The organism is Streptomyces sp. NPDC025638 (assembly GCF_055558775.1).
This window is the reverse complement of record NZ_JBVHLX010000011.1, coordinates 340,349-389,462: the sequence shown is the minus strand read 5'-3', so window position 1 is coordinate 389,462 and position 49,114 is coordinate 340,349. Positions and strand designations below refer to the sequence as shown.

The window sequence follows — 49,114 nt, the reverse complement described above, 5'->3', positions numbered from 1 at the left end:
AGGTAGACGACGTCGAAGCCCATCGCGGCGATCGCCTCCAGACGGCGGGCCGCGGTGCGGAACGTGCCGTGCGGGTGCTCGGGCGTGCCCTCCGAACGCGGGAAGAACTCGTACCACGAGCCGTACAGCGCGCGTTCACGCTCCACCAGCAGCGGCATCGGCTCGGACGCGGTCACCAGCTCCCGCAGCGGATACCGCGCCAGCACCCCGCCCACCTCCGGCGCCAACGCCGCCCCGAGACGGGCCTCCAGGGAGAGCGAGTCGTTGCCCAGCGCCCGGGCCGCGGCCAGGACCGCCTCGCGCTCGGGGCCCTCGGGCACCCCGGAGGCGGCCCGGGTGTGGAGGTCCATGCCCTCCTCCAGCACCAGCCCGGTGTCGATGCCCGCCGGGACCTTGATGCGGGCGGTCCGGCGCCAGGTGGCCACGGGATCGCTCCAGGCCTCCACCGAGTACGTCCAGCGGCCCGTCGCGTCCGGAGTGACCTCCGCGCCCCAGCGGTCGGTGCCCGGGGCGAGTTCACGCATCGGCGTCCACGGGCCGGTGCGGCCCTCGGGGTCCCGCAGCACCACGTTCGCGCCGACGGCGTCCTGGCCCTCACGGAAGACGGTGGCCGTGACCTGGAACGTCTCCCCGGTCACCGCCTTCGCCGGGCGCCTGCCGCAGTCCACGGCCGGCCGGACGTCGCGAACCGGAACTCGGCCGATGGCCGGGGTCGAACTCATGGGTCTCACCTCCGCCGTGCGCGAAGCCGGGCCCCGGGCCCGGCTCTGAATCCGAATGACACCGGAAGGTCAGTGCCTCCCGGCGCTGGAACGCCGGTCCCACGGCGGAGCCCGTCGCGCCGCGCCGCTCCCATGGGGCCGCCCGCCCTGCTCCTGCAGGTAGCTGCCCAGACTGGAGCGCAGATAGCGCTCGGCGGCGTCGGCGGCCTCCCGGGCGCACCGCTTGCCCATCAGCACGCACAGCGTGTAGCCCGAGTCCTCGAACGTGGCCCGCACCTCGCGGTCCGCCGGAGCGGCGAGCATCACGCGTTCCCACGCCCGGTACCGCCGCAACTGCCTGGCCACTTCGGCCTTAGCGGGTAGCAGCATGGCCCTCTTCACCCTCCACGCTCTCGACTGGGCGCGTTTCCCGACGGTCGGGTGGTCTCCGTGCACGGAGAGGCACGGAACCGTTACGGCGATCGAGGCACTTTCACTCATGGTGCACGCGTGACGACTCAGCGTCTTGTTGGATCTTCAACCACCACTTGAGTGCTCTCGTGTTGCACGAATGGCGTAGTACCCGCACTGTGGATCTGACTCAGGAGCGATCGGTGCTCGACGCTCAGTGATCGGGGCCATTGCCTGCGGGGGCGAGAACGAGCGGCAGCTTCGCCGGTGAGGAGCAAGCGACGATGAAGACCGCAGTGCCCTGCTACTACCACCTCGACGTGGAAGTCAGCCCCGAACGGGTCGGACAGGTCAGCCGCATCCTGGCCGCCCACCTCCGCCACTGGGACCTCGAAAACCTCGTGGATCCCGTCTGCCGCGGCACCGAACTGCTGCTGCGGGCCATTGACGAGCATGCGACGGACAAGCACACATCCATCGAGATGTGGTGGAACGGCCAGCATCTGATCACCGCCGTGGGCGAGGACGACCGCGATCTGCGCCCCGACCAGGACCTGCGCGGCTGCCTGACCCAGATCGCCGCGACGAGCGACGGCTGGGGATGCTGCGCCTCGGACACCGGCAGCAAGATCATCTGGTTCTCCCAGCGCGCCCGCAGCGGCGAGCGCGTCCCGCTGGTCCCGACGGCCCCGGAGCCCAGCCTGCGCTATGTGCGCCAGGTGCCCCGGGAGATGCCCGTCGCGGCACTGGCCACCGGGGCGGACCCGGTGGAGGCCGCCCGGTGACGGCACGACCGAAGCGGAAAGGGGTGCCCGTGTGGAGCGGGCACCCCTACCCGTTGGGCGCCGCCTTCGACGGACAGGGCACCAACTTCGCCCTGTTCAGCGAGGTCGCCCAGCAGGTCGACCTGGTACTGGTCGACGACGCCGGCACCGAGACCCGCGCGCCGCTGACCGAGGTCGACGGGTTCGTCTGGCACGGCTATGTTCCCGGGACCGGACCGGGGCAGCGCTACGGCTTCCGGGTGCACGGCCCGTGGGACCCCGACCTCGGCCACCGGTGCAATCCGGCGAAGCTGCTCCTCGACCCGTACGCACGGGCCGTGGACGGGCAGATCGACAACCACGCCTCGCTCTACGAGCGGGATCCGGGCGGTGCTTCCCCGGCCGACAGTGCCGGGCACTCCATGCTCGGTGTGGTCACCGATCCGTACTTCGACTGGGGCGACGACCGCCCGCCCCGGCGGGCGTACGCGGACAGCGTGATCTACGAGGCGCATGTACGGGGACTCACCGGTACCCACCCGGAGGTCCCGCCCCGGCTGCGCGGCACCTATGCGGCCCTCGCGCACCCGGCCGTCATCGAGCATCTGACCTCGCTCGGGGTCACCGCGGTCGAACTCATGCCGGTGCACCAGTTCGTGCAGGACGGCGTGCTCCAGGACCGGGGTCTGTCCAACTACTGGGGCTACAACACGATCGGCTTCTTCGCCCCGCACAACGCCTATGCCGCCTTCGGCACCCGCGGCCAGCAGGTCAACGAGTTCAAGGCGATGGTGAAGGCGCTGCACGCGGCCGGCCTGGAGGTCATCCTCGACGTCGTCTACAACCACACCGCCGAGGGCAACCAGTACGGTCCCACGCTGTCCTTCCGCGGCATCGACAACGCCTCGTACTACCGTCTCGTCGACGGCGACTGGGCGCACTACTACGACACCACGGGCACCGGCAACAGCCTGCTGATGCGGCATCCCTACGTGCTCCAGCTGATCATGGACTCGCTGCGGTACTGGGTCACCGAGATGCACGTCGACGGCTTCCGCTTCGACCTCGCCGCCACGCTCGCCCGCCAGTTCCACGAGGTGGACCGGCTGTCGGCGTTCTTCGACCTGATCCAGCAGGACCCGGTGATCAGCAGGGTCAAGCTCATCGCCGAGCCCTGGGACGTGGGGGAGGGTGGCTACCAGGTCGGCAACTTCCCGCCCCTGTGGTCGGAGTGGAACGGCAGATACCGGGACGCGGTACGGGACTTCTGGCGGGCGGAACCGGGCTCGCTCGGCGAGTTCGCCTCCCGGCTCACCGGCTCCTCCGACCTCTATGCGCACAGCAGGCGCCGGCCCCGGGCCAGCGTCAACTTCGTGACCGCGCACGACGGTTTCACCCTGCGCGATCTCGTCTCGTACAACGACAAGCACAACGAGGCCAACGGCGAGGGCAACCGGGACGGGGAGAGCGTCAACCGGTCCTGGAACTGCGGCGCCGAGGGCGAGACGGACGACCCCGCGGTCCTGGAGCTGCGCGCCCGTCAGCAGCGCAACCTGATGGCCACCCTGCTGCTGTCGCAGGGCATCCCGATGCTCTGCCACGGTGACGAGCTGGGCCGCACCCAGCGCGGCAACAACAACGCCTACTGCCAGGACAACGAGGTCTCCTGGATCGACTGGTCCCCGACCGGGGAACAGCGCACGCTGACGGACTTCACCCGCCACGTCATCGCCCTGCGCGCCGCCCACCCCGTACTGCGTCGCCGCCGCTTCTTCCGCGGCGCGACGGTGACCCACGCCGGGCAACGCCTGCCCGACCTGGTCTGGCTGCTGCCCGACGCACGCGAGATGACCGGCCGCGACTGGCAGCACCCCGACGCGCACTCGGTCGGCGTGTTCCTCAACGGCGACGCCATCGCCGAACGCGACCCGTACGGCCGGCGCGTGGTCGACGACTCTTTCCTGCTGCTGCTCAACAGCTACTGGGAACCGGTCGACTTCCGGCTGCCCGACGACACCTACGGCGAGCGCTGGACCACCCTGATCGACACGGCCGACCCGGAGGGAATCCCGGACGAACGCGAGCACAAGGCGGCCACCGGCCTCCGGGTCGAGGCCCGCAGCCTCGTCCTGCTGTCCCGCCCGTCCCGCGCCGACGGCTAGGGCCCTGGCGTCGAATCCCCGCGGGGACGTGACGACAGGACCCAGGACGCGGCACCCGCGCTGCAGCGGAGGTCAGTGTTCGCGGCGGGAGGTGACCGTGAACTGTGCGCCGTCGGGGTCGCGCAGTACGGCCTCCTCCTCTTCCTCGCGCAGCACGCTGCCGCCGTGCTTCTCCGCCGCCCGGGCGCAGTCCGTCACGTCGGCCACGGCGAAGTGGATCTGCCAGTGCGGCCGGACCGACGGATCGGGCGCCGCCTCCACCGCGCCGGAGTCGATGCGCGCCACCACGTCGCCCCGGCTGCGCAGCACCACCTCGCCGCCCTCGTACTCGACCTCGCAGCAGCCGGGCCGGTCCGTGGCCCAGTCGAGGATCTCGCCGTAGAAGAGGGCGGCGTCGAAGGCGTTGCGGGTGTGCAGCCGGATGAACGTCGGCGCCGCCCGCCGCCAGCTCTCCCAGTTGGAGATGAGCTCGCCCTCCCAGATGCCGAAGATGGCCCCGTCCCGGTCGGCGAGCAGCGCCGCGCGCCCGGGCGGGAAGGAGAGCGGGCCGACCGCCGCGGTGCCGCCGCGTTCCCGGACCCGGGCCGCGGCCTCGTCCGCGTTCGGGACGGCGAAGTACGGCGTCCAGGTCACCGCCATCTGCCACATGGCGGCGACCGCGGCGATCCCGGCGACCGGCACCCCGCCCGCCAGCGCGATCCGGAAATGATCACCGAGCTTGGCGTTCCGCCATCGCCAGCCCAGTACGGCCCCGTAGAACTCCTCCGTGGCCTTGAGGTCACGGCTGGTCAGACTCACCCAGCAGGGGGCGCCGAAGACGGAGTGCGTGGAGACGACTTCCTTCTTCTTCGCGCCGCCGGGGAGGGTCGTGTCATGGTTCATCGCACTCGCGTCCTGGTGTCCGGGACCGGTGGTCACCGGTCTTCCACCAGTGTCCAACCGGAAGCGGTCCGGGCGCCTGCCGAGCACCCCGGTGGCATACGGCCGGACGAGTGACACGATTGATGGATGGGCGAGCGCTACGAGGGCGAGACGGATCGCGTCTTCGAGCTGCAGGAAGAAGTGCACCAGCTGAAGGAGGCGGTCGCCTCGCACGCCGTCGTGGACCAGGCGATCGGGATGGTGGTCGCCCTGGCCCGGGTGACGCCCGACCAGGGGTGGGCGGTGCTGAAGGACGTCTCCCAGCACACGAACATCAAGCTGCGCAATGTCGCGGAACTCATCCTCATCTGGGGACGCACCGGTGACATGCCCCCGGAGATCCGCGCCGAGCTGGAGGTCGCCCTCGACCGGCACGGTCCGACGCAGGTTCCGGGGACACCGCCGCAGTGAGGCTCAGCGTGCCTCGGCCAGCAGATCCTCGCGCAGCCGGTCGAAGCAGCCGCTGAGCAGCCGCGAGACATGCATCTGGGAGATCCCGAGCTGTTCGGCGATCCTGCTCTGCGTCATCCCCCGGAAGAACCGCAGATACAGGATGAGGCGCTCACGCTCGGGCAGAGCCTCCAGACAGGGCTTGACGGCGATGCGGTCGACGACGAGGTCGTAGCCGGGATCGCTCTCCCCGAGGGCGTCGCTCAGGGCATAACCCTCGGTGCCCGGCAGCTCGGCGTTCAGCGACAGTGCGGAGAAGCACTCCAGCGCCTCGACACCGGTGCGGACCTCGTCCTCGGTCAGCTGTGCGTGTGCGGCGATCTCGGCGACCGTGGGTGCCCGGCCCGGGATCGTCTGCGCGAGTTCCTTCGCGGTGCTCCGGACCCGGTTGCGCAGATCCTGGACCCGGCGGGGCACGTGCAGCGTCCACATGTGGTCACGGAAGTGGCGCTTGATCTCACCGGTGACGGTCGGTACGGCGTACGCCTCGAAGGCGCGGCCGCGTGCCGGGTCGTAGTGGTCGACGGCCTTGACGAGGCCCAGGGCCGCGACCTGGTAGAGGTCTTCCAGGGTCTCCCCGCGGTCACGGAACCGGACGGCGATCCGCTCGGCCATCGGCAGCCAGAGCCGGACCAGCTCGTCCCGCAGCGCCCGGCGCTCCGGGCCGTCCGGCAGTTCGACAAGCCGTTCGAACGCCTCGGCCGTGTCGGGGGCGTCGTCGTGCGGATGTGGCTTCGTTCTGGTGGTGGTACCCATGGCGGGTGCGCACCTCCCTCAGCGGGTGCTGGATGGGACAGACACCATGGGAGGAGAGGAACGCACTGGGACCGCTGAGGGGACACCCGGGGCCTGGCGAACCGGCTCCCACGGACGTGCCTCCTGTCCGAAGCACTTGCCTCAACATTCCCCGCACCGGACATGCCGAAACAAATCACCCGAAATAGTGACGGCACCGGGCCGTCAAGTGCCCGACTTGACCGTTCTTTGGGAAGAGATACCTCTGACACAGAGGTAATCTCCAGGTGTGGAACCCAAGGGACCAGAACCGAAGGGACCAGGGGAGCCGGAGGCCTTCCCGGAGGAGCTGGCGGACACCCTGGTCGGCATCCAGCGGCTGATCCGCCGCCGGCTGCGCAGCGGGCTGACGGCGCCGCGGCTGCGCGGCGCCGAGGTGGAACTGCTGCGCCTGGTCGAGGCCCGGCCCGGCATCGGCATCTCGGACGCCGCCAAGGAGCTGTACCTGGCGAGCAACTCCGTCTCGACCCTCGTCAACAAGCTCGCCAAGGACGGCTATCTGATCCGGGAGACCGACCCGGCGGACCGGCGTGCCGCCCGTCTGCAGCTCACCGAGGCGGCCCGCAACCGGCTGCGGGACTGGCAGCGGCGCCGGGCGGACCTCGTCGGGCGCCATGTGGACCGGCTCGACGAGGCGGACCGGGAGGCGCTGCGCGCCGCACTCCCGGCGCTGCGCAAGCTGGCCGTCACCCTGCACGAGGAGGCCTTGGAATCATGACGCGGGACACCGCAGCCGAAGCGTGGGACACCGCCGCCGGCGCGGCCGAAGCCGTCACCTGCACACGGCTCGCCTACGCGTTCGGGGAGACCAACGCGGTGGACGGGCTCGACCTGACCGTGCGGGAGGGCGAGGTCTTCGGGCTGCTCGGCCCCAACGGCGCCGGCAAGACCACGGCCATCCGCTGCATCACCACGCTGCTGCCCGTCCCCGCGGGCATGGTCCGCGTCTTCGGCCATGACACGGCCGGCGACCGCATGGCCGTACGACGCCTCCTCGGGTACGTCCCGCAGCAACTGTCCGCCGACAGCGGGCTCACCGGACGGGAGAACGTCGCCCTCTTCGCCCGGGTCTTCGACGTCCCCCGCCGCGAGCGGGCCGCCCGCGTCGCGCAGGCCCTGGCCGCCGTGGGCCTCGCCAACGCCGCCGACCGGCTGGTGGGCACCTACTCCGGCGGCATGGTCCGTCGGCTGGAGCTGGCCCAGGCCCTGGTCAGCGCACCCCGCCTGCTGATCCTCGACGAGCCGACGATCGGCCTCGACCCGATCGCCCGGACCGGTGTCTGGGAGCACATCAACGCCGTCCGCGCGGCCACCGGCATGACCGTCCTGGTCACCACCCACTACATGGACGAGGCGGACCAGTACTGCGACCGCGTCGGCCTGATGCACCACGGCCGCATCCGCGCCCTCGGCACCCCCGCCGAACTCAGGCAGGGACTCGGTGAACGCCGTCGCGCCGCGGGCGCCCCGGCCACGGACACGCTGCCCACCCTGGAGGACGTCTTCCGCGACGTCGCCGGCAGCGGTCTCGACGAGAAGTCAGGAGATTTCCGCGATGTCCGAAGCACCCGCCGCACAGCCAACCGCGTCGGCTGATCCCGTCCCCACGGCGGACAGTGACCTGCTGCTGCGGCCGCCCCGGCCCCGCGCGGGCTGGCGGCTGCTGCCCGCCCGGGTCGTCGCGATGTGCATCGTCGAACTGCAGAAACTGCGCCACGACCGCACCGAGCTGTACACCAGGGCGATCCAGCCCGCCCTCTGGCTGCTGATCTTCGGCCAGACCTTCACCCGGATCCGGGCGATACCCACCGGCGGCATCCCCTACATCGACTACCTCGCGCCCGGCATCATCGCCCAGTCCGCGATGTTCATCGCCATCTTCTACGGCATCCAGATCATCTGGGAGCGGGACGCCGGCATCCTCAACAAACTGCTGGTCACGCCGACCCCGCGCTCGGCGCTGATCACCGGGAAGGCGTTCGCGGCCGGAGTGAAGTCGCTGATCCAGGCGGTCGTCGTCATCGTCATCGCCGCCCTGCTCGGCGTCGCGCTGACCTGGAACCCGCTGCGTCTGCTCGGCGTCGCCGCGGCCGTGGTCCTCGCCTCCGCCTTCTTCTCCTGCCTGTCGATCACCATCGCGGGCATCGTCCTCAACCGCGACCGTCTGATGGGCATCGGGCAGGCGATCACGATGCCGCTGTTCTTCGGCTCCAACGCCCTCTATCCCGTCTCCATCATGCCCGGCTGGCTCCAGGCGGTCAGCAGGGCCAACCCCCTGAGCTACCAAGTCGACGCCCTGCGTGGCCTTCTGCTCGGCACGCCGGCGCATCTCGCCGCCGACTTCGGCGTCCTCGCCGTGGCCGCCGCACTCGGCATCACCGTCGCCTCCTCACTGCTGGGCCGGCTCGCCCGCTGATCTTGCCCGGACGTGATGTGCGGCACGCACCCGGACACCGCCTGGCGGCCCTCCGAGGGGATTCCCGCTGCGCAGCGCTTGATCAGCGATCAAAGCGGGCGAATCCCCTGGCCACAGCGCATTCTGCTCATTTGACAGTGCGCTCGGCACACAGATAGACAGCAGCTCTCCGAGGTCGATAGGGGCACCGTGTACGAGCCGAACGTGGTCGGGGACTGGCAGGAGTACGACGAGCATGCCGGTCTGCGTGTCCGCGTCCACAGCCTGGAGGCGGCCGAGCCGCCGCGCGGACGCGACGACGCGGCCGTCGGGCTGACGTACTTCAGTGTCCGGGTGACCATCGAGAACCGCGGCGCGCGCCAGTTCAGCGTCCAGCTGGAGGACGGGCAGATCGACGTCCGGGTCGGCCCGGACGGGGAGGGCGCCTTCATCGACTGGCGCAACTCGCAGTTCATCGAGGGCTTCGACGTCTACCCGCTGCGCCGGGCCACCGCCGTGGTGTACGCGGCGGGGCCGGAGGCGGCGCTGACCCAGGTGGACGTCCAGGTCCAGCTGCGGGTCGACGAGGAGTGGACCGACCGCCGGCTGTGGGCGGGCGGCATCGGACTGCTGGAGGAGCCCGTCGCCGCCGCCTCCGCGGCGACCGGACCGGGCAGCCTGGCCCACCAGGTGAGCGTCTTCCTGAAGGACCTGGAGGACCAGACGGAGCCGGGCACCGCCTGACGGCCGCTACGGCCGATCAGTGCGGGATGCCGTCGATGATCTCGCGGGCACCCTGTCGCAGCAGGGACACGGCGACCGAGGTGCCGAGCGTGGCCGGGTCGAGCCGGCCCGCCCACTCGTGGGCGTTCAGCCGCGTCTTGCCGTCCGGCGTGAACACACAGGCGCGCAGGGACAGTTCACCGCTGCGGTCCACGCGGGCGTAACCGGCGATCGGGCTGTTGCAGTGCCCCTGCAGGACATGCAGGAACATGCGCTCCGCCGCGGCCTCCCGGTAGGTGTCCGGGTCGCCGAGCCCGCTGACCGCGTCGATCAGCTCGGCGTCGCCCTCCCGGCACTGCAGGGCGAGGATGCCCGCGCCGATCGGCGGCATCATCGTCTCCGGGGACAGCACCTCACTGATCACCTCGCGCCGGTCGATCCGCTCCAGGCCGGAGACCGCGAGCAGCAGCGCGTCCGCCTCGCCGGCCGCGAGCTTCTCCAGGCGGCGGTTGGCGTTGCCGCGGAAGGGCACGCACCGCAGGTGCGGGTGGGTGGCGGCCAGCTGGGCGACACGGCGCACCGCGGAGGTGCCGATCCGGGTGCCGGCCGGCAGCTCGTCGAGGGTGAGCCCGCCCGGGTTGACGAGCGCGTCACGGATGTCGTCCCGCTTCAGGAACGCGGCGAACACGGTGCCCGCGGGCAGCGGCCGGTCGGCCGGCACGTCCTTGACGCAGTGCACCGCGAGGTCGGCCTCCCCGGCCAGCAGCGCGGCGTCCACCTCCTTGGTGAACGCCCCCTTGCCCTCCACCTTCGACAGATCGCCCAGCCACTTGTCGCCGGTGGTCTTCACCGGTACGACCTCGGTGCGCACCTGCGGATGGAGAACCGCCAACTCGGCGCGGACACGCTCCACTTGGGCGAGTGCCATCGGTGAGTCGCGGGAGACGATACGGATCAGTTCCGGGACGGACATGGGGACACGATAGACCGTGGCGACGGACATCCGTGCCGATCGCCCGCATTGCTCCGCCGCGCCGCGAGTGCCGGTACCGTCATGACTCCATGTGCACAACTGCCCGGCCGCACCTTCGGGATTCATCCGGTGACCCGCAGGCTGTACCGGAGCTTCTCCAGGGAACGGGCACCGAGGCGGTCGTAGAAGCGGACCGCGCCCTCGTTCCAGGCGGGGGTCTGCCACTGCACCTCGCCGAGTCCCAGGGCGCGGGCCTCGGCGGCCACAGCGTCGACGAGCAGGGCGCCGAGGCCGAGACCCCGGTGGCCGGGGGCCAGGAACAGACAGTCCATGTGGAGGTACTCGCGGCCCTCCCAGGTGGACAGCTGGGGCGAGCAGGTGGCGTAGCCGACGACCTCGCCGTCGGGAGTCTCGGCCACCAGACAGCGCAGGCGTGGTGCGGGCGCGTCGAAGAGGAGCGTGGCGAGCCGTGCGGCGAGATCCGGCACCGGTGGCGCGGCGCGCTCGTACTCTGCGTGCTGTGCGGCCAGTTCGGCGACGCGCGGCAGGTCGGCGCGCTCGGCGTGACGCACCGGGGGAGTGCCGGTCAACGGACCACTCCCTCGACGGTGTCCGCGCTCCAGGCCGCGAGCCGGTCCGGGAGGGCGCCGGTGCCGCCGAGGACGTGCCGGGAGAGCGCCTCGCGCTCGTGCGCGAGGACGGCCGCCTCCCACACGCAGGGCGCGAGCCCGCTCCGGCCCGGCCGGAGCTCCTCGGGGCGGCCTGCGGGGCCGGTGAACACGGCGAGGTCGGACATGTGGTCCTCGATCCAGGTGTGCACCAGGACGTAGTCCCCGTCGCCGCCCGCGTGCACGATCAGCACCGAGAGCCCGAGCGAGCCGCGCAGCCGCCCCAGCGCAAGATGCGCCCCGGTGAGCTCCAGCGCCGCGTCCGTGCCGGCCTCGGTGACCGTGCGCCCCGGTGCCTCCAGCGCGTACACCTTCACCAGGTGCCCGGCGGCCTCCCGGGTCCCGGCCGGCCGTACGGTGCGGTCGTGATGGCCCTCGGCGAGCCCCAGCAGGGCGTCCGCGTCCACCGCGGAGGGCAGTTCTCCGTGAAGATCCATCCGGCCATGATGAGGCGCGGACCGGTGGGCGTCCATGGGTTCCCTGCCGCGTCCGGGCGGCAGGGAACCCGCGGCGGCTCAGGCGTTGGGGTCGAAGGGGATGCCGGACGGCTTGGCCGAGGAGAGGTGCGAGGCGAAGCTGTCGTCCTTGAGGCCGAAGTGGGCGCTGCCGAAGTCGTACGCGCTCAACTTGTCGCGCAGGCCCGCCGGGTAGCCGTTCCAGCCGACCAGCGGCGGGTACTGCCAGGTGTGCTTGTGGTTCTCCGGCGGCTCGTCGTTCGAGTTCGCGAGCCGGAAGCAGTGCGTGCTGATGCCGTCCTTGTGGTACACGATCTTCGCGTGCGTGCCCTCGAAGCGGACGTCGGAGACCGGGTGCACGGTGAACGAGCCGTGGTTGGACGTGGAGACGTACTTGATCTGGTCGTTCTGCACCCACACCACGACGTGCTCCCAGTCGTGCCGGTGGCCGCCGATGCTGGTTCCGGGCAGCGCCTGGTCCTTCTCGAAGTACAGGCCGTACAGATAGCCGCACCAGCCGTTGTTGCACTTGTAGCGCGAGTAGCTGTTCGTGTTGTCCAGGTCCGAGGCGTCGTGGCACGAGCCGTTGAGGGCACCGGTCGGCTTCAGACCGCCGTTGATCGTGCCGTCGGGGCCGATGGCCGGACTGGAGTAGCAGCCGTCCGTGTCGTAGTCGAAGGCCGGCTGGTACGTCAGCTCCGAGGGCTCGGCGTTGGCCGGGAGTGCCGGCGGCGGGGCGGCATACGCGGCGGTGGCGGTGGCGACGACGAGCGCGGCGGCTCCCGCGAGACCGGTGAGCCATCTTCTGCGGTGTGCCTTGAACTTCGGTGACGACACTGCGTCCTCCTCATTGGGCGCAGCCCAACGGCTGTGGGGGCAAAGGGAGTTCAGCTTCCCGGGTTTTCAACTCCGGGCCAAGGGGTCACACACGTACCAGTGGTGAAGGAGGGCCCAACTCTTGGATCATGACGGAAAGTCAGACGTGAAGTGGGACGGAGTCGGTCCGGTTCAAGCTGATTCAAGCCGGTTCATCGGGGATGTCCGCCGACGACTCCTCCGGTGCGAGGTCGGGGCGCAGCCGGAGCCAGGACGGCTGGCGCAGCAGTCCGGCCCGGGTACGGGTGCTGTAGGCGACCTCGCCGACCAGCCGGGGCAGCACCCAGTGGGCGCCGGGGGCCGGCGGGACCGGGTCGAAAGGGCATACGCCGGTCTCGGCGGCCCGCAGCAGCGCGGCCAGTTCGGTGCGCTCGGCCTCGCTCCAGCCGGTGCCCACCGCGCCGACGTACCGCAGGCGCCCGGCGGCCCGCTGGCCGACCAGCACGGCACCGGGCAGTCCGGTGAGCCGGCCCTTGCCGGGCAGCCAGCCGCCGACGATCACGTCCTCACTGCGCATGTTGCGGATCTTGATCCAGGCGCGGGAGCGCACGCCGGGCTGGTAGACCGAGTCGAGGCGCTTGCAGACCACTCCCTCCAGACCGTGCTCGCGGGTCGCCCGCAGGGCCTCGGCGCCGTGGCCGAAGACGGCGGCGGGGGTGGACCAGTGGGGCCCGTCGAGGCTCAGCTCCTCCAGCCGTGCCCGCCGCCGGGTGTAGGGGAGGGCGAGCAGGGAGCCGCCCAGGTGCATCACGTCGAACAGCACGAGGTGCACCGGGACCTGGGCCGCACGGCGCGCCGCGCGTGCCGGTGCGTGGGCCAGGCCCATGCGGCTCTGCAGCAGCTGGAAGTCGGCTCGACCGTGTGCGTCGAGCGCGAGGACCTCGCCGTCCAGGATCGCCGGGGTGCTGCCGAGGGCGCCGCCCAGCGCCCGCAGCTCGGGGTAGGCGCCGGTGATGTCCTCGCCGGAGCGGGCGCGTAGCAGCACGGTGCCGTCGCCGGGCAGATAGACCACCGCGCGCTGGCCGTCCTGCTTGGTCTCGTAGGCCCACCGGGCGTCCTGGGCGGTGGGCGGCAGCTTTCCGGGAGTGGCGAGCATCGGCGGGATCAGCGGCAGGGTCACGGCAGAAGATGTCGACCACACCGGACGCGGTCACGCCCGTTTCGGGAGCGGTTCCCCTGAACGGCCGCCGCTCGCCGCTCGGCGCACGTTGCCCGCCGCGCGGCGACCGACTGCGGGCGCGGCCCGCACCAGCCCCGACTGATGGGCCGTCACGGCGAGTTGGGCACGATCGCAGGTGGCGGCGCCACGCGCGGTCCCTCGTCGCGCACCTGGACGCGCGGCCCCGTTTCTCCGCTTCTCCGACGCCCCGCGTCTCCGCTTCTCAGACGCCCGGCCCCGCTACGCCTCGAAAGTCACCACGACCTTCTCCGCGGCCCCCGGGGTCAGCGCGAGCTCGAAGGCCCGCCCGGCCTCCGCGAACGGAACGCGGTGGCTGATGAGCTTCGCGAAGCGCTCGTGGTGCTCGACGAGTTCGGGGGTCACCTCGAAGATCTCCGTCGGGTAGCCCTGGGAGGCGACCAGGGTCAGCTCGCTGCGCAGCATGCCGCCGAGGTCTGTCTCGGCCCCCCTCTTCTGCACCGCCACCATGACCAGCTTGGCGTGCCACTTGGCGTTGGCGACCACGGTGTTGAAGACGGCGGCCGCACCGGCCGCGTCGATGTAGATGTCGGTGCCCGGCCGGGGCTGGCCGAGGGCGTTGACGCTCTGCCCGTGCAGCTCCGTCAGGCGCGCGGTCACGTCCTCCTCGCCGGAGTCGATGACGGCGTCCGCCCCCACGGCCAGCGCCTTCTCCAGCCGTCCCGGGATGACGTCGGCCACCACCACGTGCTCGACTCCGCGCAGCTTCAGCCAGATCGCCGCGCCCAGGCCGATCGGCCCGGCGCCGAAGACGACCACCTTGTCGCCCGGCTCGGCCTCCGAGCGGTTGACGGCGTGCCGGGAGACGGCCATCGGCTCGTTGAGGGACGCGACGTCGAACGGCACGGTGTCGGGGAACACCGCGACACTCCTGCCGACTTCGGCGTTCTCGATGAGCAGGTACTCGCTCATGCCGCCGTGCCTGCCGCCACAGCCGATGATGCCGCTGGGGGCGTCCTGCGGGTTGACGACCACGCGGTCTCCGGCCTTCAGGCCCGTGACCTCGGCGCCCACCTCGACGATCTCGCCGGCCGGCTCATGGCCCAGGGCGATGGGGACCAGGTCACCGCCGAGGTGGGCGTGGGCCGGCATGCCGCCCATGTGCAGGAAGGTGACGTCGGTGCCGCAGATGCCGCAGGCACGGATCTTCATCAGCACGTCCTTCGGACCGGGGACGGGACGCTCGACGTCCACGACGTCGATCTTGCCGACGCCTGCGGTCCTGACGGACTTCATCGTGGTCATGGGGTGACTCTCACTTTCTGATGTGCCCTGATGTGCCCTGATGCGCCGGAAACTGCTGGGAGGGGGACGACGGCCGACCTGGGCGCCCATGGCACCCATGGCGTCCAGGACGGTGTCGGCCATGCCGCGCTCGCCGCGTTCGTTGGGGTGGACGGAAGCCGCGGGGGAGGCGGGGACGAGAGGTTCGATCCAGCGGGTGGCGGAGGCCGAGCAGGCGTCATGCGCCTCGGAGGGCTTGTAGGTGTCCACGTAGCTCGCTCCTGCGGCCTCGGCCCGCTGCCGCAGCATGGTGTTGAGCTGCTGCTCCTTCTCGCGGAGGTAGGTGACGTCGCCCGGCGCGAGGCCCATCTCGCGCCCGCAGCCGTCTCCGTCGGCGGGCAGGATCGCCGGATAGCCGACGACGTACACGCGGGCGTGCGGTGCGCGCCGCTTCACTTCGCCCAGCGTCCGCGAGAGCCTCCGCTCCGCCGTCTCGGTCTTCTGCCGCACCTCGTCCGTCTCCCCGGACACGTACTGCCCACGGCAGGGCGCGTCCCCCGGGAGGTTCTTGCCGCCACCGGTGCCGCTGCTGCTGCCGCCACCACTACCGGAGGCGAAGTAGACCACCCCCGCGGTCACACACCGCTTGATCAGGCCGATGAAGTCGATGTCGTTGCCGCCGATCCCGACGGTGACCAGCCGGGTCCGCGCGGACACTGCCGACAGCTGGGGCGGGTTGACCCCGTCGTCCGTGGACTGGGCCGCCGAGAGGTCGGCAATGGTGGCGCCGCTGCAGCTCACGTCCCGGAAGTCGGCCGCGTCGAGGCCGAGTCGCCGGGCCACCAGGGTCGGGTAGTTGTGGTCGGACCGGTCGCAGCCGGCCGGTGTGCCGGTCCGGTAGGGAATCCCCGGGCCCGAGGTGTAGGAGTCGCCGAGCGCTATGTAGGGCCCCTTCGGCTGTGTGGGGTCGTCACCGGAGCCGCCGTCGTCCCGGACGATACCGATCGCGGCGCCGATGACGCCGCAGGCGAGCACCCCGGCCAGCCCGGCTCGTACGGAGTTCTTCATGGAGGCGTCCTGTCTCTTCCGTCTCGGCGACACGGAGAAGGAGGTGTCCCCGGGCCGGTGCCGGACGGGGGGACTGAACCGGCGGCCGGGCCCGGGGACCGCACCGGTCCCCGTCCCCACGGGTACGGCGCGAGGGGCCACCCCCGCTCAGGGCGGCCCCGGTCCTGGTGGCTTACTTGAGTTAGGCAAGCATATGTGGGTTACTTGAGTCAAGCAAGTTACTCGGATCGCGGCCGACGCCGCCGCAGCGCCGGTCGGTCAGTCGCGCGTCGTCAGGATGCTGACCGCGTTGGCCGCGACGACCGCCCCCATGCCCGCCCACTCCGCAAGGCCGAGGCCCTGGCCGAGGACGATCCACCCGACCACGGCCGCGAGCAGCGGATTGACGCTCATGAACAGCCCGAACGTCTGGGCGGGCACCTTGCGCAGGGTGAGGAGGTCGGCGAGGTACGGCACGGCCGAGGAGAGGATCCCGGCCGCGACCGCGCACAGCACGGCTCCGGCCGTGGGCGGGTGCCGTACGGCCACGACGGCACCGATCGGCAGGAAGGTCAGGGCGGACAGTCCCGCGGCGGCCGCCGAGCCCTGCGCTCCCGGGATGCGCCGGCCCACGAGGCGGTTGAGCAGGATGTACGACGCCCAGCAGCAGGCGGCCACCAGGCCGAAGCCCATGCCCGCGTAGTCGGTGGACGGCTGGGGGCGCATCAGGACGACGACCCCCGCGGCGGCCAGCACCGCACACCCGGCGTCCAGCCGGCGGCGCGAGGCGGACAGCGCGACGGCGAGCGGGCCGAGGAACTCCAGGGTCACCGCGAGCCCGAGGCCGACCCGGTCGATCGCGGTGTACAGGGTCAGATTCATGGTGCCGAAGACCGCGGCCAGCAGCAGGACCGGCCACCACTGCCGCCAGACGAAGGTCCGCACCCGCGGCCTGTCTATGGCCACAAGCGCGAGCGCGGCGACGTACTGACGTACCGCGACGACGCCCAGGGGGCCCAGGACGGGGAAGGCCAGCGAGCCGATCGCGGCGCCGGTCTGGTTGGACAGGCCGCTGCCGAACATGGTGGCCACACCGGCCAGGCGCCGCCGCCCGGGAGCCGAGGCCGGTGCGGCCGGGGACACCGTGACCGTGGAGTCTTCGGGAGCTTGTCGCATACGGCGATGGTGCGCCGCGACGACCCTTGCGCAAAATGCATGCGCTGTTCCGCCCATACGCTGGACGCATGGATGATGTGGAACTGCGGCAGCTGCGCTGTCTCGTGGCCATCGTCGACGAGGGCACCTTCACCGACGCGGCGATCGCTCTCGGCGTGTCCCAGGCGGCGGTCTCCCGCAACCTGGCCTCGCTCGAACGGGCCCTGGGCGCGCGGCTGCTCAGGCGGACCTCGCGGGAGGTCACCCCGACCGCGACGGGGCTGCGTGTCGTGGCGCAGGCCCGGCGGGTGCTGGCCGACGTGGCCGATCTGGTCGAGGAGGCCACCTCGGGTCACACCCGGCTGCGGATCGGGTACGCCTGGGCGGCTCTGGGGCGGCACACCGTCGCCTTCCAGCGCCGCTGGGGCGCCGCGCACCCCGGAACCGACCTGCATCTGGTCCGCGTCAACTCGGCCTCCGCGGGCCTCGCCGAAGGGGCCTGCGACCTCGCGGTGCTGCGCAGGCCCATGGACGACCGCCGGTTCGACTCGGCCATCGTCGGACTCGAACGCCGACTGTGCGCCCTGGCCGCCGACGATCCCCTGGCCCGGCGCCGCTCGGTCCGGCTCGCCGAACTGGCGGGCCGGACCCTGCTCGTGGACCGCCGGACCGGCACCACCACGCCGGATCTCTGGCCCCCGGACTCCCGCCCGGTCACCGAGGAGACGCACGACGTCGACGACTGGCTCACCGTGATCGCCGCGGGCCGTGCCATCGGCGTGACGGCGGAGTCCACCGCGAACCAGTACCCGCGGCCCGGCGTCGTCTACCGGCCGGTGCGCGACGCCGAGCCGGTCGCGGTCCGCCTGGCCTGGTGGCGGGACGATCCGCACCCCGCCCAGCAGGCGGTGATCGAGCTGCTCAGCGACCTGTACCGGGCGGGGTGAACGCTCGGCGCCGGGGCCCTCGCGCGGCGTGCGGCGCCGCGCGTTTCACGGCTGCTCGACGGACTCCGCGGGGTTGTCGGGGTCCAGCCCCGTGCAGGCGAGTTGCCCGGCCACCTCGGCGCACGCCTCCACACCCCGCGGTGACATCACGGCGAGCATCGGGCTGGTGTAGCCGGTGGAGTCGTCGGCCGGATAGGTGGCCGAGAGCATGTTCTCGCCCGCGCGTACGGTGATCTCCCGGGCGTGCGGGGAATGCACCCGCACCTCCGACCAGGCGGTGCCGCAGGCCGGTGAGTAGCGCAGCCGGACGTCGTAGTCCGGGTCGGTGACCGTGCTCTTGGTCTGCGCGTCGCGCGCGCAGGCCGACGGGTCGGGCAGCTGGCCCTGACAGGACTTCCCGCGGCAGCGGGGGGCCGCCCCGACGGCCTGCTTCCCCGGCGAGCCGTGCCGGGCGGGCAGGGCAAGGGCGGCCGCCGCGACGGCCGTCACGGTCAGCAGGGCGAGCACCGCCGGCTGCCGCAGCCGGCGCCTTGCCGGGCGCTCCTGATCGGCCTCGTCGGGCGGGTTGCCGGCCGGCTGCTCGCCGGACGCCTCCCACAGGGCCAGCACCGGGGCCGGGTCGACGCCGGCGATCCGGGCGAGCGCCTCCACGGCCGAGCGGGGCGGCCGCTTGCCCTCGGTCAGATAGCGGTGCCAGGCGGACTTGCTGTACGGGGTGCGGGCGGCCAGCGCCGCCAGGCTCAGCCCCGTACGGTCCTTCAGTTCGCGCAGTCTCACCATCAACGGCTCGTCCGGCGTGGTCGGTTCTGCGGGCTGCCGCATGGTGCGTTCCTCGACTCCGGTTACGCTATGGGCGTTTCGCCCCCTGTTGTCGGAATAGCTTCCCGGGGAAGGGGGAAGCGCAACCTGTCGTGGGGTATGAGGTACGTGAAGTGCGTACACGCCGAAGGCCTGTTCGGGAACGGGAGGTTTCCGAACAGGCCTCGGGGTCAGTGTGTACGACGGGACGGAGCGGTCAGCACCAGGGGGTGGCGGTGCCGACCCGGACGTAGCGGGCGGACACATAGCCCCTGTGGTGGGAGAGCCGGTACCAGGTGTGGTTGCCGCGCACCCGGGACCCGCTCGTCCGGCAGGTGAGTGCCACGAGCCGGTTCGGGTGCCGGTGGCCGACCACGCGGTAGCCGGTGCCCGGACCGGAGCGGACGTTCAGCGCGAGGCGGTGCGTGGTCACACGCCCCACCACGGGCAGCCCGCGGCGGTACCCGGCCGAACGGACGACGTGGCGGACCCGGTGCGTGCAGTGGTGCGTGGTGCGGTGCGCGTGGTGGACGCGGTGCACACGGTGCGTGACGCGGTGCGCGCGGCGGGACTTGTGGTGCGTCGTACGGTGCTTGGCCTGCCGGTGCGGTGCGGGAGCGGGGAGCAGTGAGGGGGTGGTGTACTGCACCGAGACGTTGGGCGCGGGGAGCGGTACGGTGTGGTCCGCCTCGGTGGCGCCGGCTGCCGTGGGCAGGAGTGCGAGCACCGCGATCGTCGCCAGCAGGCCGCTCTTCACGGTCCGTCGGATCATCGAAACCTCCGGGCTGTCGATCTCGTGACCACGAAGCGTGATCACGAGACCCAGCGTTTCCGTGACGAACCGTCAGGATGCCGTCCCTGCGTCCCGTGGAACGCGGGGGACGTCCCGGGGACGGATCTTCCCCATTTACTTGAGTTACGCAACGATGTGGTAAACTGGTGGGTATGTCCACGGAACCGCTGCCCGTCGTCCCCGTCGCCTCCCCGGAAGTCGTCGAGATCGAGCGTGCCCTCACACGCATCACGTATCTGAGCACCCGGGCCCGGCAGCACGAGCGGCTGATGGCGCTCGCCGGTGTGCCGCTGGACCGGGCCGCGGTGGCGCTGCTGCGCCAGGTCGCCGACTCCGACCCGTTGCGGCCGGGGGAGCTGGCGCAGCGGCTGGGTGTCGAGGCCTCCCATGTGACCCGCACCGTGCAGCAGCTGCAGAAGTCCGGCTATGTCACCCGGATCCCCGACCCCGACGACCGCCGCGCCCAGCGCATCCAGCTCACCGACGCGGGCCGCCGGGCCATCGACCGGGTCCGGGAGGCCGGAGCCCGCGGCATGCAGCTCGCCCTCGGCGAGTGGAAGCCCGAGGAACTGCGGCAGCTGGCCACCCTGTTCCACCGCATGGTCGACGACTTCCTGGCGTATGCCGTCGAGGACGAGTCCGGCCAGGAGACCGGTGCGCCGGTGGGTACGGCCTGAACGACTCGGTCGGCCCCTCCGCCACCGGGGCTCCGGCAGGCCTGCAACCATCGGCTTGGAACAGTCGTCTTCCTGGCATGCACAAGATCAAGCAGCAGGCCGGGATGCTCGTCCGCCAGATCGCTCTGTTCGGCTGGGTGCAGGCCCGCTGCTGTGCCTTCGCGGTCGCGCTGTTCGGCGGTATGGCGGCAGTCCGGATGCTGCCGCCGCTCCCCGTCGCGCGCTACGACCTCCTTCTCGCCTACGGCGTGCTGCTCACGGTCGTGTGCCGTCTGCTGGGCTGGGAGACCCGCCGGGATCTCGCGGTCGTCGCCGTATGCCATGCTCTCGGGCTCGTCTTCGAGCTGGTCAAGGTGCATGTGGGTGCATGGAGCTATCCCGAGCCCGCACTGACCAAGGTGGCCGGTGTGCCGCTGTACGGCGGGTTCATGTACGCGGCCGTCGGCAGTTACGGCTGCCGGACCTGGCGGCTGCTGGAGCTGTCGTTCACCGGCTATCGGGCCCGGGTCACCGCCGTGGTGGCCGCCTTTCTGTACGTCAACTTCCTCACGCACCACTGGCTGCCTGACCTGCGCTGGGTCCTCGGTGGTCTGCTGCTGTGCGCGACCTGGGGCACCTGGATGTACTTCACGGTCGGCGAGCGGCGCCACCGCATGCCGCTGGCCCTGTCCTTCGCGCTGGCCGGCTTCTTCCTGTGGCTGGCGGAGAACGTGGCCACGTACCTCGGTGCCTGGCGGTATCCCTACCAACTCCACGGCTGGGAGCCGGTGTCGATGTCGAAGTGGGTCTCCTGGGCGCTGCTGATCACGGTGTCCTTCGTCGTCCGCGCCAACTGGCCGGGCAGGCCGGCCCGTCAGGCCGTCGCACGGTACCCGTGATTCGGTGGCATCGGGCCCGGCCCGGCCCGCGGCCGGCAATCTCAACTCAACTCGCCCGACCCATTGACGTGTTATTGCCACACCCTTACCTTCTGGTCGAAGTTCCGTACGCAGTTCGAAATACCGAACATCTCATATCTCGTACGTCTCGGACATGAGGCCGCCGGAAGGGACTACCGACCGTGTTCCGCACCCGCCACTGGCTCGTGCTCGGAGCGGCACTGCTCGCCGTGCTCGCCTCGCTCGTGACCGCGCAGCCCGCAGCCGCGGCCGAGGGCCGCCGGTACACCAACCCGGTCAAGGCGCAGAAGGGCGCCGACCCCTGGCTGGAGTCCTACAACGGCAACTACTACCTGATCAACACGACCTTCACCGGCGAGCTCACCATGCGGAAGTCCCCGACGCTCGCCGGGCTGGCCACCGCCCCGAGCGTGCAGGTGTGGGCCGACTCCACCGCCGGGCGCAACGCCAACATGTGGGCGCCGGAGTTCCACTACTTCAACGGCCACTGGTACCTGTACTACGTGGCCGGGCAGGCCGGTGCCGCCTGCTGCGACACCCAGCGCACGCATGTGCTGGAGAGCGCGGGCTCCGACCCCATGGGGCCGTACACCTACAAGAACACGCTCTCCGGCTCCAACCTCACTCCCGGCGGCTGGCTCATCGACCCCAGCGTGCTGGAGTACGGCGGCAAGCTGTACCTGGTCGGCAGCGGCTCCGTCGGCGGCAGCGCACAGAGCCTGGTCATCGCGCCGTTGAGCAATCCCTGCACCCTCGGCAGCTCCACCTTCACGATCATCTCCCGGCCCACACTGAGCTGGGTGACTTCCGGGGCCCCGGTCAACGAGGGCCCCGAGCCGCTGTACCACAACGGCCGGACCTTCCTGACGTTCTCCGCCGGCTACTGCCAGACCGCCGACTACAAGCTGGGCCTGCTGGAACTCACCGGCAGCGACCCGCTGAACCCCGCCGCCTGGACGAAGTCGCAGTCCCCGGTCTTCCAGCGGGACGACGCGAAGGGCGTGTACGGCCCCGGGCACAACGGCTTCTTCACCTCGCCGGACGGCAGTGAGAGCTGGATCGTCTACCACGCCAACAGTTCGGCGAGCGGCGGCTGCGGCAACGCCCGCACCACCCGGGCCCAGAAGTTCACCTGGAACGCCGACGGCACGCCGAACTTCGGCACCCCCGTGGCCACCGGGACGACGCTGGCCGGCCCCGCCGGGGAGAGCGCCGCGACCCCGACGGCGTACACGCTGGTGAACCGCAACAGCGGCAAGTGCCTGGACGTCGCGGGCGGCAACACCGCGGACGGCACCAACGTCCTGCAGTGGACGTGCAACGGCGGTGCCAACCAGAAGTGGCGCATCGAGGACCAGGGCAGCGACACCAGCCGTCTCGTCAACGTCGCCACCGGCAAGGTCCTGGACACCGCGGACTGTTCCACCGCCGACGGAGCCGACCTCCGGCAGTGGTCGTGGCTGGGCAACAACTGCCAGAAGTTCCGCCTCATTTACACGGGCAGCGACTACGTCCGGATCGTCAACGCCAACAGCGGCAAGGTCGCCGACGTCGCCAACTGCGGAACCGCCGACGGCATCGACGTACGCCAGTGGACCTGGCTGAACAACACCTGCCGGCAGTGGCGCCCGACGCCCACCACCTGACCGAGCTCCACCGACAGAACAGAGAGGAAGACCGATCGCCGTGAAAGGCCTCGTCGGACGGGTGCTGACAGCCCTCCTCGCCGCACTCGCCCTGCTCGTCACCGCCACCCCCGCGCACGCCGCCCCCGCCTCACCCGCCGTGACCTTCACCAACCCCCTCGCCGAACAGCGCGCCGACCCGCACATCTTCAAGCACACCGACGGCTACTACTACTTCACCGCGACCGTGCCCGAGTACGACCGCGTCGTGCTGCGCCGGGCCACCACCCTCCAGGGCCTCGCCACCGCCCCCGAGACCACCATCTGGACCAAGCACGCGAGCGGAGTCATGGGCGCGCACATCTGGGCGCCCGAGATCCACTACATCGACGGCAAGTGGTACGTCTACTTCGCCGCAGGCTCCACCAGCGACGTGTGGGCGATCCGCATGTACGTCCTGGAGACGAGCGCGGCCAACCCGCTGACCGGCACCTGGACCGAGAAGGGCCAGATCACGACGCAGTGGGAGAGCTTCTCGCTCGACGCCACCACGTTCGTCGTGAACGGGGTCCGGTATCTCGCCTGGGCCCAGCACAATCCCGCCGAGGACAACAACACCAGCCTCTTCATCGCCAGGATGGCCAACCCCTGGACCATCAGCGGCACTCCGGTGGAGATCTCGCAGCCCACCCTGTACTGGGAGACCGTCGGCTACAAGGTCAACGAGGGTCCCGCGGTCATCCAGCACGGCGGCAAGGTCTTCCTGACCTATTCGGCGAGCGCCACCGACGCCAACTACTGCCTGGGCATGCTCACCGCGTCCGCCTCCGGTGATCTGCTCAGCGCCTCCTCCTGGAGCAAGAGCCCCCAGCCGGTCTTCAAGACCAACGCCGCGACCTCGCAGTACGGGCCCGGCCACAACTCGTTCACGGTCTCCGAGGACGGAAAGTCCGACATCCTCGTCTACCACGACCGCAACTACAAGGACATCACCGGCGACCCGCTCAACGACCCCAACCGCCGCACCCGGCTGCAGAAGGTCTACTGGAAAGCCGACGGCACCCCCGACTTCGGCATCCCGGTGGCCGACGGCGTCACCCCGGTCCGTCTCTCCTCGTACAACTACCCGGACCGCTACATCCGCCACTGGGACTTCCGCGCGAAGATCGAGGCGAACGTCACCAACCTCGCCGACTCCCAGTTCCGGGTCGTCACCGGCCTCGCGGGCAGTGGCACGATCTCCCTGGAGTCGACGAACTACCCCGGCTACTACCTGCGCCACAGGAACTTCGAGGTCTGGGTCGAGAAGAACGACGGCACCGCCACCTTCCGGAGCGACGCCTCCTTCCAGCGGCGCTCCGGCCTCGCCGACGCGACGGCCGGCGTCTCCCTGGAGTCGTACAACTACCCGGGCCGCTACATCCGCCACTACAACAATCTGCTCTACGTCCAGACGATCAGCACCGCGCTCGACAAGGCGGACGCGACCTTCTTCATGGAGTAGCCCCGGCCTTCATGGCCCCGACTTGATCCCGGGCGATCCACTGCGGCCTACCGTCGAGTAATATCCGGCGACAGGTCGTCAGAGGAGGAACCGTGCCCCGGTCCGAACGCTCACCCCTGCTGCTGGCCGGTCTACTGGCCACGGCAGGGGTCGCCCACTTCGCCGCTCCCCGGCAGTTCGACGCGACGATTCCGAAGATGCTGCCGGGCTCGGCCCGCACCTGGACGTACGCGAGCGGGGCCGTGGAGCTGGCCCTCGCCGCGGGCCTGGTGACGCGGCGGACCCGGCCGGTGGCCGCGCGGGCCGCGGCCGCCTTCTTCGTCGGGGTGTTCCCCGCGAACGTGAAGATGGCCGTGGACTGGCGGCACCGCCCAGCACCGCTGAAGGCGGCCGCCGTCGCGCGGCTGCCGCTCCAGGTGCCCCTGGTGCTGTGGGCCCGCGGTGTCGCCCGGAGCGGGGAGGGCCGGTCATGAGCGAGCGTGTCGACGTAGGTGACAAGGTCGAGGACTTCGCGCTGCCGGACGAGACCGGCACGCCGAGGAGACTGTCGGAGCTGCTCGCCGACGGACCCGTCGTGCTGTTCTTCTACCCCGCCGCCCTGACCGCCGGCTGCACCGCCGAGGCCTGCCACTTCCGCGACCTGGCGGCCGAATTCGCCGCCGTCGGCGCGCGGCCCGTCGGGATCAGCGGCGACACCGTCGAGCGCCAGCAGGAGTTCGCCGGACGCCACACCCTCGGCATGCCGCTGCTGTCCGACACCGACGGATCGGTCCGTGAGCTCTTCGGCGTGAAGCGCGGTTTCTCCATCGCGCCCACCAAGCGGGTCACCTTCGTCATCGCCCAGGACCGCACGGTCCTGGAGGTCGTCCGCAGCGAACTGCGCATGAACACCCACGCCGACCGTGCGCTGGCCGTACTGCGCGGTCATCGGGGCTGAGGCGGGCCGCCGCGCGCTTGATGCCCCGAGCCAATGGGATCATCCTGGGGCATATGGAGCATGTCGCGGCCGCGGCGATCATCGATGCCCACGGCATCGTGCAGGGGTGGAGCGAGGGCGCGCGGCTGCTGACGGGCCACCCGGCGGAAGAGGTCGTGGGGCGGCCGGCCACCGCCCTGCTCGACGGTGAGGTGCCGACGGACACCGTCGCCGCGCGCACCGGCGTCGTCGCCCTGCGCCACCGGGACGGCCATCGCGTCGAGCTCACGCTGACCACCTGCCCCGTGCTCGGCCCGGACAGCACGTCCCTGGGACACGTGGTCATCGCCCACCGGCCCGGCGGAGCCGAGCCCACCCTGGCCGGACAGGTCTTCCAGCAGGCGTCCATGTCGATGTCCGTCTTCGACACCAGCCAGCGCTATCTGCGGCTCAACGACGCGGCCTGCCGGCTGATGGGTGTTCCGGAGGAGACGCTGGTCGGCCGGGCCTGCCTGGAGAGCCTCAAGGACACCGAGCAAAACCAGGGCTTCCTGAGCCATCTGCGCCAGGTCGTGGAGACGGGCAGACCGGTCCGCTACGAGAGCTTCACCGGCGCGCCCACCCTGCACCGGGACCACGCCTGGAGCATCGAGATGTGGCCCCTGAGGGACTCCGCCGGTGAGCTGACCGCGGTCGCCCTGGCCGCGTTCGACAGCACCGACCAGTACTGGGCCCGGCGGCGGCTGGCCCTGCTCAACGACGCGGCGACCGCCGTCGGCACCACCCTGGACGTGGTGCGCACCGCCGAGGAAGTCGTGGAACTCCTGGTGCCGAGATACGCCGACTTCGCCAGCGTGGACCTGCTCGACTGGGTCCTCGGGGCGGACGAGCTGCCGATGATCGCGGGCGAGGACGTCCTCCTGCGGCGCGTGGCCCACGGTTCCACCACCGAGGGAAACCCGGGCGCGGCGGTGCACCTCGGCGATGTGAACGTCTACCAGCCCTCCTCGCCGCCGGCACGAGCGCTGCGCGAGGGCCGGGCCGTGCTCAGCCAGGCCGGGGAGCCGGAGTTCGTCCAGTGGCTGGAGGAGCGCAATGCGCTCGCGCCCGCCGGCCGCGCCTACCGCCGGGGCGTCCACTCCATGATCGCGGTGCCGCTGCGGGCCCGCGGCACCACCCTCGGGGTCGCGGTGTGCGTGCGCAGGGCACACCCGGACGACTATGTCGCCGACGACGCCGTGTTCGCCGAGGAACTGGCCAGCCGCGCCGCCGTCTGCATCGACAACGCGCACCGCTTCGCCAAGGAGCGGACCACCGCGCTGGCCCTGCAGCACAGCCTGCTGCCGCAGGGACTGCCCGGCCAGGCGGCGGTCGACGTGACCCACCGCTATCTGCCGAGCGGGTCGCTGGCCGGCATCGGCGGTGACTGGTTCGACGTGATCCCGCTGTCCGGCAGCCGGGTCGCCCTGGTCGTGGGCGACGTGGTGGGGCACGGTATCCAGTCGTCGGCGACCATGGGGCGGCTGCGGACGGCGGTGCGGACGCTCGCGGACGTGGACCTGCCTCCGGACGAACTCCTCACCCACCTGGACGACCTGGTCACGCACCTCGCCGCCGGGGACGGCGGTGCGGAGGCCGCCGAGCTGGGGGCCACCTGTCTGTACGCCGTCTACGACCCCGTCTCGCGCCGACTCGGCCTGGCCGCCGCCGGCCACCCGGCCCCGGCCCTCGTCCTGCCGGGCGGCACCGCCGAACTCGTCGACATGTCGGCCGGACCACCGCTCGGCGTGGGCGGCCTGCCGTTCGAGGCGACGGAACTGGAAGTGCCCGAGGGAGCGGTCGTCGCCCTCTACACGGACGGCCTCGTCGAGGGCCGCGACCGTGACCTCGACCGGGCGATGGACGAGATGCTGCGTGCCCTGACGGCGCCCGCCGATTCGCTGGAGGCCCTCGGGGACAACGTGCTGAAGGCCGTCCTGCCGGAGCAGCCCGGCGACGACGTGGCCCTGCTGCTCGCCCGCACCCGGGCGCTCGGCGCGGACCGGGTGGCCACCTGGGACGTGCCGCCCGACCCCGCGCGCGTGGCCACCACCCGCCAGGCGGCCATCGAGCAACTGGCCGTATGGGGGCTGGACGAGGCCGCTTTCGTCACCGAACTCGTCGTCAGCGAACTGGTCACCAACGCCATCCGCTACGGCGTACCGCCCATTCAGCTGCGGCTGATCCGCGACCGCGCGCTCATCTGCGAGGTCTCCGACGGCAGTTCCACCTCGCCGCATCTGCGCCGGGCGCACGCCTTCGACGAAGGAGGCCGTGGGCTGCTGCTCGTCGCGCAGCTCACCCAGCGCTGGGGCAGCCGGCAGACGGGCAGCGGCAAGACCATCTGGGCCGAGCAGCCGCTTCCCGAGAGGTGATCACTGGAAGGGGCAGCCCGGGTTCGGGGCGTCCTCGGAGAACGGCGCGCCGTGCGGCAGGACGTACAGCACATCGAGCACGACCGGGGTGTCACCGAGGTTGCGGCCGATGTGTACGTTCCCCGGCCCGGCCGGCTCCCGGATGGCGCTGCCCGCCGGATACAGGCCGTCCTGGGCGCAGGTCGAGTCGAAGTGACTGAGGGTGCCCTGCTTCACCCAGCCGTACAACGGCCCGTCGTGGTAGTGCCATCCGGTGGCCTGCCCGGCCGGGATCGTGATCTCCCGCAGGATGTAGTCGGTGTTGTCGACGGTGGCCTGGCTGATCAGCCGGGCGGTGACCCCCGGTCCGGCCGGGGTGGCCTGTGCGGTATCGCAGGTGAACAGGGTTCCGGCGGCCACGACCGCGGTGAGGGCGGTACGGAGCGCGTTGCGCATGACGAGCAGCCTCCTGAGACGACGGACGACGATCGAGCACCGCCGTGAACATAAAGGCCCAGTAGGGCAGTTGGGGGCGGAACCCGTCAATCCGCGTGTTCAGGAAATGAGTTGCCCGTCGGTCACTTGGTGATGCCGTCCAGTTCGGTGATCGCGTCGGCGGGCAGGGTCAGGCCGGCCGCGGCGATGTTCTCGCGCAGGTGCTCGGGCGAGTATGTGCCGGGGATCAGGGCGATGTTCGGTGAGCGGTGCAGCAGCCAGGCCAGCGCGACCTGTTGCGGCGAGGCGTCCAGCCGGGAGGCGACGTCGGTCAGTGTCCCGGACTGCAGCGGGGTGAAGCCGCCCAGCGGGAAGTACGGCACGAAGGCGATGTTCTCGGCCGCCGTGCGCTCGACAAGGGCTTCGTCCTGCCGGTCGGCCAGGTTGTACAGGTTCTGCACGGTGACCACGGGCGCGATGGACAGCGCCTCGTCGAGCTGCCCGGCGGAGGCGGCGCTGAGCCCGAGGTGGCGGATCAGGCCCTGCCGGCGCAGCTCGGCCAGGGCGCCGAACTGGTCGGCGATCGAGTCCTCGTTCGGGGTGTCCATGTCACCGAGACGCAGATTGACCACGTCCAGGGTCTCCAGGCCCAGGTGCCGCAGATTGTCGTGGACCTGCGCCTTCAGATCCTCGGGGTGCCGGGACATGATCCAGCCGCCGTCGGCAGCACGGCGCGCCCCGACCTTGGTGACGATGTGCAGGCCCTCGGGGTAGGGGTGCAGGGCCTCCTTGATGATCTCGTTGACCACCACGGGTCCGTAGAAGTCGGCGGTGTCGATGTGCGTGATGCCCGCCGCCACCGCCTCGCGGAGCACCGCGACGGCCCGGTCCCGGTCCCCGGGCGGACCGAAGACATGCGGTCCGGCGAGCTGCATGGCGCCGTAGCCCGTACGGGTGAGGGCCAGACCGTCGGCCGGGGTGAAGGTTCCGCCGAGCGTCGCAGACATGTCGTACCTCTCGTGCTGTCCGTTTCCGGCGGCCCGGCGATCCCGCGGCCCGCCCTCGACCTCCACCCTGCGCCGGTCCCGCGGGCGTCGGCAGTGCCCCCGCGTTCCTGGGAGTGACAGGGCCGGTCACCGGGCCGGGCGCGGCCGTACGGTGGTGGCATGGACGGAACGAACGCGCTGGGGGAGTTCCTCCGGGCCCGCAGGGCGCTGGTCCGGCCGCAGGACGTGGGGCTGCCCGGGGGCGGTCTGCGCCGGGTGCCGGGACTGCGCCGCGAGGAGGTCGCGATGCTCTCCGGCATCAGCTCCGACTACTACCTGAGACTGGAGCAGGGCCGCGACCGCAACCCGTCCGTCCAGGTGCTGGAGGCCGTCGCGCGTGTGCTGCGGCTGGACGAGGACGCCACCGCCTACCTCGTCGGCCTGGCGCGGGAGCGGCCCGGCGGCATACGGCACCCCGCCCGCCGGACGCGCCCGGCGCGCACGCGGGAGCAGGTGCCCGTCAGCATCCGCCGGCTCATCGACGGCTGGACGCGCAACCCCGCCTATGTCCAGAACCGCTACACCGACTGCCTGGCCGCCAACACCCTGGCCCGGGCGCTGAGCCCCAACTACCGGCCCGGTGTGAACCTGCTGCGGGCCGTGTTCCTCGACCCGGCCGAGCGGGAGCTGCGCCGTGACTGGGCGGACCTCACCGAGGAGGGCGTGGCCACCCTGCGGGCCCACGCCGGGCCGGACGCGGACGACCCGCGGCTGCGGGACCTGGTCGGAGACCTGTCCGTGCGCAGCGAGCGCTTCCGTCTCCTGTGGGCCCGGCACGATGTGCGGCCCCGGCGCGGCCGGGTCAGCCATCTGACCCACCCGCAGGTCGGCGACCTCGACCTGCACTCCGACAAGCTGTCCATGGACGGCACCGACGGCCTGACCCTGGTCGTCTTCCACGCCGAGCCGGGCACCCGCAACGCCGAACTACTGGACATCCTCGGCAGCCTCACCGCGCCCGGACCCGGCCGTGACACCGCCCAGGAGCGGGTCGAGGAGCCGTAGGTCAGAACTCCTCGTGCACCTCGGGGTCCCCGCCGAGCCGTGTTCGGGCGTGGGCGGAGATTGCCGCCATCTGGGCGGGGCCCAGTTCGAAGCCGAACACGTCGAGGTTCTCGCGCTGCCGGCCGGGATCGGCCGACTTGGGGATGGGGAGGGCGCCCAGCTGGACGTGCCAGCGCAGCACCACCTGCGCGGGGGTCACCCCGAGCGCCTCGGCCACGGCGACGACCGTGGGATCGGCCGGCAGCAGACTGCCCCGGCCCAGCGGGCTCCAGCTCTCGGTCAGGATGCCCTTGCCCGCGTGGAAGACCCGCAGCTCGTCCTGCGGGAACAGCGGGTGCAGCTCCACCTGGTTGACGGACGGCAGGACACCCGTCTCCCGCTCCAGGCGCTCGATGTGCTCCGGCGTGAAGTTGGAGACGCCGATCGACCGCACGAGCCCCTCCTCGCGCAACCTGATCATCGCCTTCCACGAGTCCACGTATCTGCCGACGCGGGGGAGCGGCCAGTGGATCAGATACAGATCGACGTACTCCAGGCCCAGCAGCCGACGGGACTCCTCGAACGACGCCAGGGTCTCCTCGTAGCCGTGATGGCGGCCCGGCAGCTTCGTGGTCACCACGATCTCCTCACGGGGCACTCCGCTGCTCGCGATCCCCCGGCCGACACCGGCCTCGTTGCGGTAGTTGGCCGCGGTGTCGACGAGCCGGTAACCGAGCCCGAGCGCACCGCGTACGGCCCCTTCCGCCTGCGTGTCGTTCAGGGGCCAGGTGCCCAGGCCGATGGCGGGGATCGTCGTACCGTCGTCGAGCCGGTGCGCCGGAATGCTGATCAAGGCGGGACCTTCCCTCGGCTGTGTCGTACACCCAGCGTCACGGATAGGGTGAGCGGTGATCAACCGCAGAACGGAGCGGCCCGGCCGACGACGGCACCGGATCGGAGCGTGCATGACGACGGACAGGGGCACGGCACAGCGGGGCGCGGGGATCGAGGTGAAGCCGGTCGCCGGCCACATCGGAGCCGAGATCACCGGGGTCGACCTCGCGGAGGAGCTCGACGACGCGGTGGTCGCTCGGATCCGGGCGGCGGTGCTGCGCCGGAAGGTGGTCTTCTTCCGCGACCAGAAACTCGACCATGCCACCCATGTGGCGTTCGCGCGCCGGTTCGGCGAACCGGTCGTGCCCGGACGGCGCGGCAGCGCCTCCCCGCCGGACTTCCCCGAGGTGGAGACCACGGCCGACCGGCTGGAGCTGGGCGGACGGTTCGGCATGGAGCACGACGAGTGGCTGCGCCGGCGTCGGCACACACTGCTGCGCGGCTGGCACTGCGACCACGGAGCCCGTGTCGACCCGCCGGCCGCGACGATCCTGCGCGCCGAGACCGTCCCGCCGTACGGCGGCGACACCACCTGGTCCAATCTGGCCGCCGCGTACGCCGGGCTGTCGGCCCCGGTGCGGGCGTTCGTCGACGGGCTGCGGGCCGAACACCGGCTCGGCGTCGGCTATCAGCCGCGGCCCGGTGACGACGCGTATCTGCGGCATCTGCTGGACCATCAGGTCGCCTCCGTCCACCCGCTGGTGCGGGTGCATCCGGAGACGGGGGAGCGCGTGCTGTTCGTCAACGGCTACTACGTCGAGCAGATCGCCGAGGTGTCCCGGCCGGAGAGCGCGGCGCTCCTGGAGTTGCTGCTGGAGCAGGCGGTCAGGCCCGAGTACACGGTCCGTTTCCGCTGGGAGCCCGGCAGCGTCGCCTTCTGGGACAACCGGGCCACCATCCATCTGGCTCCCAGCGACAACGCCCACCTCGGCTTCCCCCGGACCATGCACCGGGTGATGCTCACCGGCGAGGTGCCCGTCGGCGTGGACGGCAGACTGTCGGAGGCGATCACCGGCACCGAGCCGGGCCGCTGGTGACCGACGCCGGGCCGCCGCCCGGCGCGCCGATCTCGGACAGGTGAACAGTGCGCCCGTGTGATCAGACCAACGGGATGGTGATCTCGTCCTCGACCGGCGGGTCGAGCTCCTGCGCGCGGTTGCCGGTCGCGGCGAAGCAGCGCAGCCGGACCGCCTCCGGGGTGACGTCCAGACGCAGGAAACACTTGAAGAACGGCGGGCTGTATGTCGCCGAGCCCGGCGAGAAGAGCTGCGTGTAGATCTTCCGCACGGGAAGCCGGAACCGGGAGGTGCGGTCGGGGCGGCCGCCGGCTCCCAGGAGGCTCGCGATCAGCCGGGTGCGCCGGGTGACGCGGGTGTTCGGGCCCGGGGCGCGGCCGGGCCTGATGCCGAGCCGCTCGGCGATGACGGCCGTGGCCTCGGCCTCCGTGAGGGTGAAGAAGCGGCGCAGGCGCAGCCGCCGGCCGTACAGCCGGCTGTAGAAGGCGAGGGAGTCGCCGCGCAGCGGGTAGCAGCGGAAGTCGTCCTCGGTGACGTTCGCGATCTGCACGCGCGGGATGGTGTGGGTGGCGTGCATGAAGGCTCCGCCCCCGCCCGAGACCACGTACTGGATGGTGCGGCCGTCCACGTCGACCGGATAGCGCTGGTAGTTGTGGATGTCGCCGCCTATCGCCGCGACATAGTGGTGAGCCGGGTCGCGGACGATGTCGTCGACGGTGCCGCCGCCCTCGATGGCGCAGGGGTGGTGCTCGCCGTCCACGTACAGCGGGGACCCGGTGACGAGGATCTTCGGGCGGGAACCCTGTGACACCTCGCGGAGCCAGGCGCCCTGTTCGGCGTCGATCGTGCCCAGCAGACCGGTGTCGATGCCTATGATCCGCACCGGTCCGGCGTCGATGGCCCAGTACGGGCCCGGCTGTACGGCCTGTTGGGCCGGAGCCGAGCGCAACTTCCGTGCTTCGGTGAGGCGTTGTTCGTCCGTCGGACGGGGCCTGTGCCACAGCAGGGCACGCCACCAGGCGCGGGTGAGCGGGCGGGGAGCGGGCTCGGGGGCGAGGGGCGGGGCGTCGTCGCAGAAGACGCGCATGAACGCGCCGAGGTCCTCGTACCAGTCGTGGTTGCCGGGTATCGCGTAGATCGGTGCCGGGTAGTCCCGGTAGGGGCGGAAGAACTTCGTGCCGTAGTCGTCGGTGGCGCCGACCGGATAGATCACGTCGCTCGCGATCACCGCGAACGACGTGTCCTGACTTGCCTTCAGAAAGCCTGGCACGACGGCGTATTGGGAGTCGTCGCCCTCGCCGGTGTCACCGATGACCATGAAGGAGAAGCGGTCCGGATCGTTCCGCCGGACCACTTTGTCGGCGGCGGCGCCGGCGGCCGTGTGCTGCGCCGCCCAGCGGCTGCGGGTGCGGCCCGTCGGGTCTCCGAACCAGGACGCCACCACCCCGTTGCGGGCGGCCCACAGCGTCTTCGGGCTGAGCCACGACAGCTTCTCGACATGGTCCGGCATCAGCTGCTTGTAGGCGCCCCGTTCGGCGGTGCCCCAGCCGGCGCCTTCTGCGGTATCGCGTGAGGAGTCAGACACGGCGTGAACCGTAGCAACGTCCGGTACGAAGCCCACCAACGGCTCGCCTACGCAGGTCTGTTGACCGTGTCACTGCCGAGGCCCCTGAGTCGCCGGGTGGATCCGTCGGGTGGATCCGTCGGGCGGGCCGTCATAGGGAAAACCCTTGAATGTCACCGGCCGTACTGACATGGACGAGTCAAAGCTGCGATTCTCCCTGTGACCCCCCACACCGTTCCTCCCCGGTCTGTTCACGGACCACGCTCCCGCACGACTGAGCTCGTCCCGGACAGCACACCCCGTCTGTCCGGTCTGTCACCGGCCGCGACCCGGCGGCCGCAGCAGGAGGAATTCGAGTGAGACGCCTTCCCCACAGACGTTCCGCGGTCGGAGCCGCCCTGGTCTCGACCGCGGCCTTCCTTGCCGTCGGCATCCAGTCCGTCCCGGCGAGCGCCAAGCCCGCCGCCCCCCACCCCAGCCCGCTGCGCACGGGCGGTCTCGAGGCCAAGCTCAGTCCGGCCCAGCACAAGGCACTGATCAAGAGCGCCCGGCAGAAGACCGCCACGACCGCCCGCACCATCGGTCTCGGCGCCAAGGAGAAGCTGGTCGTCCGGGACGTCGCCAAGGACAACGACGGCACCGTGCACACCCGTTACGAGCGCACCTACGCCGGGCTCCCCGTCCTCGGCGGCGACCTCGTCGTGCACACCCCGCCGGCCTCCCTGGCCGCCGGCACGGTCAGCACCACCTTCAACAACAAGCACGCCATCAAGGTCGCGTCCACCACCGCGGCCTTCACCAAGGCGGCCGCCGAGACCAAGGCGCTCAAGACGGCCAGGGCACTTGACGCCGAGAAGCCCTCGACCGACAGCGCACGCAAGGTCATCTGGGCCGGCAACGGCACCCCGAAGCTCGCCTGGGAGACGGTGATCGGCGGCTTCCAGGACGACGGCACGCCCAGCCAGCTGCACGTCATCACCGACGCCACCAGCGGCAAGGAGCTGTACCGCTACCAGGCGATCAAGACCGGCACCGGCAACACCCAGTACAGCGGCACGGTCTCGCTGACCACCACGCTCTCCGGTTCGACGTACCAGCTGTACGACACCACGCGCGGCGGCCACAAGACGTACAACCTCAACCGGGGCACCTCCGGCACCGGCACCCTGTTCACCGACTCGGACGACGTCTGGGGCGACGGGACCGGCTCCAACACCCAGACCGCCGGCGCCGACGCGGCCTACGGAGCCCAGGAGACCTGGGACTTCTACAAGAACACCTTCGGTCGCAGCGGCATCAAGAACGACGGCGTCGCCGCCTACTCGCGCGTCCACTACGGCAGCTCGTACGTCAACGCGTTCTGGGACGACAGCTGCTTCTGCATGACCTACGGCGACGGCACGAGCAACACCCACGCCCTGACCTCGCTGGACGTGGCCGGCCACGAGATGAGCCACGGCGTCACCTCCAACACCGCGGGCCTGGAGTACAGCGGTGAGTCCGGCGGCCTGAACGAGGCGACCTCGGACATCTTCGGCACCGGTGTGGAGTTCTACGCCAACAACTCCTCCGACGTGGGCGACTACCTCATCGGCGAGAAGATCGACATCAACGGCGACGGCTCGCCGCTGCGCTACATGGACAAGCCCAGCAAGGACGGCGGTTCCGCCGACAGCTGGTACTCCGGTGTCGGCAACCTCGACGTGCACTACTCCTCGGGCCCCGCGAACCACATGTTCTACCTGCTCTCCGAGGGCAGCGGCACCAAGGTCATCAACGGTGTGACCTACAACAGCCCGACCTCGGACGGCGTCGCCGTCACCGGGATCGGCCGGGCCGCGGCCCTGCAGATCTGGTACAAGGCGCTGACGACGTACATGACGTCGAGCACCGACTACGCCGGTGCCCGCACGGCGGCCCTCAACGCGGCGGCGGCCCTGTACGGCACCAACTCGACCCAGTACGCGGGCGTGGGCAACGCCTTCGCCGGCATCAACGTCGGCAGCCACATCAATCCGCCCAGCAGCGGCGTGACGGTGACCAACCCGGGCAGCCAGACCGCCACCGTCGGCACGGCGGTCAGCCTGCAGATCCAGGCGAGCAGCACCAACAGCGGTGCGCTCACCTACAGTGCCTCCGGTCTGCCGGCCGGTCTGTCGATCAACAGCTCGACCGGTCTGATCTCCGGCACGCCCACCACCGCGGGCAGCTCCAGCACCACGGTCACGGTGAGCGACTCCACCGGCGCGACCGGCACCGCGACCTTCGGCTGGACCGTCAGCTCCACCGGCGGCGGCTGCTCGTCGACGCAGCTGCTCAGCAACCCGGGCTTCGAGTCGGGCAGCACGGGCTGGACGGCGACCAGCGGGGTCATCACCACCGCCAGCGGTGAGGCGTCCCACAGCGGTTCCTACAAGGCCTGGCTGGACGGGTACGGCACCTCGCACACCGACACCCTGTCCCAGTCGGTGACGATCCCCGCGGGCTGCAAGGCGACCCTGACCTTCTACCTGCACATCGACACCTCGGAGACCACCAGCAGCACTCAGTACGACAAGCTGACGGTGACCGCCGGTTCGAAGACCCTGGCGACCTACTCGAACCTCAACGCGGCCTCCGGCTACAGCCAGAAGTCCTTCGACCTGTCCTCGCTGGCGGGCTCGACGGTCACGCTGAAGTTCAACGGAGTCGAGGACTCCTCGCTCCAGACCAGCTTCGTCGTGGACGACACCGCCCTGACGACCAGCTGATTTCGCAACGACGCGGTCCCGCACCCCGGATGCCCTCCGGGTGCGGGACCGCACCATGTCAGCCCAGCGGATCCAGCGTCAGATACGCCTGCTGCGGGTTTCCGTCGTGCACCAGCGACTCGTGGTTCCCGACGTCGTCGAAGGCGAAGGCGTACGCCTTGCCGTCCGTCATCTGCGCGTGGATCTTGCGCGCGTAGTGGTTGGTCACGGCGTCCTGGTAGAAGTTCGCCGCCGAGGTGTCCGGCTGGTTGGGGTTGACCAGCAGCGTCGACCGGTTGAAACCGGCGCACAGCGTACGGGAGATGGGTCCGCGCACGGCGTCGTTGGGGGCGTCCAGCAGCTTGTGGCAGCCGAAGATGCTGTCGGCGTCCGGCTTCTGGAAGCTGGTGACGACCGCTCCCGAGGAGTTGGTGAAGTTCATGACGTTCCCCGACACCCGCCCGTAGTACTTGGTGTTCGGCTGGTCCGTGAACGGCGTGACGGTGAGCGTCGTCGTGGCGTACTTCTGCCAGACCCGGTTGACGTAGTCGGCCATGACGTTCGCCGGAAGGGCCCCGGTCTCCACCCCGTACAGCGGTGAGAGCGCCCGCAGGACGGTCCCGTCGGACCGCGTCTGGATCAGGTTGGCCCAGCCGCCCGGCTGTCCGCGCAGCGCGTTGAAGAACCCGTTGTAGCCACCCGGCTTGAGGTGCCCGGTACTGCTCACGCTGCCGTCGGAGCGCTGCACCCCGACCGCGTAGGGCGCAGAGAACATGTCGACCTGGGTGCTGTTGAGCCACAGCCCGGAGTCGCCCAGGGTGTACTCCGACCAGTTGAAGAGGATGTCACGGTTGGGGTCGCTCGGATTCTGCACAGCCGGCTGCACCAACCCGCCGGTGGTGAGCCGGAAGTCGAGCTTTCGGCCGTAGGAGAAGTAGATCCGGCCGGAGAACTTCGGGATCCGGATCGTCTTCGACTGCCCGGCGGCGGGCCCGGGAATGGCGGCGTCGGGCGCGGGTGTCGGCGGATTGCCGCCCGCGGGCCAGGCGTGGAACGTGCCGTTCGCGTCCGCCCAGCCCTGCCGTCCCGTCGACAGCTGGGTGCCGAGATCGTAGATGTAGACCGCTTCACCGCGGCCGGAGTTGTTGGTCACCTTCAGGGGGATCGTGTCCGGCACGGCGGCACCGGCCGGTTCGGGCGTGGCCAGCGCGAGCAGCGCGCCGACCAGGGTCGCCGCCGCCGCACAGGGCAGCGCGGAACGGGTGAGTCTTGCGAGCACTCTCCACCTCCGTGTGGGGTCGGGGTGGTGCGGATATTGGTCCGGACCAGTTTGAGAGCGCTCTCAGAGTTGCGCCGGGGCGCGTGCATGTCAATGAGTTGGACGGAGTCCGTGCGGCGCCCGTCGCACGGCGGGCACCGCACGGCCCGGTTCAGAAGGTGCGGTCCAGCAGGTCAGAAGGTGCGGTCCAGCAGATCGAGCAGCGCCGCCCAGTGCCGCTCGTCGGCCTCGCGGTCGTACGCCGGGGTGTCCGACTGCGTGTACCCGTGCCGGGCACCCGGGTAGACCTCGCAGCGATGCCGTACGCCCGCCGCGGTGAGCGCGTTCTCCAGCCGCTCGATCTGCTCCTCGGGCAGGGACGGGTCATGGTCCGCGTGGCCGAAGTACAGCTCGGCGGTGATGTGTTCGGCGACCAGGTGCGGGCTGTCCGGGGTGTCGGTGGCGAGCCGTCCGCCGTGGAATCCGGCCGCGGCCGCGACCCGGTCCGGGTGCGTGCCGGCGGTCAGCAGCGCCAGCCGGGCGCCCATGCAGTAGCCCGTCACGGCGACCGGGCCGTCGGCGACCAGCGGACTGTCGGCCAGCCAGCGCAGATAGGCGCCAGCGTCCCGCGCGACGAGATCGGGCGTCAGTGACTGCACAAGGGGGCCGATCCGCCGCCAGATGCCGGGGTCGGTGCCGGGGTCGATGAACTCGGGCAGTTCGACGACCGGTGTCCGCCCCTGACGGTAGAAGACGTTCGGCACCAGGACCGTGTAGCCGGCCGCGGCGAGCCGGTCGGCCATCGACCTCAGGCACGGGCGCAGTCCGTAGGCGTCCTGGTAGAACAGGACGGCCGGACGGGGGTGTTCGTCGCCGGGGTGGGCCAGATAGGCGTCGGCGGTGCCGTCCTCGGTCGGGATGTCCACGGCGGTTCCCTGTACGGCGGTCATGGCGCAAGAGCCTCCCTGAGGAGTCGTCGTTAGGAGGGGGACCTCCGTGACGCGGCGGGTACGCGGTCATGGTGTCACGCAAGATCACCCTTCCCGCTTTTGGCCCACCGGCCCTCGCGGGTCACTCGAAGCGTGCCGTGTCGCCCGCTCCCCGCCGGACGATCTCCGCCTCGCCGCTGGAGAAGTCGATGACCGTGGTCGGTTCGGTGCCGCAGTCCCCGGAGTCCACCACCGCGTCCACCGCGTGGTCGAGCCGGTCCTTGATCTCCCACCCCTGCGTCATCGGCTCCTCCTCGTCCGGCAGCAGCAGCGTGCTGGACAGCAGCGGTTCGCCGAGCTCGGCCAGGAGGGACTGGGTGACCGTGTGGTCGGGGATGCGCACCCCGACGGTCTTCTTCTTGGGGTGCAGCAGCTTGCGCGGCACTTCCCTGGTCGCCGGGAGGATGAAGGTGTAGCTGCCCGGGGTCGATGCCTTGACGGCCCGGAACACGTCGTTGTCCACGCGCACGAACTGGCCGAGCTGCGCAAAGTCGCGGCACATCAGGGTGAAATGGTGCCGGTCGTCGAGCCGGCGGATCGAACGGATCCGATCGATGCCGTCACGGCTGCCGAGCTGGCACCCCAGCGCGTAGCAGGAGTCGGTCGGATATGCGATGAGCGCTCCCGAGCGCACGGCGTCGGCGATCTGGGCGATGCTGCGCGGTTGCGGGTTCTCGGGGTGCACGTCGAAGTACTTCGCCATCCGCCGAGCTTATGCCGTCACCGGGCACCCGCGACGCAGGCGGGGTCCGGTACCCGTGCCCGATCCGGAGCGAGGCGGGCACGGCCGATCACGTGCTGCCCCGAACTCCCCTGTGTGACCCGCCGGTTCGGGGGAACCCGAACCGGGAGTCGCTCGGGGACCTTCCCCCGGCCCCGGGCCACGCGGCTCCGCCGGCGGTCCCTCCCCCGAGACCACCGGCGGAGCCGCTCCTTCGCCCTTTGCCCACTCGCCCGGGAGCCCCGCGACCCGCGACCGTCCGTCGGGTAACCTCCACCTCCGAATGCCGAGGTCAACGCGATGGACGAGGAGAGGGCAGCCGTGGATGGCAGAGCGGACGAGGACCCGCGCTCACAGACGCCGTACGACACGGACGCCCTGTGGGCCGAGGAACTGCTCGATCATCTCCGCCCCACCGGGCGCGACCTGCGCCGGGTCGTCGCCTGGCTCGCACACGCCGTGCGCGGAACGGCCTGCCTCCAGGGCGCCGACGGTGCCCTGCTCGCCGGAGAGCGGATGACGCTCGACGACGCACTCGTCACCGGCGTCGTCACCGGGCGGATCTCCTCCGCGGCCGTCGAGGACGCGGGCCGGCACGTGCGCCTGGTCGCCGTCCGGCACCCCGGCCCGCGCCCGGCGTCCACGGGCCTGCTGGCCGTGGCACGCGAGGCCCCGTTCGACCGGCGCGCCGCCGAGATCGTCACCCGGACCGCCGCGGTCGTCGAACTGCTGCTCAGGGACCGTGAGCTGACCGCCGCCGGCCACCGGCTCAGGCGCGCCGCGGCCGATCTGCGGCTGGCGATCCTGCAACTGCTGATGGTGGAGGACACCGTCTCCGCCCGCCGGGTCGCCGCGGGTCTGTGGCCGGGACTGCTCGACACCGACACGGCCAGTGTGTACGTCGTCGAGGGGACCGCCGAGGAACGGGACCGCCTCGCCGACGAATGCCTGGACGTGACCGACGGTCAGGCACTGGTCGTGCGCTGTCCCGCCATGGACGGGCACGTCATCGTCGTCAGCCCCGTGGCCGCGGCGGGGGAGCGGCTGCGCTCGTTCGTCGGCGGCCGCCCCGGCATCTTCCTCGGCGGCAGCACCCGGCAGAGCCTCGCCCAGACCGCCACCGCCTACGGCCAGGCCATCAGCGCGCTCGCCGTCGCCCACTTCCACCCGGACCAGGCGGCCGTCTACGCCGAACGGACCCATCCGGAGCGGCTGATGGACTTCGCCCCGCTGTGCGCCTGGTCCGCCGACCTGCTGCGCCCCCTCGACACCCTGCCCCACCACACCCGCGCCGAACTGCTGGCCACCACCCGGCTGGGCCTGGAGTTCACCGCGGTGAGCGCCGCCAAGGTGCTCGGCGTCAGCCGCAACACCGTGCGCGCCCGCATGGACCGGGTCGAAGGCCTGCTGGACACCGACTTCTCCGATCTCACCGTCCGTGCCGTCGTCCACCTCGCCCTGAACACCCAGGCCGGCTGCGCGGAGAGCGCCGCGTACGGCATGGACCCGCGGCCGGCTGCCGTCCGGATCGGTGACCTGCTCGCCGGGACCGTGCTGCGCACCTGGGCCCATGAGCTGCTCGGACGGCTGACCGGGGACGGACGGGATCTGCGCGGCACGCTGCGCGCCTGGATCGCCGCGGGCGGCAACGCCGAGCGCGCGGCCCAGGACCTGGGCGTCCACGCCCAGACCGTGCGCGAGCACGTCCGCAGCGCCGAACCCGTGCTGGAACGCCAGCTCCTGGCCGCGGGCACCGACCTGTACGAGGTCGTGCTGGCCCTGCTGGCGGTCGGTGACCTCGCCGAACCCGCACTCCACGGTACGTAACCGGGTGATTCGGACGCACCTGTGCACGGGTGAGTCCTCCGTGCCCCGAAACGGGCACCGCCGCGATACCCAACGGCTTCACCTGCACGTAGGTTCACATCCTGCGGGGGCACGACCGGAACGGGGGACCGGTCGCGCCCCTCCTCACACTCAGCCCCGCAGCCGGACCGGAATCTCCCGCCAGCCGAAGGCGATGAAGGACGGCACCTGCCGCAGCTCGTCGTCCGCGACGGCCAGCCGCAGATCCGGGAACCGGTCGAACAGCGCGGGCAGCGCCGTCAGCGCCTCCACCCGGGCGAGCGGCGCGCCGATGCAGCGGTGCACGCCGATGCCGAACGAGAGATGGTCGTCGGCCGCCCGGGAGGCGTCGAAGACAGCGGCCTCGGGCCCGTAGTGCGCGGGATCCAGTCCGGCCGCGGCGTACGTCGTGATGATCGCGTCCCCGGCCGGAATCGTGACGTCCCCGACCTTCAGGTCGCCGACCGCGAAGCGCAGCGGGAGCGAGGCGATGGAAGGGTGCACCCGCAGGGTCTCGTCGATCACGGCGTCCCAGGAGACGGCACCGGAGCGGACGGCCGCCAGCTGCCCGGGGTCGCGCAGCAGGGCGACGACCGCGTTGCCGATGAGATTGACCGTGGTCTCGAAACCGGCGCCGATCACCAGCAGCAGCGTGTAGAGCAGCTCCTCGTCGCTGAGCCGGTCGCCGTCCTCGTCCCGGACCCGGATCAGCTCCGTGGTCATGTCGTCGCCCGGGTGCTCGACCTTGTACGCGATCAGCCCGCCCAGCACCGCGCCGATCCGCTCCTGCACCCACGCGGCGTGCTCCGGGCTCGGGTCCGAGGTGTCCATGATCGCCGCGATGAGCTCGGCGGTGTCCTCCCGTATCTCCTCGGGCACACCGAACAGTTCGCAGATCAGCCGCATCGGCAGCGGGTGCGCGAGCGCCTGGCGCACATCGACCGCCTCGCCGTCGGCGCCCGCGGCCTCCAGGGCATCCAGCAGCTCCGCGGTGATGGCCTCCACCCGCGGCCGCATCGCCTCGGTGCGCCGGAGGGTGAAGCTCGGCGCCACCAGCTTGCGCAGCCGGGTGTGGTCGGGGCCGTAGGTGGAGAGCATGTTGACCACACCGACCCAGCCCAGGATCCAGGCCCAGGAGGGGTTCTGGCCTATCTCGGGAAACAGCCGCCAGTGGAGCCTGGGATCCTTGCTGACCTGGGGGTCGAGGATCAGTTCCTTGAGGACGTCGTAGCCGGTGGGGGCCCAGGCGGGGATGCCGCCGGGCAGTTCGACGGGCACGATCGGGCCGAGCGCGCGCAGCCGGGCGCTCTCGGCGGGGATGTCGGCGCCGAACGGGTCGATGGCGAAGCGGTCGATGCGGTCGGTCACGGTCAAGACAACTCTCCTGGCTGGTCGGGGGAGCGGGGGCTGAACCGCACGGGCAGGGACGTCAGCGAGCGGTGGAAGGGGCCGGGCCGCCAGTCGAGGCGGTCCCGGGGCACGACGGGTTCGAGGTCGGGCAGCCACTGGGTGAGCTGTTCGATCGCCTCGGTCACGATGAGCAGCGTGTGGTGTCTGACCGGGCAGGCGTGCGGGCCCGCGCCCCAGGACAGGTGCGAGGCGTCCGCCGGGTGCCGGACGGCGGTGGCCCGCTGCTCGGCGAACAGCCCGACGGCCCCGAAGGAGACCACCACCGGCACCGCGGTCCTGACCCACGTCCCGTGGAACGACACCGGTCTGCGGGCGTAGTAGATGCCGTAGTTGGCCAGTGGGGTCTCGTGGTGCAGCACCTCGATCACCGCGTCCATGACCGGGCGGGCGCCGCTGGTGAGGGTGGAGTAGTAGAGCGGGTTGCCGAGGATGCGGGACAGCGCGTTGGACAGCAGGTTCGCGGTCGGCTCGTAGCCGGCGCCGAGGGTGAGGAACACCTGCCAGGTGACCTCCTCCGCGGTCAGCCCGGCCGGATGGTCCAGGAGCCGGCTCGGCAGGTCGTCGCCGCGCCGCTCGACCTTGGCGGCGATGAGCTTCAGCACGTACTCGGCGTACTCCGCCTCGCCCTCGGCGGCCTGCGCGCCGCCCTCCATCATCTTGCCGAGGCCCTCGTTCAGCCGGTCGCCCTGGCTGTCCGGCAGCCCGAACAGGTTGTTGAAGGTCAACGCCATCAGCGGCCGGGTGAATTCGCCCACCAGGTCCGCCTCGCCCCGGGGGCCGAAGCGGTTCACCAGCAGCCGCACCGCCCGGTGCACCCGGGCCCGCAGGTCGTGCGGCTCCACCAGATCGAAGACGTCGATGAGCGTGGTGCGGTAGCGGACATGCGCGCCGTCGTCGGAGAACAGGGCGTTGGGCCGCCAGCGCATCATGGCGAGGACCGGCGAGTCGTCGGGGACCGTGGCCTCCCACGCGCGCGGATCGTGCGAGAAGGCGTCGGTGTCGCGCAGCACCTCCAGTGCCGCCTCGCGCTCCGTGACGACGTACGCCGGCACACCCGGCGCGAGCTCGGCCCAGCCCACCGGGCCCTGGGCGCGCAGGGCCGCGTAGTAGTGGTGCGGGTCCTTCGCGAAGCCGTCCTCCCACAGCCGCACGGGCGCGGCAACGGTGGAGGACCGCCGGTCGGTCGGCTGGGTGGTCACCGGTTCTCCGCTTCGTGGTCGTCGATCAGGTGCTGGACCAGGGCGAGCAGCGCGTCGACGGAGGAGTGCGCATCGCGTGCGTCGCACGTCACCATGGGTGTGCCCGGCTCCAGGTCCAGGGCCGCGCGCAGCTGCTCGCCGGTGTAGTGGCTCGGGGCGTCGGGGAAGGCGTTGAAGGCGACCGCGTATGGCAGCCCGCTCTCCTCCACGAGGCCGAGCACGTCGAAGGAGGCGTCGATCCGGCGGCTGTCGACCAGCACGAGGGCGCCGAGCGCCCCGTACGCGATGTCCTCCCACAGCGGCCGGAACCGCTCCTGGCCGGGTGTGCCGAACAGATACAGCACCACCCCGCCCGGCAGGCTGATCCGGCCGAAGTCGATGGCGACGGTCGTCGTCGCCTTGTCCCGCACCCCGTCGAGGTCGTCCACCTGGGCGGACGCCTCGGTGAGGTGTTCCTCGGTGTGCAGGGCCCGGATCTCCGACACCGAGTCGATCAGGGTTGTCTTGCCCACCCCGAAGGGGCCCGTGACCAGGATCTTCACCAGGTGGCGGGCGGTGTCGGGCAGGTGCATGCCACCAGTGCCGCGGCGGTCACTGGTGTTTGAGGGCGCGGAGGCCATCGGCCACTCTCTTCAGCAGGTCGGGGTCGAACCGTTCGGCGGGCGGGATCGGCGCGCGGGCCAGGACCAGGTTCCGGTCGACGAGTTCGGCGGCCAGCACGCGTACGGCGGAGACGGGCAGCTCCAGCAGGGCCGCCGCCTCCATCACCGTCAGCGACCCGCCGTCCAGCAGGTCCAGGAGGGCGAGTTGGGCAGCGGGCAGCCCCGCGGGCACCGGCTCCGCGCCGACGGTGAGCACCGAAAGCCGCTCCAGGTACGGGCGGCTCGGCCGGGCCACACCGCCGGTCGACAGATACGCGGGAACCAGAGGACGGCCGCCACGGCGGCCGGTCATGCCGGCGCGCCCCCTGCGGCGGCTCTGGGCGCGGCCGCCATCGCCTTCTCGCCCAGCCGCGCCACCTGCGAGTGAACCCGGTGCGCCAGCAGGTCGAGACGCACCTCGGGGTCGCCGTAAGCGGCGACACACGTGCCGTGGTCCGTGGGCACGATCAGTACGTATCCGTGGTCGGACTCGATGACGACCTGCCGTACCTCGGCCCGGTCCCGGTCGGCGAACGCGGCCGCGGCGGTACGGCAGGCACCCTGCACGGTGCTGGTGATGGCGGCCACCCGCTCGGCCGAGGGCTGCGACAGCGCGTCGGTGTATCCCGTCACGAGCCCGTCCCGGGTGAGCAGGACGGCGGCTACGACGTGCGGTACCTGCAGGATCGGTTCGAGCACCCATGCCGTGTCGCCTGCATCGCGGCTGGTCATCGAGCCGCTCCCCCTTCGTGTTCGGTCTGTTCGGTGTCGTCGGCCCGTTGTGCGGGCGCCGGTTCGGACTCGGTGCGGCCCGCTTCCGCGGAGCCGCGCGCCGCCGCGGTGCCGTGCTGCAGCGCGGCGAGCGCGGCGGCGGCGTCCTCGGGGCGGCGGGCCGGAGTGCGCGGCGCGGGTGCGACGGGGGCCGCGGCCCGGGTACGGCGCCGCCGCTGCGGAAGACCGTCCGCGTCCCGCGGCCCCTGGTGCCCCGGCGCGGGGCCGGGGTCCTGGTGATCGGTGCCGTACCCGTGGGCGGCGTCGCGGCTCGGTGCGGTGGCCGCCGCGTCCCGTACGGCCTCTGCCCGCGCCGGCGCCGGCGATGCGGCGGCCTCGGCGGCGGTGCTCTTGCGCGTCGAGCGCGGGGCGCTGGCCGCCGGCGGCTGTTCGACCGGGTCGACGCGGCTGAGCAGATGGCTCTCCACGCGCAGCACCGCGCGCACACCGCCGTACGGCGAGGGGGAGGAGACGTCGACGCCCAGGTCGAACTGCCGGGTCAACTGGCCGATCGCGGCCAGGCCCATGCGGGGCGGGTCACCGAGGTCGGTGAGCAGGATGGGGTCGTTGCCGGCCACCATCCGCTGGGCGCGGGCCCGTTCGTCCTGCGTCATGCCCAGGCCCGCGTCGTCGACGGTGACGCACACCCCGTGGTGGACGTGTTCCAGGTTGACCACGACGTCGGTCTCCGGCGCGGAGTGCCGCAGCGCGTTGTCCAGGAGCTCGGCGACGATGATGGCGACCGGCTCGACCGCGTGCGACACCAGGGCGGTGCCCGGCTCCAGATGGTTGTGGACGCGGACCCGGTGGTAGCCCGCGAGCCGGGCCTGAGCGCCCGTCACCGCGTCCACCACATGGGACTCCTCACGGGCGAGCCCCACCCAGGCCCCGCACACCACCGCGGCAACCTGCGCCCGGCGCAGCGACTGCTCGTTCTCGTGGTCCAGGGCGAACAGCGTCTGGGTCAACTCAGGGTCGTCGTACCGCTGTTGGAGGCCACGCAGGGCGTCCTGCAGCCGGTACAGGGCCGCCTGGATCTCCCGGGTGGCACCGCGCAGGCCCGCCTGGGCGGCCGCGTCGATCCGGGAGCGCTGCGCCGTCAGCTCGGCCCGCACCGCGGTCAGCGTGTGCTCGAGCGCGATCCCCGCGGGCGTCCCGGCGGTCTGCGGCTGGGCCGGGCCCGGCACGACGACGTGGGGATGCGCCAGTTGCTGGGCGGCGGCCGGGACGCGCCGTGCGGCGAGGTGCTCGACCTCGGCGGTGAACGCCTGCTGGGTGCTGTCCAGACGGGCCCGTAGCTCGGTCAACTCGGCCCGGAGCGAGGCCCGTTGGCGCCGGGACCGGAGCAGACCGCCGCCGAGCGCGAGCGCGGACAGCGTGCCGGCGGCGAGACCGCCGGCGACCAGGTCCGGTATTTCCATCATCGAAAGGGTTCCAAGGAAGTCGGGCAGGAAACAGGGCAGGGAGCTGTGCGGGAAGTCGGGCAGGGGGGAGTCCGTGGCGCTCACTGAAGGCGCTCGCAGCACAGTACACACTGTCATCGACCGAACTCGCACGGTTGGGCGAGAACTCTCTTTGAATCGGCCCTGAATCTGTTCGCTTCTGTGTGGACTGTCTGAATTGCCATGTCCACACGGCCGGGTGGCGGCGTGAGCGCCGCTTTCGGGTGACCCCACCGCTTGTCGGCCGGTGCGAGGACTGCCCGTGACGCAGCATCGCAGTCGGCCGGGCACGACTGCCCGGTGCGTCGTCCGCCGGGAGTACGCCGTGCACATCCTGCTCGTGGCCAGCGCCTTCAACAGCCTCACCCAGCGCGTCCACGCCGAGCTGCGCGACCGCGGCCACACCGTCGTGGTGGAGCTCGCCCTGCCGGGCCGTTCGCTCGCGCGGGCCGTCGAGCGGCACGCCCCCCGACTGGTCCTGGCCCCGATGCTGAAGACGGCGATCCCCCGGGAGGTGTGGTCCGTCCGGCCGTGCTTCGTCGTCCACCCGGGGCCGGTCGGGGACCGGGGGCCGTCCTCGCTCGACTGGGCCGTCCAGGAGGGCGTCGAGCACTGGGGAGTGACGGTTCTTCAGGCGGAGGAGGAAATGGACGCCGGCGCCGTGTGGGCGTCCGTGCGCTGCCCGGTCCCGCCGGTCGCCAAGAGCGACCTGTACCGCGGCGAGATCGCCGACGCCGCACTGTCGGCCGTGCTGCTCGCCGTGGACCGCTTCGCCGACGGGGGTCACACCCCGCTGCGCCAGGACGCCGGGCGCACCCGCCCGTACCTCGACCAGAGCGTGCGCCGGATCGACTGGGCGGCGGACTCCACCGAGACCGTCGTCCGCAAACTCCGCGCCGCGGATTCGCAGCCCGGCGTGCTCGACGTCCTGCTCGGCGACGAGTGGTATCTGCACGGCGGCCACCCCGAGGCCGGACTCCACGGCGCCCCGGGAGCACTGCTGGCCACCCAGGCGGGGGCGATCTGCCGGGCCACGAAGGACGGCGCCGTGTGGATCCCGGAGCTGCGGCGCCGGCGCTTTCGGGGGCAGCCGCCCGCGTTCAAGCAGCCGGCGGTGACGGCCCTCGGCGACCGGCTGCCGCCCCTGCCGGAGCTGTCCGCGTCACCGGCCTCCACAGCGAAGAACTGGGCAGACATCCGCTACCGGGAGGAGGGGAACGTCGGTTTCCTGTCGTTCTCCTTCCCCGGCGGTGCCATGAGCACCACCCGGTGCCGGCGACTGCTCGCCGCGTACCGCGAGGCGTGCGCACGCCCGACGACCGTGCTGGTGCTGGGCGGGCAGCGGGACTTCTTCTCCAATGGCATCCACCTGGGCGTCATCGAGGCCGCCGCCGACCCCGCCGCGGAGTCCTGGGCGAACATCAACGCCATCGACGACCTGGTCGAGGCGGTCCTGACGACCACCGACCGGCTCGTCGTCTCCGCCGTCGGGGGCAACGCCGCGGCCGGTGGCGTGATGCTCGCCCTGGCGGCCGACGAGGTGTGGTGCAGGGCCGGGTCGGTACTGAACCCGCACTACCGGCTGATGGGCCTGTACGGCTCCGAGTACTGGACGTACACGCTGCCCCGCAGGGTCGGCCCCGCCACGGCCGACCGGCTCATGAGCGAGGCGCTGCCGATGAGCGCCGCGAGCGCCGCGAGCCTGGGCCTGGTCGACCGGATGATCGACTGCTGGCCCGGGGACTTCGCCGCCGAAGTGGGCGCTCTGGCCGCCCGGCTGGCCGCGCTGCCGGGCACACCGTCCCGGATCGCCGCGAAGAAGGAGTCGCTGGACCTCCAGGAGAGCACCGAACCCCTCGCCGTGTTCCGGGAGCGGGAGCTGGCCCGGATGCGCCGGACCTTCGACGACCCGGACGCCCCGTACCACGCGCTGCGCCGCGCGTTCGTCCGCAAGGAGCGGCCCGCAGTCACACCGCCGCACCTCACCGCGGGCCCGGGGGCCCGGGGAGCCGCGGGACCGGACCCGTCCGGGGCCGGTGTCACCGGAACGGACGTCGTCGGCGTCACTGGAACGGACGTCGTCCGCGTCTCATCGTCACCGGACCACTGGTAGCAAGAAATGCAAGGAATCCCTTAGCCGAAAAGCATGCCTCAGTCCCTTACCTCCCCGAGGAGGCGGTCCCATGACACCGGCGACGCCCGACACGGCCGGCACGACCCACACCGCGGGCGCGCCCGCCGACGAGACGCCCACGATCCACATCCTCTGGATCAACGCCGGACTGAGCTGCGACGGCGACTCGGTCGCGCTGACGGCCGCGATGCAGCCGAGCATCGAGCAGATCGCGCTCGGCGTACTGCCCGGACTGCCGAAGATCGAAGTCCACTGGCCCCTGATCGACTTCGAATGCGGTCCGGTCGGCGGTGCCGACACGTTCATCGAGTGGTTCTTCAAGGGCGAACGGGGCGAGATCGACCCCTTCGTGCTGGTCGTCGAGGGGTCCGTGCCGAACGAGGCCATCAAGCCCGAGGGCTACTGGTGCGGCTTCGGCGACGACCCGGCCACCGGCCAGCCCATCACCACCAGTGAGTGGATCGACCGCCTCGCGCCCAAGGCCCTGGCCGTCGTCGCCATCGGCACCTGCGCCACGTACGGCGGCATCCACGCGATGGAGGGCAACCCGACCGGCGCCATGGGCG

The 49,114-nt window shown here is 71.4% G+C and carries 47 protein-coding genes and 1 pseudogene (1 of these 48 only partly in view); 21 read left to right on the top strand and 27 right to left on the bottom strand.

All coding sequences use genetic code 11. From position 1 onward, the window contains the following. Positions 1-722 (bottom strand): maltotransferase domain-containing protein (locus tag ACZ4EG_RS28435; RefSeq protein ID WP_467792600.1); only part of this gene is annotated, 722 nt, incomplete at its 3' end. A 69-nt stretch (positions 723-791) separates the two neighbouring features. Continuing rightward, the gene (locus ACZ4EG_RS28430; RefSeq protein WP_390709684.1) at positions 792-1,091 is read right to left on the bottom strand and encodes a DUF5133 domain-containing protein; all 300 of its coding nucleotides are present in this window, start codon (positions 1,089-1,091) and stop codon (positions 792-794) included. Between the two features lie 305 nt (positions 1,092-1,396). On the opposite strand from ACZ4EG_RS28430, the gene ACZ4EG_RS28425 reads away from it, so the two are divergent. Continuing rightward, positions 1,397-1,897, top strand: a complete 501-nt coding sequence (locus ACZ4EG_RS28425) for a pep a2 (RefSeq protein WP_453555974.1) — start codon at positions 1,397-1,399, stop codon at positions 1,895-1,897. A gap of 23 nt (positions 1,898-1,920) precedes the next feature. Further along, positions 1,921-4,038, top strand: a complete 2,118-nt coding sequence (gene glgX, locus ACZ4EG_RS28420; protein ID WP_453555998.1) for a glycogen debranching protein GlgX — start codon at positions 1,921-1,923, stop codon at positions 4,036-4,038. Positions 4,039-4,110: 72 nt separating this feature from the next. Here the strand turns inward: glgX and ACZ4EG_RS28415 are convergent, their stop codons facing one another. Continuing rightward, a complete protein-coding gene (locus tag ACZ4EG_RS28415) occupies positions 4,111-4,920 on the bottom strand; it encodes a VOC family protein (protein ID WP_453555971.1) in 810 nt (269 codons plus the stop codon). A 126-nt stretch (positions 4,921-5,046) separates the two neighbouring features. Between ACZ4EG_RS28415 and ACZ4EG_RS28410 the strand changes: the two genes are divergently transcribed. Next, complete coding sequence (locus ACZ4EG_RS28410) at positions 5,047-5,370, top strand: ANTAR domain-containing protein (protein ID WP_467792599.1); 324 nt, start codon at positions 5,047-5,049, stop codon at positions 5,368-5,370. Positions 5,371-5,373: 3 nt separating this feature from the next. Here ACZ4EG_RS28410 and ACZ4EG_RS28405 read toward each other — a convergent pair whose 3' ends face one another. After that, positions 5,374-6,165 carry a SigB/SigF/SigG family RNA polymerase sigma factor gene (locus ACZ4EG_RS28405; RefSeq protein ID WP_453555967.1) on the bottom strand — a complete coding sequence of 264 codons (792 nt, stop codon included), beginning with the start codon at positions 6,163-6,165 and terminating at the stop codon, positions 5,374-5,376. Between the two features lie 268 nt (positions 6,166-6,433). Here ACZ4EG_RS28405 and ACZ4EG_RS28400 point away from each other — a divergent pair, with 268 nt between their 5' ends. The 4 genes from ACZ4EG_RS28400 (at position 6,434) to ACZ4EG_RS28385 (ending at position 9,343) form a co-directional block, all read left to right on the top strand. Then, positions 6,434-6,922 carry a MarR family winged helix-turn-helix transcriptional regulator gene (locus ACZ4EG_RS28400; RefSeq protein ID WP_467792598.1) on the top strand — a complete coding sequence of 163 codons (489 nt, stop codon included), beginning with the start codon at positions 6,434-6,436 and terminating at the stop codon, positions 6,920-6,922. Next, positions 6,919-7,800 carry an ABC transporter ATP-binding protein gene (locus tag ACZ4EG_RS28395; protein ID WP_467792597.1) on the top strand — a complete coding sequence of 294 codons (882 nt, stop codon included), beginning with the start codon at positions 6,919-6,921 and terminating at the stop codon, positions 7,798-7,800. Before ACZ4EG_RS28400 ends, ACZ4EG_RS28395 begins: the two co-directional genes overlap by 4 nt. Then, entirely contained in the window at positions 7,760-8,620 is an 861-nt protein-coding gene (locus tag ACZ4EG_RS28390) for an ABC transporter permease (RefSeq protein ID WP_467792596.1), read from the top strand. The genes ACZ4EG_RS28395 and ACZ4EG_RS28390 overlap by 41 nt, the downstream gene beginning before the upstream one ends. 189 nt (positions 8,621-8,809) lie before the next feature. Next, a complete protein-coding gene (locus ACZ4EG_RS28385; protein ID WP_453555957.1) occupies positions 8,810-9,343 on the top strand; it encodes a hypothetical protein in 534 nt (177 codons plus the stop codon). A gap of 16 nt (positions 9,344-9,359) precedes the next feature. Here ACZ4EG_RS28385 and hemC read toward each other — a convergent pair whose 3' ends face one another. The 8 genes and pseudogenes from hemC to ACZ4EG_RS28345 all read right to left on the bottom strand — a co-directional run bounded on the left by hemC (position 9,360) and on the right by ACZ4EG_RS28345 (position 16,855). Beyond that, positions 9,360-10,295, bottom strand: a complete 936-nt coding sequence (gene hemC / locus ACZ4EG_RS28380) for a hydroxymethylbilane synthase (protein WP_467792595.1) — start codon at positions 10,293-10,295, stop codon at positions 9,360-9,362. Positions 10,296-10,417: 122 nt separating this feature from the next. After that, positions 10,418-10,885, bottom strand: a complete 468-nt coding sequence (locus ACZ4EG_RS28375) for a GNAT family N-acetyltransferase (protein WP_467792594.1) — start codon at positions 10,883-10,885, stop codon at positions 10,418-10,420. Beyond that, a complete protein-coding gene (locus ACZ4EG_RS28370) occupies positions 10,882-11,400 on the bottom strand; it encodes a hypothetical protein (RefSeq protein WP_467792593.1) in 519 nt (172 codons plus the stop codon). The genes ACZ4EG_RS28375 and ACZ4EG_RS28370 overlap by 4 nt, the downstream gene beginning before the upstream one ends. Positions 11,401-11,478: 78 nt before the next feature. Further along, positions 11,479-12,255: an NPP1 family protein gene (locus tag ACZ4EG_RS28365; protein ID WP_467792592.1), complete on the bottom strand. Its 777-nt coding sequence runs from the start codon at positions 12,253-12,255 to the stop codon at positions 11,479-11,481. A 181-nt stretch (positions 12,256-12,436) separates the two neighbouring features. Beyond that, positions 12,437-13,414 carry an ATP-dependent DNA ligase gene (locus tag ACZ4EG_RS28360; RefSeq protein WP_467792591.1) on the bottom strand — a complete coding sequence of 326 codons (978 nt, stop codon included), beginning with the start codon at positions 13,412-13,414 and terminating at the stop codon, positions 12,437-12,439. Positions 13,415-13,693: 279 nt separating this feature from the next. Then, complete coding sequence (locus tag ACZ4EG_RS28355) at positions 13,694-14,737, bottom strand: zinc-dependent alcohol dehydrogenase (protein WP_467792614.1); 1,044 nt, start codon at positions 14,735-14,737, stop codon at positions 13,694-13,696. Between the two features lie 126 nt (positions 14,738-14,863). Beyond that, positions 14,864-15,784, bottom strand: a pseudogene (locus tag ACZ4EG_RS28350) (SGNH/GDSL hydrolase family protein); the annotation flags it as partial. A gap of 258 nt (positions 15,785-16,042) precedes the next feature. Continuing rightward, entirely contained in the window at positions 16,043-16,855 is an 813-nt protein-coding gene (locus ACZ4EG_RS28345) for an EamA family transporter (RefSeq protein ID WP_467792613.1), read from the bottom strand. Positions 16,856-17,007: 152 nt separating this feature from the next. On the opposite strand from ACZ4EG_RS28345, the gene ACZ4EG_RS28340 reads away from it, so the two are divergent. After that, a complete protein-coding gene (locus ACZ4EG_RS28340) occupies positions 17,008-17,865 on the top strand; it encodes a LysR family transcriptional regulator (RefSeq protein ID WP_453555944.1) in 858 nt (285 codons plus the stop codon). A 45-nt stretch (positions 17,866-17,910) separates the two neighbouring features. Here the strand turns inward: ACZ4EG_RS28340 and ACZ4EG_RS28335 are convergent, their stop codons facing one another. Further along, positions 17,911-18,687, bottom strand: a complete 777-nt coding sequence (locus ACZ4EG_RS28335; RefSeq protein WP_453555941.1) for a helix-turn-helix domain-containing protein — start codon at positions 18,685-18,687, stop codon at positions 17,911-17,913. A gap of 193 nt (positions 18,688-18,880) precedes the next feature. Continuing rightward, the gene (locus ACZ4EG_RS28330) at positions 18,881-19,435 is read right to left on the bottom strand and encodes an SH3 domain-containing protein (RefSeq protein ID WP_467792590.1); all 555 of its coding nucleotides are present in this window, start codon (positions 19,433-19,435) and stop codon (positions 18,881-18,883) included. A 173-nt stretch (positions 19,436-19,608) separates the two neighbouring features. Between ACZ4EG_RS28330 and ACZ4EG_RS28325 the strand changes: the two genes are divergently transcribed. The 7 genes from ACZ4EG_RS28325 to ACZ4EG_RS28295 all read left to right on the top strand — a co-directional run bounded on the left by ACZ4EG_RS28325 (position 19,609) and on the right by ACZ4EG_RS28295 (position 27,491). Beyond that, positions 19,609-20,133, top strand: coding sequence for a MarR family winged helix-turn-helix transcriptional regulator (locus ACZ4EG_RS28325; protein ID WP_467792589.1), 525 nt, complete (start codon positions 19,609-19,611; stop codon positions 20,131-20,133). 77 nt (positions 20,134-20,210) lie between these two features. Continuing rightward, the gene (locus ACZ4EG_RS28320; protein WP_453555935.1) at positions 20,211-21,011 is read left to right on the top strand and encodes a DUF817 domain-containing protein; all 801 of its coding nucleotides are present in this window, start codon (positions 20,211-20,213) and stop codon (positions 21,009-21,011) included. Between the two features lie 182 nt (positions 21,012-21,193). Next, the gene (locus ACZ4EG_RS28315; protein ID WP_467792588.1) at positions 21,194-22,678 is read left to right on the top strand and encodes a family 43 glycosylhydrolase; all 1,485 of its coding nucleotides are present in this window, start codon (positions 21,194-21,196) and stop codon (positions 22,676-22,678) included. Positions 22,679-22,718: 40 nt separating this feature from the next. Continuing rightward, positions 22,719-24,161, top strand: coding sequence for a family 43 glycosylhydrolase (locus ACZ4EG_RS28310; protein ID WP_467792587.1), 1,443 nt, complete (start codon positions 22,719-22,721; stop codon positions 24,159-24,161). 92 nt (positions 24,162-24,253) lie between these two features. After that, positions 24,254-24,634, top strand: coding sequence for a DoxX family protein (locus tag ACZ4EG_RS28305; protein WP_390709657.1), 381 nt, complete (start codon positions 24,254-24,256; stop codon positions 24,632-24,634). Continuing rightward, positions 24,631-25,098 (top strand): peroxiredoxin, encoded by a 468-nt coding sequence (locus tag ACZ4EG_RS28300; RefSeq protein WP_363295550.1) that lies wholly within the window; start codon positions 24,631-24,633, stop codon positions 25,096-25,098. Before ACZ4EG_RS28305 ends, ACZ4EG_RS28300 begins: the two co-directional genes overlap by 4 nt. Before the next feature lie 53 nt (positions 25,099-25,151). Beyond that, on the top strand, positions 25,152-27,491 hold the full coding sequence (locus ACZ4EG_RS28295) for an ATP-binding SpoIIE family protein phosphatase (protein WP_467792586.1): 2,340 nt from the start codon (positions 25,152-25,154) through the stop codon (positions 27,489-27,491). Here ACZ4EG_RS28295 and ACZ4EG_RS28290 read toward each other — a convergent pair whose 3' ends face one another. Continuing rightward, positions 27,492-27,926, bottom strand: a complete 435-nt coding sequence (locus tag ACZ4EG_RS28290) for a cupin domain-containing protein (RefSeq protein ID WP_467792585.1) — start codon at positions 27,924-27,926, stop codon at positions 27,492-27,494. Positions 27,927-28,048: 122 nt separating this feature from the next. Then, positions 28,049-28,912, bottom strand: coding sequence for an oxidoreductase (locus ACZ4EG_RS28285; RefSeq protein WP_467792584.1), 864 nt, complete (start codon positions 28,910-28,912; stop codon positions 28,049-28,051). Positions 28,913-29,071: 159 nt separating this feature from the next. Here ACZ4EG_RS28285 and ACZ4EG_RS28280 point away from each other — a divergent pair, with 159 nt between their 5' ends. After that, positions 29,072-29,956 (top strand): helix-turn-helix domain-containing protein, encoded by an 885-nt coding sequence (locus tag ACZ4EG_RS28280; protein ID WP_467792583.1) that lies wholly within the window; start codon positions 29,072-29,074, stop codon positions 29,954-29,956. A gap of 1 nt (position 29,957) precedes the next feature. Here the strand turns inward: ACZ4EG_RS28280 and ACZ4EG_RS28275 are convergent, their stop codons facing one another. Then, positions 29,958-30,788, bottom strand: coding sequence for an aldo/keto reductase (locus ACZ4EG_RS28275; RefSeq protein WP_467792582.1), 831 nt, complete (start codon positions 30,786-30,788; stop codon positions 29,958-29,960). Between the two features lie 112 nt (positions 30,789-30,900). Here ACZ4EG_RS28275 and ACZ4EG_RS28270 point away from each other — a divergent pair, with 112 nt between their 5' ends. Further along, a complete protein-coding gene (locus tag ACZ4EG_RS28270) occupies positions 30,901-31,866 on the top strand; it encodes a TauD/TfdA dioxygenase family protein (protein ID WP_467792581.1) in 966 nt (321 codons plus the stop codon). Positions 31,867-31,927: 61 nt separating this feature from the next. Here ACZ4EG_RS28270 and ACZ4EG_RS28265 read toward each other — a convergent pair whose 3' ends face one another. Continuing rightward, the gene (locus tag ACZ4EG_RS28265) at positions 31,928-33,430 is read right to left on the bottom strand and encodes a metallophosphoesterase family protein (protein WP_467792580.1); all 1,503 of its coding nucleotides are present in this window, start codon (positions 33,428-33,430) and stop codon (positions 31,928-31,930) included. Positions 33,431-33,765: 335 nt separating this feature from the next. Here ACZ4EG_RS28265 and ACZ4EG_RS28260 point away from each other — a divergent pair, with 335 nt between their 5' ends. After that, positions 33,766-36,159: a M4 family metallopeptidase gene (locus ACZ4EG_RS28260; protein ID WP_467792579.1), complete on the top strand. Its 2,394-nt coding sequence runs from the start codon at positions 33,766-33,768 to the stop codon at positions 36,157-36,159. A gap of 58 nt (positions 36,160-36,217) precedes the next feature. Here ACZ4EG_RS28260 and ACZ4EG_RS28255 read toward each other — a convergent pair whose 3' ends face one another. The 3 genes from ACZ4EG_RS28255 to ACZ4EG_RS28245 all read right to left on the bottom strand — a co-directional run bounded on the left by ACZ4EG_RS28255 (position 36,218) and on the right by ACZ4EG_RS28245 (position 39,088). Further along, positions 36,218-37,417, bottom strand: coding sequence for a glycoside hydrolase family 64 protein (locus ACZ4EG_RS28255; RefSeq protein WP_467792578.1), 1,200 nt, complete (start codon positions 37,415-37,417; stop codon positions 36,218-36,220). A 173-nt stretch (positions 37,418-37,590) separates the two neighbouring features. Next, on the bottom strand, positions 37,591-38,346 hold the full coding sequence (locus ACZ4EG_RS28250) for a dienelactone hydrolase family protein (protein ID WP_467792577.1): 756 nt from the start codon (positions 38,344-38,346) through the stop codon (positions 37,591-37,593). A gap of 121 nt (positions 38,347-38,467) precedes the next feature. Then, positions 38,468-39,088 carry an L-threonylcarbamoyladenylate synthase gene (locus tag ACZ4EG_RS28245; RefSeq protein ID WP_390709646.1) on the bottom strand — a complete coding sequence of 207 codons (621 nt, stop codon included), beginning with the start codon at positions 39,086-39,088 and terminating at the stop codon, positions 38,468-38,470. Positions 39,089-39,427: 339 nt separating this feature from the next. On the opposite strand from ACZ4EG_RS28245, the gene ACZ4EG_RS28240 reads away from it, so the two are divergent. Next, positions 39,428-40,933 (top strand): helix-turn-helix domain-containing protein, encoded by a 1,506-nt coding sequence (locus ACZ4EG_RS28240; RefSeq protein WP_453555908.1) that lies wholly within the window; start codon positions 39,428-39,430, stop codon positions 40,931-40,933. 150 nt (positions 40,934-41,083) lie between these two features. On the opposite strand, the gene ACZ4EG_RS28235 is transcribed toward ACZ4EG_RS28240, so the two are convergent. From ACZ4EG_RS28235 to ACZ4EG_RS28210, 6 genes are read right to left on the bottom strand one after another with little or no spacing between them, the layout of a single operon-like run. Further along, positions 41,084-42,325: a cytochrome P450 family protein gene (locus ACZ4EG_RS28235; RefSeq protein ID WP_467792576.1), complete on the bottom strand. Its 1,242-nt coding sequence runs from the start codon at positions 42,323-42,325 to the stop codon at positions 41,084-41,086. Next, complete coding sequence (locus tag ACZ4EG_RS28230; RefSeq protein ID WP_467792575.1) at positions 42,322-43,560, bottom strand: cytochrome P450 family protein; 1,239 nt, start codon at positions 43,558-43,560, stop codon at positions 42,322-42,324. Before ACZ4EG_RS28230 ends, ACZ4EG_RS28235 begins: the two co-directional genes overlap by 4 nt. Beyond that, a complete protein-coding gene (locus tag ACZ4EG_RS28225; RefSeq protein WP_467792574.1) occupies positions 43,557-44,180 on the bottom strand; it encodes a GTP-binding protein in 624 nt (207 codons plus the stop codon). The genes ACZ4EG_RS28230 and ACZ4EG_RS28225 overlap by 4 nt, the downstream gene beginning before the upstream one ends. After that, the gene (locus ACZ4EG_RS28220) at positions 44,152-44,514 is read right to left on the bottom strand and encodes a DUF742 domain-containing protein (RefSeq protein WP_467792573.1); all 363 of its coding nucleotides are present in this window, start codon (positions 44,512-44,514) and stop codon (positions 44,152-44,154) included. Before ACZ4EG_RS28220 ends, ACZ4EG_RS28225 begins: the two co-directional genes overlap by 29 nt. Continuing rightward, a complete protein-coding gene (locus tag ACZ4EG_RS28215) occupies positions 44,511-44,933 on the bottom strand; it encodes a roadblock/LC7 domain-containing protein (protein ID WP_453555900.1) in 423 nt (140 codons plus the stop codon). The genes ACZ4EG_RS28220 and ACZ4EG_RS28215 overlap by 4 nt, the downstream gene beginning before the upstream one ends. Next, positions 44,930-46,396, bottom strand: a complete 1,467-nt coding sequence (locus ACZ4EG_RS28210) for an ATP-binding protein (protein WP_467792572.1) — start codon at positions 46,394-46,396, stop codon at positions 44,930-44,932. Before ACZ4EG_RS28210 ends, ACZ4EG_RS28215 begins: the two co-directional genes overlap by 4 nt. A 343-nt stretch (positions 46,397-46,739) precedes the next feature. Between ACZ4EG_RS28210 and ACZ4EG_RS28205 the strand changes: the two genes are divergently transcribed. Both ACZ4EG_RS28205 and ACZ4EG_RS28200 read left to right on the top strand, forming a co-directional pair. Further along, positions 46,740-48,527, top strand: coding sequence for an enoyl-CoA hydratase-related protein (locus ACZ4EG_RS28205; RefSeq protein ID WP_467792612.1), 1,788 nt, complete (start codon positions 46,740-46,742; stop codon positions 48,525-48,527). Positions 48,528-48,597: 70 nt separating this feature from the next. After that, positions 48,598-49,114 carry the beginning of an NADH-quinone oxidoreductase subunit B family protein gene (locus tag ACZ4EG_RS28200; RefSeq protein ID WP_390709639.1) on the top strand. 572 nt of this gene lie beyond the right edge of the window, so the window shows 517 of its 1,089 coding nt (coding positions 1-517); its start codon is at positions 48,598-48,600; its stop codon lies beyond the right edge, outside the window.

Excerpts from the sequence above, each read along its gene's own strand:
- ACZ4EG_RS28430 (WP_390709684.1), bottom strand. The coding sequence starts at position 1,091 with ATGCTGCTACCCGCTAAGGCCGAAGTGGCCAGGCAGTTGCGGCGGTAC.
- ACZ4EG_RS28425 (WP_453555974.1), top strand. The coding sequence starts at position 1,397 with ATGAAGACCGCAGTGCCCTGCTACTACCACCTCGACGTGGAAGTCAGC.
- ACZ4EG_RS28415 (WP_453555971.1), bottom strand. The coding sequence starts at position 4,920 with ATGAACCATGACACGACCCTCCCCGGCGGCGCGAAGAAGAAGGAAGTC.
- ACZ4EG_RS28410 (WP_467792599.1), top strand. The coding sequence starts at position 5,047 with ATGGGCGAGCGCTACGAGGGCGAGACGGATCGCGTCTTCGAGCTGCAG.
- ACZ4EG_RS28405 (WP_453555967.1), bottom strand. The coding sequence starts at position 6,165 with ATGGGTACCACCACCAGAACGAAGCCACATCCGCACGACGACGCCCCC.
- ACZ4EG_RS28395 (WP_467792597.1), top strand. The coding sequence starts at position 6,919 with ATGACGCGGGACACCGCAGCCGAAGCGTGGGACACCGCCGCCGGCGCG.
- ACZ4EG_RS28390 (WP_467792596.1), top strand. The coding sequence starts at position 7,760 with ATGTCCGAAGCACCCGCCGCACAGCCAACCGCGTCGGCTGATCCCGTC.
- hemC (WP_467792595.1), bottom strand. The coding sequence starts at position 10,295 with ATGTCCGTCCCGGAACTGATCCGTATCGTCTCCCGCGACTCACCGATG.
- ACZ4EG_RS28370 (WP_467792593.1), bottom strand. The coding sequence starts at position 11,400 with ATGGATCTTCACGGAGAACTGCCCTCCGCGGTGGACGCGGACGCCCTG.
- ACZ4EG_RS28355 (WP_467792614.1), bottom strand. The coding sequence starts at position 14,737 with ATGACCACGATGAAGTCCGTCAGGACCGCAGGCGTCGGCAAGATCGAC.
- ACZ4EG_RS28340 (WP_453555944.1), top strand. The coding sequence starts at position 17,008 with ATGGATGATGTGGAACTGCGGCAGCTGCGCTGTCTCGTGGCCATCGTC.
- ACZ4EG_RS28335 (WP_453555941.1), bottom strand. The coding sequence starts at position 18,687 with ATGCGGCAGCCCGCAGAACCGACCACGCCGGACGAGCCGTTGATGGTG.
- ACZ4EG_RS28330 (WP_467792590.1), bottom strand. The coding sequence starts at position 19,435 with ATGATCCGACGGACCGTGAAGAGCGGCCTGCTGGCGACGATCGCGGTG.
- ACZ4EG_RS28325 (WP_467792589.1), top strand. The coding sequence starts at position 19,609 with ATGTCCACGGAACCGCTGCCCGTCGTCCCCGTCGCCTCCCCGGAAGTC.
- ACZ4EG_RS28320 (WP_453555935.1), top strand. The coding sequence starts at position 20,211 with ATGCACAAGATCAAGCAGCAGGCCGGGATGCTCGTCCGCCAGATCGCT.
- ACZ4EG_RS28300 (WP_363295550.1), top strand. The coding sequence starts at position 24,631 with ATGAGCGAGCGTGTCGACGTAGGTGACAAGGTCGAGGACTTCGCGCTG.
- ACZ4EG_RS28295 (WP_467792586.1), top strand. The coding sequence starts at position 25,152 with ATGGAGCATGTCGCGGCCGCGGCGATCATCGATGCCCACGGCATCGTG.
- ACZ4EG_RS28290 (WP_467792585.1), bottom strand. The coding sequence starts at position 27,926 with ATGCGCAACGCGCTCCGTACCGCCCTCACCGCGGTCGTGGCCGCCGGA.
- ACZ4EG_RS28285 (WP_467792584.1), bottom strand. The coding sequence starts at position 28,912 with ATGTCTGCGACGCTCGGCGGAACCTTCACCCCGGCCGACGGTCTGGCC.
- ACZ4EG_RS28280 (WP_467792583.1), top strand. The coding sequence starts at position 29,072 with ATGGACGGAACGAACGCGCTGGGGGAGTTCCTCCGGGCCCGCAGGGCG.
- ACZ4EG_RS28270 (WP_467792581.1), top strand. The coding sequence starts at position 30,901 with ATGACGACGGACAGGGGCACGGCACAGCGGGGCGCGGGGATCGAGGTG.
- ACZ4EG_RS28250 (WP_467792577.1), bottom strand. The coding sequence starts at position 38,346 with ATGACCGCCGTACAGGGAACCGCCGTGGACATCCCGACCGAGGACGGC.
- ACZ4EG_RS28245 (WP_390709646.1), bottom strand. The coding sequence starts at position 39,088 with ATGGCGAAGTACTTCGACGTGCACCCCGAGAACCCGCAACCGCGCAGC.
- ACZ4EG_RS28225 (WP_467792574.1), bottom strand. The coding sequence starts at position 44,180 with ATGGCCTCCGCGCCCTCAAACACCAGTGACCGCCGCGGCACTGGTGGC.
- ACZ4EG_RS28220 (WP_467792573.1), bottom strand. The coding sequence starts at position 44,514 with ATGACCGGCCGCCGTGGCGGCCGTCCTCTGGTTCCCGCGTATCTGTCG.
- ACZ4EG_RS28215 (WP_453555900.1), bottom strand. The coding sequence starts at position 44,933 with ATGACCAGCCGCGATGCAGGCGACACGGCATGGGTGCTCGAACCGATC.
- ACZ4EG_RS28210 (WP_467792572.1), bottom strand. The coding sequence starts at position 46,396 with ATGATGGAAATACCGGACCTGGTCGCCGGCGGTCTCGCCGCCGGCACG.